The following is a 53514-nucleotide window of genomic DNA, read 5'->3' as shown; positions in this document are numbered from 1 at the left end:
GCTGGAGCGCATCGTGGCCGGCCGCCTGAACAAGCAGATCGCCGACGACCTGGGCATCAGCATCAAGACGGTGGAAGCCCACCGCGCCAACGTGATGGAAAAGCTCAACGCCAACACCGTGGCCGACCTGCTCAAGATCGCGCTGGGTGCCAACGCCCCGGCCGGCGGCGCGCCCACCAAGTAATCTGTCCGAGGGCTGCTTCTTCGGCCCTGCTGATACACGGACCTCCCAAGGCCGCCTCACCCCCTGTGGCGGCCTTGTTCATTTGAATTTCTGAAATCGACCGCTTTCCCATCCGGAGCAGCCTATGACCGCCCAACTCATCGACGGCAACGCCCTGTCCAAACAACTGCGTGGCGAAGTCGCCACCCGCGCCGCCAAACTGACGGCCCAAGGTATCAAGCCCGGCCTGGCCGTGATCCTCGTGGGTGACAACCCCGCCAGCCAGGTCTATGTGCGCAACAAGGTCAAGGCCTGTGAAGACAGCGGCCTGAACTCCGTGCTGGAGAAGTACGAAGCCAGCATGACCGAAGCCGAGCTGCTGGCCCGCGTGGAAGCGCTGAACAACGACCCGGCCATCCACGGCATCCTGGTGCAACTGCCCCTGCCCAAGCACATCGACGACCACAAGGTCATCGAAGCCATCTCGCCGGCCAAGGACGTGGACGGCTTCCACGTCGCCAGCGCCGGCGCCCTGATGGTGGGCGAGCCAGGCTTCAAGGCCTGCACGCCTTACGGTTGCATGAAGATGCTGGAATCCATCGGCATGAAGGACCTGCGCGGCAAGCACGCCGTGGTGATCGGGCGATCCAACATCGTGGGCAAACCCATGGCCATGATGCTGCTGGCCGCCAACGCCACCGTCACCGTCACCCACAGTGGCACGGCCGATCTGGCCTTCCACACCCGTCAGGCTGACGTGGTGGTGGCCGCCGTGGGCAAGCGCAACGTGCTCACCGCCGACATGGTCAAGCCCGGCGCGGTCGTGATCGACGTGGGCATGAACCGCGACGACGAAGGCAAGTTGTGCGGTGACGTCGATTTCGCCGGCGTCAAGGAAGTCGCCGGGTGGATTACCCCTGTACCAGGCGGTGTCGGCCCGATGACGATTACCATGTTGCTGGTCAACACCATCGAAGCCGCAGAACGCGAGGCCGCTGCCCGCGCCTGAGCTTGGAGCGGCATCATTGCGCATCAGTACGTCATCGCCACATCAGGACACCATGAGCACCAACCCATTGCTTGACATCACCGGCCTGCCCCTGTTTGATCAGATCAAGCCTGAGCACGTCACCCCGGCACTGGATACCTTGCTGGCTGAAGCCGAAGCCGCGCTCACCAAGGTGGTAGGCCCGGATGTACCGCCTGACTACGACGCGTTGTCCCTGCTGCTGGACGTGAGCACCGAGCGCCTGGGCCGCGCCTGGGGCGCCGTGGGCCACCTCAACGCCGTGGCTGACACGACCGAGTTGCGCGCCGCCTTCAACGACAACCTGCCTCGCATCACCGAGTTCTACACGCGCCTGGGTGCCGACGAGCGCCTGTACGCCAAGTACAAGGCCCTGAACGCCGCGCAACGAACCACTGACCCGGAGTTGCGTTTGAGCCCTGCCCGCCAGCGTGCGCTGGACAACGCGCTGCGTGCCTTCGTACTGGGCGGCGCCGAGCTGCAAGGCGAAGCCAAGGTGCGCTTTGCCGAAATCCAGGAATTGCAGGCTGCGCGCTCGCAAGCCTTCTCCGAGCACGTGATGGACGCGACCGACGCCTACGCCCACTATGTGCGCGAAGATGAGTTGGCCGGCGTCCCCGAAGACATCATTCAGGCGACCCGCGCCATGGCAGAAGGCGAAGCCAAGGAAGGCCACAAGCTGACCTTGCACATGCCGATCTACCTGCCCGTCATGCAGTACGCGACCCATCGCCACCTGCGTGAAACCATGTACCGCGCCTACAGCACACGTGCCTCCGAATTCGGCCCCACCGAGCGAGACAACACCGGCCTGATGAAAGAAATCGTGGCCCTGCGCCAGGAAGAGTCCGCGCTGCTGGGCTACAAGACTTTCGCCGACGTGTCGCTGGTGCCCAAGATGGCCAACAGCCCGCAGCAGGTGATGGACTTCCTGCGCGATCTGGCCAAGCGTGCCCGCCCCTTCGCTGAAAAGGACATGGCCGAGTTGCGCGAGTTCGCCAAAACCGAATGCGGCATCGACGACCTGCAGGCCTGGGACGTGGCTTTCGTGAGCGAAAAGCTCAAGGAAGCCCGCTACGCCTTCAGCGACCAGGAGGTCAAACAGTACTTCACCGAGCCCACCGTGCTCAAAGGCCTGTTCGGCCTGATCGAATCGCTGTTCGATGTGAAACTCCTGCCGGACACGGCGCCTGTGTGGCACGAATCGGTGCGCTTCTTCCGCATCGAACGCGCCGGCAAACTGATCGGCCAGTTCTACCTTGACCCGTATGCCCGCACCGGCAAGCGCCCAGGTGCCTGGATGGATGACGTGCGTGGCCGCTGGAAGCGCCCCGACAACGGCAACACGCAAACACCCGTGGCGCACCTGGTGTGCAACTTCGCCAAGGGCGTGGGCGACAAGCCCGCCCTGCTCACACACGACGACGTCACCACCTTGTTCCACGAATTCGGCCATGGTCTGCACCACATGCTGACCAAGGTCGATGACCTGGGCGTGTCCGGCATCAGTGGCGTGGAATGGGATGCCGTGGAGCTACCCAGCCAGTTCATGGAGAACTTCTGCTGGGAGTGGGATGTGGTCCAGAAACTCACCAGCCATGTGGATACCGGCGCCCATCTGCCCCGCGAACTGTTTGACAAGATGAACGCGGCCAAGAACTTCCAAAGTGGCATGCAGACCCTGCGCCAGGTGGAGTTCTCGCTGTTTGACATGCGCCTGCACGCCGAGCCCGGCCGTGAAAACGATGTGCAAAGCGTGATTGACGAAGTACGCAAAGAGGTGGCGGTCAACATTCCGCCCGCCTTCAACCGCTTCCAGCACAGCTTTTCACATATCTTTGCAGGTGGATACGCTGCTGGCTACTACAGCTACAAGTGGGCTGAGGTACTCTCTGCAGATGCCTACGCGGCCTTCGAAGAAGCGGCGACTCCTGCCACCGGCGTGCTCAATCCGGAAGTGGGCCGTCGCTACCTCGAAGCCATTCTGGAAGCGGGCGGCAGCCGCTCGGCGATGGAGAACTTCAAGGCTTTCCGCGGTCGCGAACCGCAGATCGACGCCCTGCTGCGACACCAAGGCATGAGCTGACACACAGGACATGAACACGATGCAACGCGCTGTACTTTCCTCGCTGCTGGCCCTGCTGGCCTGCCAACTGGCCACACCAGCCTGGGCGCTTTACAAGGTCGTGGGCCCGGACGGGCGCATCACCTACACCGATCGTGCCCCGACCGACAAGCCCGCCCAGGCACTCAAGGCCAATGGCGCCACGGCATCGACCGAAGGCCTGCCTTTTGAGTTGCAACGCGTCGTCGGCCGCTATCCGGTCACCTTGTTCACCAGCGCCAAATGTGCGCCTTGTGATGCGGCCCGCCAGATGCTCAAGGAGCGTGGTGTGCCCTTTACCGAAAAAACCGTCGTCTCGGCAGATGACATCCGGGCCTACAACAAGCAGGAAGGCACGGATCAATTGCCTTCGGTACGCGTAGGCCAGAAGCAGTTGCTCGGCTTCAACCAGGCCGAATGGGTCAGCTACATCGATGCAGCCGGCTATCCGGCCAAATCAGCCCTGCCACTGAACTACCGTTGGCCGCAAGCGACCCCGATGGTGACGGCTGTTTCTGCTGGAGGCAAGGAAGCCAGTGAGCCGGCTCCAGCCAAAGCTGTCCCCGGCGACAACTCCAACAACAACGCGCCGGCTGGCTCTGCGCCGCCTGGCTTCCGGTTCTGATTTTGAGCTTACACACCCCCGATACGACGACCACGAGCGCGTCCCTTTCCTCTTTGTCCGTGGCCGTTGTGGGCGGCGGGCCGGCCGGCCTGATGGCCGCCGAAATGCTCATCAACAAGGGCTTTCGCGTTGACCTGTTTGACGCCATGCCTTCGGTGGGCCGCAAGTTCCTGCTGGCGGGCCGTGGTGGCCTGAACCTCACGCACTCCGAAGAGCTGCCCACGTTCATGACGCGCTTTGCCGAGCGACAAAGTGAACTGGCGCCCCTGATTGCCGACTTCACCCCGACCGATCTGCGTGACTGGGCCACAGGCCTGGGCATCGAGACCTTTGTGGGCACGTCCGGCCGCGTCTTCCCAACAGACATGAAGGCCGCCCCCCTGTTGCGGGCCTGGTTGCATCGCCTGCGTCAGGCTGGTGTGCGCTTTCACATGCGTCACCGCTGGCTGGGCTGGGCTGAGGATGGCGCCTTGCGTTTCGCCACGAGCCAGGGCGAGGCCACACATCAGGCCACGGCCACCGTGCTGGCGCTGGGCGGCGCCAGTTGGGCCCGACTCGGCTCGGATGGCGCCTGGGCGCCCATACTGCAGACGATCGGTGCGAACGTGGCGCCACTGCGCCCTGCCAACTGCGGTTTCGATGTGGCCTCAACCGGCCCGCAACGCGAAGGTTGGAGCGAGCACCTGCGCACGCGTTTTGCCGGCCAGCCTATCAAGCCGGTGATCATCGAGTTTCGCGATGACCAAGGAGGCATCACCCGCCAGCAGGGCGAATTCGTCCTGACGGACACGGGCGTCGAGGGCAGCTTGATCTATGCGTTCTCGGCACGCATCCGCGACCAGATCGACGCAAGCAGCCAGGCCACCATCTACCTGGATCTGCTGCCATCGCATACCCCGCAGCAAGTGCTGACGGAGACATCGCGTGCCAGAGGCCCCCGCAGCCTGTCCACCCACCTCAAGAGCCGCCTGGGCATCCAGGGCATCAAGATGGCCTTGTTGCACGAACTGTTGAGCCCTGCAGAACTCAACAACCCAGCCATACTCGCAGAGCGCCTCAAGGCTTTGCCAGTGACCTTGTCCAAAGCTCGCCCCATTGACGAGGCCATCAGCACAGCTGGCGGCGTCACCTTCGAGTCGCTCGATGCCAATGGCATGCTCAAGGCTCGCCCAGGCGTGTTTTGCTGCGGTGAAATGCTGGACTGGGAAGCGCCAACCGGTGGCTATTTGCTCACCGCGAGCCTGGCCTCAGGCCGTGCGGTCGGCGCGGGCGTGTGGCGACACCTGAGCGCGCCACAAGACTGAGGCTGAGCCTGGAAGGCTAGGCCTATCACAACAAGGTCAAGACGCTCGCTCAGAAACTCAGCGTCTTGACGCCTTGCGAGGTACCCAGCAGGCACACCGAGGCCTTGTTGCGGGCAAACACGCCCACCGTCACCACGCCGGGCAACTGGTTGATCTCCGACTCGAACTGCGCTGGCGCGCTGATGCTCAGGCCGGTCACATCCACGATCACATTGCCGTTGTCGGTGGTCACGCCTTCACGCACCTTGCCCGTGCCACCCAGCTTGGCGAACGCGCGAATCACCTGCGCTGCAGCCATCGGGATCACCTCGACAGGCAGCGGGAACTTGCCCAGGGTCTGCACCAGCTTGGATTCATCGGCAATGCAGACGAACTTTTCGGCCAGATCGGCCACGATTTTTTCACGCGTCAAGGCCGCACCACCGCCCTTGATCATGTTGCCTTGATGGTCGATTTCATCGGCACCATCGATGTACACGCCCAGCGCCGTCACAGACTCCGAAGGCAGCACCTTGATGCCCAGTGCTTCCAGGCGTTGCGTGCTGCGAACCGAGCTGGACACGGCGCCGGCCACCCGAGCGGGATCGGCCTTCAAGGCTTCACCCAGGGCGTCGATGAACTTGTCCACCGTCGAGCCGGTCCCCACACCCACAATGCTGCCCGCTTGCACGTAATCCAGGGCAGCGCGGCCCACCAAGGTCTTGAGTTCGTCTTGGGTCATGGCGGAGGTCATTCGTAGGTCAGCAGTCGGGGTTGCAGCGAGGTTGAGGCATGGCGCGTCAGGGCACGGGTCGGCCTGTGAGCGTCATCCACGCCAGCAGGCCGCCGATCAGCACAGGCTGATGCACCATGTAAAAAGTCAGGCTCCAGCGCCCCAGCAAGGCCAGGCCATGCCTGAGCTTGCGCATGAGAGACGCCAGGCCGCCATTGTCGCCGGAATCAAGGGGTTTTCCCGCGTGCGCAACCTCCGCCCAAGACAGCAGCCGAGGGCGATGCGCCAGGATCCACTGCGTGGCAGCCAGCCCCCACCACATCACGCCCAGCCAGGGCAGGACGGGCACATAGTCTTCCGTGATGGGCTTGTGCGTCACCAGGCCCACCCAGTTGGTCAGACGGGCATCAAAGAAAGGTTCGGCCACGAACTGCGGCAAGGCGATGGCCAGCAGCCCCAAGGGCCACAACCAGGCACGCAGCGGCGCCGTCAACCTGGCCACCAGCAACATCACGGCCATGCCATGCAACACGCCAAAGTAGATGAAGCTGTTGGGAAACATGAACCAGCTGCCCAGGCTGACAAGTGCGGCACAGCCGACGATCTGCGCCCAACGGCGCCAGAAACGGTGCCAGCTCTGCCCTTGCGCCGTAGCGACCGCCTGCCCTGCCCCGGCGCACAGCAGAAACAGCGACAGGATGCAGGTACGCTGGTTGGTCCACAGCGGGTCGCTGTAAAAATTGGCGTCCAGCAGCCGGTAGTTGCTCAGATCGAAGCAGAAATGAAAGCACGCCATCCAGACCAGCGCGAAACCGCGCAGCGCGTCCAGCCGGTCATAGCGGCTTGCACCAGGTGCAAAACCACCGCCCGAGATCCCGCTTTCAAGGGATGCCGAACTACTTGAATCTGCAGGGGAATGGCCTTTTCCTGAGCGCATGGCGATAGTATCGGCGGTTTGCTCTTTCGCACCTTGCCACATGTCCCTCGCCCGCCACGAAATTGAACTGCTTGCCCCTGCCCGAACCGTCGAGATCGGTTTCGAAGCCATCAACCATGGCGCGGACGCGGTCTACATCGGTGGGCCGTCCTTTGGTGCGCGCAGCAATGCCAGCAACGAGGTCTCGGACATCGCCCGCCTGGTGGCCCATGCCCACCGCTACAACGCGAAGATCTTCACCACGCTCAACACCATCTTGCGCGATGACGAGCTGGGGCCAGCGCGCAAGCTGATCTGGGAGCTGTATGACGCGGGCGTGGACGCCCTCATCGTGCAGGACATGGGCATCCTGGAGCTGGATCTGCCCCCCATCCAGTTGCATGCCAGCACCCAGACCGACATCCGCACGGTCGAAAAGGCGAAGTTCCTGCAAGACAGCGGCTTCAGCCAGATCGTGCTGGCGCGCGAACTCACACTCAATCAGATCCAGGACATCTCGGCCAACACGCATTGCGCCATCGAGTTCTTCATCCACGGTGCCCTGTGCGTGGCCTATAGCGGCCAGTGCTTCATCAGCCATGCGCACACGGGCCGCAGTGCCAACCGGGGTGATTGCTCGCAAGCCTGCCGCCTGCCCTACAACGTGATGGACGGCGCCGGCCAGGTCGTGGCCTTCGAGCAGCACGTGCTGTCGATGAAGGACAACGACCAGAGCGCCAACCTCAATGCCCTGATCGACGCCGGCGTGAGTTCCTTCAAGATCGAAGGCCGCTACAAGGACATGGGCTACGTCAAGAACATCACGGCGCACTACCGCATGTTGCTCGACGAGATCCTGGAGGCGCGCCCCGAACTGCAACCGTCCTCGTCTGGCGAATGCACCTTCTACTTCCAGCCCGATCCGGATCGCAACTTCAACCGCGGCGCGACCGACTACTTCGTCAATGGCCGCAAGGACGACATCGGCGCGTTCGAATCACCGAAGTTCCTGGGCTTGCCACTGGGCGAGGTGGCCAAGGTCGGCGACAAGTGGTTCGACATCGCCTTGAACGAGGAACAGCAGGCGTCGGGCATGAGCAATGGTGACGGCATCAACTACCTGACGCTGACCAAAGACATCGTTGGCATGAAGCTCAATGTGGTCGAGCCCATCGGCAAGGCGGGCCGCATCTGGCGCGTGTATCCCAACGAGGCCATGGACACGCTCAAGGACTTGAAGGTCGGCGTGGCCGTCAACCGCAATGGCGACCGCTCCTGGGAGAACCAGTTGAGCAAGAAATCATCCGAACGCCGCATTGGCGTGTGGATGAGCTTGAGTGACACGGCAGATGGCCTGCACTTGACCGTGACCGACGAGAACGGCAACGTGGGTGAAGCCTCGGTAACGTGCGACAAGCAGGCCCCGCAGAACGTCGAGAAGTCGGAAACCAGCCTGCGTGAGAACCTGGGCAAGCTGGGCAACACGATCTTCTCGGCCAACGATGTGACGCTCGCCACCAGCCAGCCCTGGTTCGTGCCGGCGTCCGCCGTCAACACCCTGCGCCGCGATGCCATCCACGCACTCGAAGCAGCACGTGCGTCAGCCTACATCCGGCCCCAGCGCACGCCAGCGGTCGAGCCCCCTGTGCCCTATCCGGAAGACACCCTGAGTTACCTGGCCAATGTGTACAACGAGAAGGCGCGAGACTTCTATGCCAGGCACGGTGTCAAGGTGGTCGAAGCCGCCTATGAAAGCCACGAAGAGTTGGGCGAGGTCAGCCTGATGATCACCAAGCACTGCGTGCGCTTCTCGCTGAGCCTGTGCCCCAAGCAGGCCAAGGGCGTCACGGGTGTGCAAGGCACGGTCAAGGCCGAGCCCCTGCAGCTGATCAACGGCAAGGAAAAGCTCACTCTGCGCTTTGACTGCAAGCCCTGCGAAATGCACGTGGTGGGCAAGATCAAGAAGTCGGTGCTCAACCAGATCCCGGCGGCACCGATTCAGTTCTACAAGGCACGGCCAGGCGCCTGAGCGCTACACAAAACCGTCATCCGGGCGTCGCTGGCCTGTCACAGGCTGTGCGCACCATGGGCACATGCGGCCCTGGATCAACGCCCCCTTGCTGAGAGCCTTGACATCGCCTGCTGGCCTTCTGGCCGGCTCGGGACGGGCCTCAGTTCCTCCAAAAGACGATGACAGGGCACCCAGCCACAAAGTGCGCGCCGCGTGGATTTCCGACGTGCACCTGGGCACACCCGGCTGCCAGGCCGATGCCTTGCTGGACTTCCTCAAGCACGTCGAGTGCGACACGCTTTATCTGGTCGGCGACATCATTGACGGCTGGCAATTGCGCCGCAACTGGTACTGGCCTCAAGCGCACAACGACGTGGTGCAAAAGCTCCTGCGCAAGGCGCGCAAAGGCACGCGCGTGATCTTCATCCCGGGCAACCACGACGAATTCGCGCGCAAGTTCCTGGCGCATTCATTCGGGGGCGTAGAGGTGGCCGAAGAGTGGATCCACACCACCGCCGATGGCCGCCAGTTGTGGGTCACCCATGGCGATCTGTACGACGGCGTGATCCAGTGCGCGCGCTGGCTGGCCTTGCTGGGCGATTCGCTCTATGAATTCACCCTCAAGCTCAACCGGCATCTCAACTCCTGGCGGGCACGCATGGGCCTGCCGTACTGGTCACTGTCCAAATACGTCAAACTCAAGGTCAAACGGGCCGTGAGCTATGTAGGCGACTTCGAGCAGGCTTTGGCCCGAGAGGCGCGCAAACGCGGCGTCGATGGCCTAGTGTGCGGCCACATCCACCATGCGGAGATGCGCGACATCGGCGGCATCCTGTATTGCAACGATGGCGACTGGGTGGAAAGCCTTACGGCCCTGGTCGAGCACCCGGATGGCAGCCTGGAGATCCTGGATTGGGCCGCGATCATGGTCCATCGCCAACACCAGCACCAAGCGTTGACGCAAGCAGCCTGAGCGCGTCGCACGACCTGCGGCAAAATAGCGCCCTTGCCTCACACGCCGATCAGGAGCGCCTCAACATGGCTTTCGCCGACAACCTCAAACAACTCCCGCCCGTGGCCCATCTGGCCGCCCTGCAACTGATCGATGCCGCCGGCAACGTGGCCGCCACCATCGAAAACAAGCCTGGTCAGGCCGGCTCGCTGGCGGTGTATGCCGCCCTGGCTGACAAGCACGGCAGCATCAACGCCGCAGCCGCCCAGGAAGGCCTGGACATCTACGCCGAGCACACGGCCGATTCCCATGCCAACCCTGGCAAGCACCCCAATATCGATCGTCTGATCAAGATCATCGAGACAGCTCAAGGTTTCACGGTGAAGTTGATCCCGGCTTGACGTAAGCCCTACCTGGGGGGGTACGATGGAGCCAAACAACCGTTCCCTCCATGGTCACGAACACCGAATCCACAGAGAACACCGCCGCACCGCTGCTCAAGCTCAAGCGGGTGGCCATCGACACCTACCGCGAAAACGTCGCCTACCTGCACCGTGACTGCGCGATCTACCGAGCCGAGGGCTTTCAGGCCTTGTCCAAGGTCGAGATCCGGGCCAATGGCAAGCGCATCCTCGCCAGCCTTAATGTGGTGGATGACACCTGCATCGTGGGCGTGGACGAACTGGGCGTCTCCGAAGACGCCTTCGTGCAACTGGGCGTGCAAAGCGGGCACCCCTCGCGCATCAGCCAGGCTGAACCACCCTCCTCCATCCCGGCACTGCATCGCAAGATCGCTGGCGAACGACTGTCGCGAGACGACTTCCGCGCCATCGTGCGCGACATCGCCGAACACCGCTATTCCAAGATCGAACTGACGGCCTTCGTGGTCGCATCCAACCAGGGCGAACTCGATCGCGAAGAGGTCTACTACCTGACTGACGCCATGGCCTCGGTTGGCCGCAAGCTCGACTGGCGCGAACACCCGGTGGTGGACAAGCACTGCATCGGCGGCATTCCGGGCAACCGCACGTCCATGCTCGTGGTGCCCATCGTGGCGGCGCACGGCATGGTGTGCCCCAAAACCTCTTCTCGCGCCATCACCTCGCCGGCTGGTACCGCTGACACCATGGAGGTGCTGGCCAATGTCGAGCCACCTTTCGAGCGGCTGTGGGAGATCGTCCGCGAGCACCACGCCTGCCTGGCCTGGGGCGGCAGCAGCGACCTGTCACCAGCCGATGACGTGCTGATTGCCGTCGAGCGCCCCCTGTCGATCGACTCGCCTGGCCAGATGGTGGCCTCCATCCTGTCCAAGAAGATCGCCGCCGGCTCCACCCACCTGCTGCTGGACATTCCCGTGGGCCCGACCGCCAAGGTCAAGGCCATGCCCGAAGCCCAGCGCCTGCGCAAGCTCTTCGAGTTCGTGGCCAACCGCCTGGGCCTTACATTGGATGTGGTTGTCACCGACGGCCGGCAGCCTGTGGGCAATGGCATCGGGCCCGTGCTGGAAGCCCGCGACGTGATGCGTGTGCTGCGCAATGACCCGCGCGCGCCGGCCGACCTGCGCCAGAAGGCCCTGCGCCTGGCCGGCCGCATGCTGGAGTTCGACCCGGATGTGCGCGGCGGCGATGGTTATGCGATCGCGCGCGACATCCTGGACTCCGGCCGCGCACTGAGCAAGATGATGGCCATCATCGAAGCGCAAGGTGCCAAGCCCTTTGATCCGGAAATGCCCGAGCTCGCGCCATTGAGCTTCGATGTGTTTGCGCCGGGTGATGGCGTGGTCACCAGCATCGACAACCTGCAACTGGCCCGTATCGCCCGCCTTGCTGGCGCGCCCAAGGTGCAGGGCTCTGGCGTGGACCTGCTGCGCAAGCTGGCCGAACCTGTGAAGGCGGGCGAGCCCCTGTATCGCGTGTACGCAGCCTACCCTGCCGACCTCGAATTTGCCCGCCAGGCCTGCGAGCGCAGCAGCGGCTTCACCCTGGGCCTGCCATCCGAAGTGCCCAGCCTGTTCGTCGAGTTCTGACCCTGGATCACCCCCCTCATGAGTGCCCTCCTGCTTTACTTTGCCGACGAACAAGCGGCGGCCGAGCGATTGGCCCAAGCCTGTGGCGTCCCGGCGGCCTGTGTCGAATCCCACCGCTTCCCTGACGACGAGTTGCGCCTGCGCCTTCCGCTGGACAGCCAGGGCCTGCTGCCTTCGAACGTGATCGTCTACCGCAGTCTGAACCGCCCCAATGACAAGCTGGTCGAGCTGCTTCTGGTGGCGGCGCAGGCGCGTGATCTCGGCGCCAGGCACCTCACCTTGGTGGCACCCTATCTGGCCTATATGCGCCAGGACATCGCCTTCCACCCCGGCGAGATCGTCAGCCAGAAAGTCGTCGGGCGCTTCCTGGCAGAACGCTTCGATGCCGTGATCACGGTGGACCCCCATCTGCACCGCATCGCCACGCTGCAAGAGGCCATCCCGATCGAATCGGCCATCAGCCTGTCGGGCGCCCCCATCCTGGCCCAACTGATCGCGCAGCATCTGGAACGCCCGCTGCTGGTGGGGCCAGACGCGGAATCGGCTCAATGGATCGAAGCGGCCGCCCGCGCCCATCACTTCGATCACGGCGTATGCACAAAAGAGCGCCGCGGCGACAAGGATGTCGAGATCACCTTGCCTGAGATCGACGTTCGCGGGCGCACTGTCGTACTGCTGGATGACATCGCCAGCTCGGGCCGCACCATCGCGGCGGCAACCCAGCGGCTTCTGCAAGCGGGTGCGCGGTCGGTAGACGTGGCCGTCACCCACGCCTTGTTCGCGGGTGATGCGCTGCAGGTGATCAAGGCATCCGGTGTCGGACGCATCTGGAGCACCGACTGCATTGCCCATGACAGCAATGCCATCCACATGGCGCCACTGCTGGCGCAAGCCCTTCAACCGCTGCTCAAAGGTGGTTCGACATGAGCGCGGAAAACTGGTGGGAACGGCACGTTTTGCCCTATCTGATCGATCAGGCCTGCGGCATCCGGCCGGTGGCCAGGCAGCGCGAGAAGGTGGTGCCGCAAGCGCGGGGCCAGGTCCTGGAGATCGGCATCGGGACGGGGCTGAACATCCCCTTTTATGACAAGACGAAGGTCACCAGGATTGTGGGCGTGGACCCGGCGCTGCGCATGCACAGGCTTGCCGACAAACGCATCGCCAAGGCTGGCCTGAACGTCGAATTGATCGGTTTGTCCGCGGAAAAACTGCCCGTGGCCGACGCCAGTTTTGACACGGTGGTGTGCACCTATACCTTGTGCACCATTCCTGATCCCGCCGCAGCATTGGCGGAGATGCGCCGCGTGCTCAAGCCTGGCGGCAAGCTGCTGTTCTCGGAGCATGGGCGCGCACCAGACGAAGGTGTGGCCCGTTGGCAAACCCGCCTGCAGCCCTACTGGAGCAAGATCGCAGGCGGATGCATGCTGGACCGCGATGTGCCCTTGCTGCTCAAGGATGCCGGCTTTGATGCCGCCACGCAATCACGTTACCTGCCAGGCCCCAGGTTCGTGTCGTATCACTACTGGGGCGAAGCCAGCGCCGCTTGAGCGTCTTCTTCTGGTTTGACCAGGACTTCCGGCCGAATCCAGACCGACACAGAGCGCAAGCGCAAACGGGCTTCAGAGATCGCGGCCTGCGGGTAGTACCAACCCAGCGTGCAGGCAATCAGCATCCAGTTGCGCAAGGTGAGCTTGAGCAACTCGCGCTCGGGCACCGCGCTGTCAAAACGTATGGCCTTGTGCGCCGTGTCAGACCAAAGCCGGTTCTGAAGTTTCACGCTCATGTAGGGATAGGGCAAAGCCATCATCATCACGATGCCCAGGAAGATGCCGGGCACCAACACCAGGGCGAGCCGAATGCTTTCACTATGGTGTTCGTTCTGCTTGAGGCGCGCCACCGTTTCCCAGTCCAGCCCGACCAGCTCTGACAGCCCCCATATCAAGGGCAGGAGCACCAACAACAAAGCCAGCAAGGCCAGCACACCTGTGCGCAAGGTCACGCGCATGGCGTCCCCTTGCTGGAAGCTTTGCCCCTGCTCATTGCGCCAGTCACCCAACGCGGCATGGCGATGCTGATACCGCTTGAACTGCACATACATCCAAGGCAATGCAAGGGACAGCGCGGTGGCGGCGAACGCCCCCAGCACATAAGACTGCACCCGTTGACCACCCATGCCGGCGATCACGGCCCATACCGCCAGCACGCCGCCCACGATGTACAGCAGCGTCGGCAGACCCATGGCCTTGATCGCGTCGGCAGGCGTGGCCGCCAGACTCAGCCGTTGGCCGCGCCAGCTGGTGTGCATGAGCTGGAACTCCAGAAACCCATGAAGGAACACAGGCAACAAGGCTGCCGTGAGAATCTGCATCCCGGCGACGCCCATCATCTGATAGGGCCCGGTCAGCGAGATGCCGTAATAGATCGCATTGAGGATCAGCGTACCCACAACGTTGCCCGCGAACATCTTCCAGGGACTGGCGTGGTAATCCAGATTGGCCCCGGCCACATGCGTGTGCTGGTAGAAGTAACGCAGGCTCCCCACCAGCGCCCAGGGCAAGGCAAATCCTGCAGTCAGCAGGAGCAGCAACATGTTCTTGCGCCAGATCGGGCGGTAAGACTCGACGTTGCCGGTGAAGCTCACCTCGTAGCGGGTATGGGACATCTTGAATAGGAACTTGCGACAGAGATGCAATGCGCAAATGATCATTTTCCATTATTCGCATCCCGATCATGTTCGCGTATTCACCGTGATGGCCGCACCATCCCCTGCAAATGAAGGGGTGCAGGAGCCCGGGCCCAGGCACACCTTCTCACCACCACTTCGCGCTTGCCTTGGGCGCCTTGTAGGACTTGCCCGTTCCTTGCGTATGCCAATATGAATAATTGATGGCCAGCCGATCCAGATTTTTCTTGCAACTCGAGCAACAGGGTTTGGAAACACCAATTTCAGGCAGAGGCATGCGCATCGCGTGAAAATAGTCGACCAACTGCATTTCAGCGTGATAGTCGTCCGGTGAGAGGCCATAGCTGGCCGCCCAGTTCGCCAGATAAACGATCTCCTCATCCACGCCAGATGCATGCAGCGCAGCGGCTACATTGCCCTTCTGCGTGTCATTGGGGGCGCCCCAATAAAGGCCATTCGAAGCCACATACAAACGGCCGTCATGTGTGGCGACCGCCACCGTGCGCTGCGCAATGAACAACTGCTCTCTTGAATCGCCGGCATGTTCGCTTGAAAAGCCAATGGCCAGCACGTATCTCGCGATCTTGTCGAGCTCATTGAGCCCGGCCGCCGTCAACCTGGTGTAGATCACGTTACTGGACGATGGGCTTCGCTCTCCCGGCGGCAGCGCCAGATCCTTTTCCTGTATTGAGCCTGCGTCTTGTGGCATGGGGCACCCCGAGTCGTTGATTGGAATGACTCGGATTTCATCCGTTTGCGCCCGCGCTGCAAATCCCTAGCAAAGCCGGACAAACGCTCAAGAAGATGCTGACAGGGGCTTGCTCAGTGCCGTGATCCCCACTTTGAACTGATACCGTGGTTCGCCCTGCACGGCGCTGGACCTCACGCAAGCCGCCCGGTAGAAAGGCAAGAAAGGCCCCGAAGGGCCTTTCTACGTCCTGCCAGAACGAGTCTAGACGTATCAACCCACCCACTTACGCGCATTGCGGAACATGCGCAGCCAGGGGCTGGCATCGCTCGGGTTGCCGCTGGTCCAGCTCATCTGGATGTTGCGGAACACGCGCTCGGGGTGCGGCATCATGGCTGTGAAGCGGCCGTCGGCGGTGGTGACGCTGGTCAGGCCGCCGGGCGAACCGTTCGGGTTGAACGGGTACACCTCGGTGGCGGCACCGGTGTTGTCCACAAAGCGCATGGCCTTGTGCACCTGGGCGGCGTTGCCACGCTGCGAGAAATCGGCAAAGCCTTCACCGTGCGACACGGCGATCGGCATGCGGCTGCCGGCCATGCCGTCGAAGAAGATCGAGGGGCTTTCCAGCACTTCAACCAGGCTCAGGCGGGCTTCAAAGCGGGTGCTCTGGTTATGCGTGAACTTGGGCCAATCCTGCGCGCCCGGGATGATGGGGCTCAGCGCGGCCAGCATCTGGCAGCCGTTGCACACGCCCAGCGCGAAGGTGTCCTGGCGGCCAAAGAAGGCGGCGAATTGCTCTGCCAGTTGCGGGTTGAACATGATGGAACGCGCCCAGCCTTCGCCGGCACCCAGGGTGTCGCCGTAGCTGAAGCCACCGCAGGCCACAAAGCCCTGGAACTGATCCAGACGGGCACGGCCAGCTTGCAGATCGCTCATGTGCACGTCAAAAGTGTCAAAGCCACCTTGCGCCATGGCGTAGGACATTTCCACGTGCGAGTTCACGCCCTGCTCGCGCAGGATCGCCACCTTGGGGCGCGACTTGTTGATGAAGGGCGCGGCCACGTTGTCCAGCGGATCGAAGCTCAACGCCACGTGCATGCCCGGGTCGTTGGGCAGGCCGATGGCGGCATGCTCGCTGTCAGCGCAAACGGGGTTGTCGCGCAGTTGGGCAATGCGCCAGCTCACCTCGTCCCAGGTCTTGTGCAGCTGCGCCAGCGGCGCGCTGAACACAGGCTTGGCATCGCGCCAGACCTGCACGTCGTCCTTCGCGGCGCCACTCAAGATGGGCTTGCCGATCACATGGCTGTGCTTGCTCAGACCATGCTCGCGCAGGGTCTGGATCACGGCATCGCGGTCAGCCGTGCGCACCTGCAACACCACGCCCAGCTCTTCGTTGAACAAGGCCTTGAGCGTCAACTCGTTGCGGCGCTCGCCCACCTGGCCGGCCCAGTTCTTGGAGTCCCCGGTGTCAGCGCGGCTGTCGGTGATGCCGTCGCCTTCGGTGACCAGCATGTCCACATTGATACTCACGCCCGTGTGGCCGGCAAAGGCCATTTCACACACGGTGGCCCACAGGCCGCCATCACCACGGTCGTGGTAGGCCAGCAGCTTGCCTTGAGCGCGCAGGGCGTTCACGGCAGACACGGTGGCCTTGAGCATCTCGGGGTTGTCGCAGTCAGGCACATCGTTACCGAACTGGCCCAGCACCTGGGCCAGCATCGAGCCACCCATGCGCTTCTTGCCCTCACCCAGGTCGATCAGGATCAGGCTGGTGTCCAGAGGCTGGCCGTTTTCGGCGGTGATCAGCTGTGGCGTCAGGGTCGTGCGCACATCGCTGATCGAGGCAAAGGCCGTGACGATCAGGGACACCGGCGCCGTGACCGACTTGGTGTCGCCCTTGTCAGCCCACTTGGTGCGCATGGACAGCGAATCCTTGCCCACCGGAATGGACACGCCCAGCGCCGGGCACAGCTCCATGCCCACGGCCTTGACCGTGTCATACAGCGCGGCGTCTTCACCGGCTTCGCCACAAGCGGCCATCCAGTTGGCAGACAGCTTCACGCGAGGCAAGTCGATGGGTGCGGCCAGCAAATTGGTGATGGCCTCAGCCACGGCCATGCGGCCGGATGCGGGTGCATTGACCGATGCCAGCGGCGTGCGCTCGCCCATGGCCATGGCTTCACCGGCAAAGCCCTTGAAGTCAGCCAGGGTCACGGCCACGTCAGCGACGGGCACCTGCCAGGGGCCGACCATCTGGTCACGCGAATTGAGGCCACCCACGGTGCGGTCACCGATGGTGATCAGAAAGCGCTTGCTGGCCACGGTGGGGTGGCGGATCACGTCGAAGGCGACCTTGTCCAGCGCCACGCCAGTCAGGTCCACTGTGCCACCATCCCACTGCACGCGCTTGACGTCGCGGTGCATCTTGGGAGGCTTGCCCAGCAGCACGTCCATGGGCATGTCCACGGGCTTGTCCGACTCAGGCCTGGTCGTGTCTTCCAGGATCAGCTCGCAAGCCTCGGTGGCCACGCCGATCACGCCAAACGGGCAACGCTCGCGGTTGGCCATTTCGGTGAAGATGGGCAGAGACTCAGGCGCAATGGCCATCACATAGCGTTCCTGGCTTTCGTTGCACCAGATCTCTTTCGGGGCCATGCCGGTTTCTTCCAGCGGCACCTTGCTCAGATCGAAACGTGCGCCCTTGCCTGCGCCGTCCACCAGCTCGGGGAAGGCGTTGGAGATGCCACCGGCACCCACGTCGTGGATGGCCAGGATGGGGTTGTTGGCACCCAGACCCCAGCAATGGTTGATCACCTCTTGCGCGCGGCGCTCGATTTCGGGGTTGCCACGCTGCACGGAGTCGAAGTCCAGCGCAGCCGAGTTGGTACCTGCCGCCATGGACGACGCGGCCGCACCAGCCATGCCGATGCGCATGCCAGGACCACCCAGCTGAATCAGCAAGGTGCCGGCAGCAAACTGGATCTTCTTGGTCTGCTCGCTGCTGATGGTGCCGATGCCACCGGCGATCATGATGGGCTTGTGATAGCCACGGCGGATGGCAGCAGGGCCTTCACCCACGGTCTGTTCGAACACGCGGAAGTAGCCACCCAGGTTGGCACGACCGAATTCGTTGTTGAAAGCGGCGCCGCCCAGGGGGCCTTCCGTCATGATCTGCAGCGGGCTGGCGATGTGCTCGGGCTTGCCGAACTTCACGGTTTCCCAGGGCTCATTCGTGCCCGGCAAGTTCAGATTGGAGACGGAGAAACCGGTCAGGCCCGACTTGGGTCGCGAACCGCGGCCCGTGGCGCCTTCGTCACGAATCTCGCCGCCCGCACCGGTCGAGGCGCCTGGATAAGGCGAAATCGCGGTCGGGTGGTTGTGGGTCTCCACCTTCATCAGCACATGGGCCAGCTCTTCACGGGACTGGTACTGAGGTGCGTTGGTGTAACCAGCCGGCATCCAGCGCTCGATCTGATGGCCTTCCATCACCGAGGCGTTGTCGCTGTAGGCGATCACGGTGTGCTGCGAATTGAGCTTTTCCGTGTTGCGGATCATGCCGAACATGGACAGATCCTGCGCCTGGCCATCGATCGTGAACTGGGCGTTGAAGATCTTGTGGCGGCAGTGCTCGCTGTTGGCCTGGGCGAACATCGTCAACTCGACGTCAGTCGGGTTGCGCTTCAGGCCGGTGAAGGCCTTGACCAGGTACTCGATTTCATCATCCGACAAGGCCAGACCGAAGGTCACATTGGCTTCGTCCAGCGCCTTGCGGCCCTGACCCAGCACGTCCACGTGCGCCATCGGGGTGCCCTGCTGCTCGTCGAACAGGTGGCGGGCTTCGTCACGGCCCAGCAGCACGCTTTCAGTCATGCGGTCATGAAGCAGCGCGGCGCAGGCATTCAATTCCTCCGCCGCCAAGGACTTGGCGCTCCCCATCAAGGCGCCGATCACACCCGTCTTCACCGTCAGACGGAATTCGGTCACACGCTCCACGCGGCGAATCGCCAGGCCGCAGTTGTGGGCGATGTCCGTGGCCTTGGAGGCCCAAGGCGACACCGTGCCCAGACGTGGCGCCACCACGATGAGGTCGCCGTCCTTGACGCCTTCATAGGCATCGCCATAGGTCAGCAGGGCCGACAGTTTGTCCAGCTCGCCTTGAGGCAGGGCCTGATCCATGGCCACCCAGTGCACGAAGCGCGCATGCACGCCGCTGATGCGGGGGTTGATGGCTTGCAGCTTGGGCAGCAGGGCCTGAACTTGGTGAGGAGCCAAGGCGTTGCCGCCTTCAAAGTGCATCAGGATGGACATCACGTGGGTGGTGCGTAGGGCGACGACATCGGGAAAAACGCGCATTTTACCGGCTGCCAGCCACAAAAGCCGTAAATCGATGTCTTTCTGATGACCCTGTGCGCGGCATAGCCCACGCGAAATACGGATAATTCGCGTCCATGAGCATCACAATCAAAACAGGCGCCGACATCGACGCCATGCGTCTGGCCGGCCGACTGGCATCCGAGGTGCTGGACTACATCACCCCTTTCGTCAAACCTGGCGTCACCACGGACGAGCTGGACAAGCTCTGCCACGACTACATGGTCAACGAACAAGGCTGCGTGCCCGCACCCTTGAACTACGCCCCGGGTGGCCACAAGCCCTACCCCAAGTCGATCTGCACCTCGATCAACCAGCAGGTCTGCCACGGCATCCCGAGCGACAAGCAGTTGAAGGATGGCGACATCGTCAACCTCGACATCACGGTGATCAAGAACGGCTGGCACGGCGACACCAGCCGCATGTTCATCGTCGGCAATGGCTCGATCGCGGCCAAGCGCCTGTGCGCCGTCACCTATGAAGCCATGTGGCGCGGCATCGCCAAGGTCAAGCCAGGTATCCGCCTGGGCGACATCGGCCACGCCATCCAGACTTTCGCCGAAAACCAGGGCTTCTCGGTCGTGCGCGAGTTCTGTGGCCACGGCATCGGCGAGAAGTTCCACGAAGAGCCTCAGGTGCTGCACTACGGCCGCCCCGGCACGCTGGAAGAGCTGAAGGCGGGCATGATCTTCACGATCGAGCCCATGATCAACGCTGGCAAGAAGGACATCAAATCCCTGGGAGATGGGTGGACCATTGTCACCAAGGACCGCTCCCTGTCGGCACAATTCGAGCACACTGTCCTGGTGACAGAGACCGGCTACGAGGTGCTGACCCTGTCGGCCGGCAGCCCGCCCCCGCCCGACTTCATCACGTCAACCAAGACCTGATTCCTTGATCCAGACAGGCCTCGTCTCCCACCTGACGAGGCCTTTGTCATTGAAGTACCTACCAAGAACATGTCCCTGGACGTCGCCGCGCTGCGCACGCAGTTCAAGACCGCCAAAGCCGAACTGCTGACCCAGTTCCAGCAAAGTCGCGCCTCCACCGTCACCGCCAGCCGCCTGCTCACCCAACTGGCTCGCCTGGTTGACCGCACCCTGATCCAGATCTGGGAGGCGCACCCCATGCCGCGTGGCGCTGCCCTGGTGGCCGTGGGTGGCTATGGCCGTGGCGAACTGTTCCCGCACTCTGATGTGGACGTGCTGCTGCTCCTGCCGCTGTCGCCTTCGATCACGGGCGACGAAAGCCTGGCGCCCAGCGTCGAGAGCTTCATCAGCGCCTGCTGGGACATCGGCCTGGAGATCGGCTCCAGCGTGCGCAGCGTCGAGGAATGCAGCGAAGAGGCCATGCGCGACATCACCGTGCAGACGGCCTTGCTGGAAGCGCGCTTCATCCACGGCTCGCGCATGCGTTTTGACGAGCTGCAGCAGTCCACCTTCCAGCACATGGACGTGCAAGCCTTCGTGACCGCCAAGATGCTGGAGATGCGCCAGCGGCACACCAAATACGAAGACACACCCTACTCGCTGGAGCCCAACTGCAAGGAAAGCCCAGGTGGCCTGCGTGATCTCCAGGTGGTGCTGTGGCTGGCCCGTGCCGCGCGCCTGGGCAAGACCTGGCATGAGCTGGCCAAGAACGGCCTGCTGACACCGTTCGAGGCACGCCAGCTCTCTCGCAACGAAGGCACGCTCAAGCTCATCCGCACCCGCCTGCACCAGATCGCCGGCCGCCGTGAAGACCGCCTGGTGTTCGACCTGCAGACTGCCGTGGCCGAATCCTTCGGCTACGCCAACACCAAGGCCCTGCGCGCCAGCGAAGCCTTGATGCGTCGCTACTACTGGGCGGCCAAGGCGGTCACCCAGCTCAATCAGATCCTGATCCTCAACATCGAGGAGCGCGTATTCGGCTCGCAGAACGCGCCCATGCGCCCCATCAACGAGCGTTTCATGGACCGCGGCGGTTTCCTCGAAATCACCAGCGACGACCTGTACGAGCGGGATCCGCACGCCATCCTGGCCACCTTCCTGACACTGCAGCAGGAAGACACGCTCAAAGGCCTGTCCGCCCGCACCTTGCGCGGGCTCTACAACGCCCGCAACGTGATGGACGGCGCTTTCCGCAAGGACCCGGTCAACCACCAGGCCTTCATGGCCATCCTGCAAGAGCAGCAGGGGCAGACGCGCGTGATGCGCCTGCTCAACCAGACTTCGGTGCTGGGCCGTTATCTGTGGGTGTTCCGCCGCATCGTGGGCCAGATGCAGCACGACCTGTTCCACGTCTACACGGTGGACCAGCACATCCTGATGGTGGTGCGCAATGTGCGGCGCTACTTCATCCCCGAGCACGCCCACGAGTACCCCTTCTGCACACAACTGGCCGCTGAGTGGGACAAGCCCTGGCTGCTCTACGTGGCCGCACTGTTTCATGACGTGGCCAAGGGCCGCGGCGGCGACCACTCCGTGCTAGGTGGGGTGGAGGTACGCCGCTTCTGCCGCGACCACGGCATCAAGGGTGAAGACGCCAGGCTCATCGAGTTCCTGGTGGGCGAACACCTGACCATGTCACGCATCGCGCAAAAGGAAGACCTGTCCGACCCGGACGTGATCCAGGCTTTTGCCAAGCGCGTGGGCAATGAACGCACCCTCACCGGCCTTTACCTGCTGACCGTGGCAGACATCCGCGGCACCAGCCCCAAGGTATGGAACGCGTGGAAGGGCAAGCTGCTCGAAGACCTCTACAAGCTCACGCTGCGTGCGCTCGGCGGCGCTCGTCCGCACATGGATGCCGAGATCGAGGCGCGCAAGCAGCAGTCCAGGCACACCCTGGCGCTGTACTACATGCCCAGCGGCATCGAAGAAAAGCTGTGGAAGACGCTGGACATGAGCTATTTTGCTCGCCACGATTCCGCCGACATCGCCTGGCACACGCGCATGCTGTGGCGCCATGTAGAAACCGACAAACCCGTGGTGGCAGCGCGCCTGTCTTCGGTGGGTGAAGGCCTGCAGGTGCTGGTTTACGCCCCTGATCGCCCTGACCTGTTCGCCCGCATCTGCGGTTACTTCGACAAGGCCTGCTTCAACATTCAGGACGCACGCATCCACACCTCGAAGTCAGGCTACGCGCTCGACACCTTCCAGATCCTGGCCAGCGACAACATGGCCTTCGACGGCGTGCACTACCGGGATCTGATCGCCCTGGTGGAAAACCAGCTGGCCGAGGCGGTCGCGTCCGACAAGCCCTTGCACGAGCCCAGCCGGGGCAGGTTGTCCCGTCGGGTGAAGTCCTTCCCGGTTAAGCCCCGCGTGAGCCTGCGGCCGGACGAGCGGGCGCAGCGCTGGCTGCTGAGTGTGTCGGCCAGTGACCGCTCCGGCCTGCTGTATGTGATCGCCAGAACCCTGGCTCGCCACCACGTCAATGTGCAACTCGCCAAGGTCAGCACCCTGGGCGAGCGCGTGGAAGACACCTTCCTGGTCACCGGCGACTCATTGCGCCAGGACAAATTGCAGCTGACGCTGGAAACCGAACTGCTCGAGGCGTTGGCGCCTTGAGTCAAAAAGCAGGCGCAGCCTATCAGGCCGGCTCTTTGGGATCGAGCAATATTTCGAGGCGTGTGATCTGGTCGCGCAGCAGCAAACGGCGCTTTTTGAGGCGCCGTAGCGACAGTTCGTCTACCGGCGACTGTTCTGCCGCCCGATCAATGAGGTTGTCCAGATCAGCGTGCTCCATGCGCAACTCGATCAGCTGGCGATGGGGAGAATGCAGGTTTTCTTGCATCGGGGAAGCTCGAAGGCTCCGTGACTAGGCGCTTGAACAAGGGATGCCCCGGGGCATCGCCACCCCCCGGATCCTACTGATTAGCGATTATAGTTTTCCCCATGATCAATCCACCGTCCAGTTTTCGCCTGGTGGCTGCCACAGGCATCCATCGGGGGGATCGGCCTTACCAGCAAGACCAGGTAGAAGTCATTCCTCACCCTCGGGTGCAGGGGTGTCTGCTTGCCGTCGTGGCCGATGGCATGGGGGGTAAAAGCGGGGGCCGCAAAGCAGCCGACCAGGTCATCATGACCGCGAGGCAGGTTTTTGACCGTTACGTTCCCGCCAAGGACGACTCGGACACCATCCTGGCGCAATTGATCAATGAGGCGCACCTCATGATCAAGCTGACAGCCATTGCCTTCGAGGAAGAACCGCACTCCACGGTGGGCGCCTTCATCATCAATCCGGATCTGTCAGCCGATATCGCCCACGCTGGTGATACCCGTGTGTACCACTTCCGAGGCCCTGAACTGGCACACCGCACGCTGGATCACTCCTTTGTGCAAAGGCTGGTTGAAGAAGGCCAGATCACGGAAGAAGAAGCCAATGTGCACCCGCAGGCCAATTTGCTGACCGGCTGCCTGGGCACACAACAGGATCCGCCCATCAATACCCACCGCATTCACCAGCTGGACATCGGTGACAGCCTGCTGGTGTGTTCGGACGGGCTGTGGCATTACTTCACACCCAAGGAGTTGGGTGCCATCGTCCATACCCTGCCGCCGCGCGAAGCCGCAGAAATGTTGGTGGGCAAGGCACGTCACCGCGCCCGTGCCGGCGGCGACAACCTGTCCCTGGCGCTGGTGCGCATCGAAGCCGGCAACTGAAAGCTGGTGGCCTGAGCGGCCTGGCCTCAGGTGATGGACGTGTCCACCACGCGACGCTCTTCGCTCAGGTATTCCTTGGACTGCATCTCTGTCAGCCGCGACACGGTACGCGGGAACTCGTGCGACATCGGCCCCTCGGTATAGAGCTGATCAGGGGGCACGTCGGCCGAGATCACCAGCTTGCACTTGCGGTCATACAGCACGTCGATCAGCCAGGTAAAGCGGCGGGCCTCCGAAGCCATGCGCACCGGCATGTGCGGCACGTCGCTGAGCATCACCGTGTGAAAACGTGAGGCCAGCTCCAGATAATCGTTCTGCGAGCGCGGGCCGCCGCACAGGGTCTGGAAGTCAAACCACACCACGCCACCGGCACGGCGCTTTGCCTTGAGCACACGGTGTTCGATGTTCAGGTTCGGATCTTCATCCGCCGTTTCAGCCAGCTTGCCGAAGATCTCGTCCATTTCCCTGGACGTTCCTTCATTGAGTGGCGTGAGGTACAGATTGGCCAACTCCAGCGTGCGGCGGCGGTAGTCATTGCCGCTGTCCACATTGACCACCTCCAGCTGGCTTTTGAGCAGCTCAATGGCCGGCAGGATGCGGTCGCGATGCAGGCCATTGGGGTATAGGCCGTCAGGGTGGAAGTTCGAGGTGGTGATGATGCTCATGCGGTTGCGGAACATGGCGTCCAGCAAGCGATAGAGGATCATCGCGTCAGTCACGTCGGCCACGTGGAACTCGTCAAAGCAGATCAGGCGGTGCTTGCGCGACATGCGCTTGGCCAGCACCTCCAGCGGGTCCTGCACACCTTTGAGCTCATGCAACTGGCGGTGCACTTCACGCATGAACTCGTGGAAGTGCAAGCGCGTCTTGCGCTGCAGCGGGACCGCGTTGTAGAAGCAGTCCATGATGAAGCTCTTGCCGCGCCCCACCCCACCGTACATGTACACGCCCTTGGGCAGATCGGGGTAGCGCAACATCTTGGTCAGCGCATTGGAGCGCTGGCGCTTGTAGCCGGCCCACTCGTCCTGGCAACGCTGCAATGCCGCGATGCCCTGGAGCTGTGCGGCGTCGGCCTTGTAGCCTCGCTCAGCCAGGCTTTGCTCATACAGCTTGGTAACGGAGATCGCGGACGCTGGCATTTGACGATGTGAAAAGCGAAATAAAAAGGGGCAGCCCAGCCGCCCCTGATGTGAGTAGCTTGCGCAGAACTCAGAAGTTTAAGGTGCGCTTGTCCACCGCGAGCGCTGCTTCCTTGGTCGACTCACTCAAACTAGGGTGAGCGTGACAGATGCGCGCAATGTCTTCGGCACTGGCCTTGAAGGCCATGGCCACGCAGGCCTCGGCGATCAACTCGCTTGCAAACGGCCCGATGATGTGCACACCCAGAATTTCGTCGGTCGAGGCATCGGCCAGGAACTTGACGAAACCAGTCGTGTCACCCAAAGCACGGGCGCGACCATTGGCAATAAAGGGGAAGGAACCGGCCTTGTAGGCACGGCCCTCCGCTTTCAACGCCTGTTCGGTTTTGCCGACCCAGGCGATCTCCGGGTTGGTGTAAATCACCCAGGGAATCAGGTTGAAATCGACGTGACCATGTTGACCGGCAATGCGCTCGGCCACTGCCACACCTTCTTCTTCAGCTTTGTGAGCCAGCATGGGGCCACGCACCACATCGCCCACCGCCCAGACATTGGGCAGATTGGTCTTGCAGTCGTCGTCCACCACGATCGCGCCGCGCTCGTCGAGCTTGAGGCCCACGGCTTCGGCGTTCAGGCCATGGGTGTTGGGCACGCGGCCGATGGACACGATCAGCTTATCGACTTCCAGCTTCTGCTCTTCGCCCTTGGCGTTGGCATAGCTGACCGTCACACCTTTCTTGCCGGCCTTGACCTCACCGATCTTCACGCCGAGTTCCAGCTTGAGGCCTTGCTTGACGAACAGCTTCTGGGCCTCTTTTGCGACCTGCTCGTCGACAGCAGCCAGGAAGGTTGGCAAGGCTTCCAGCACAGTCACTTCTGCGCCCAGACGGCGCCAGACCGAGCCCATTTCCAGGCCGATCACGCCCGAGCCAATCACACCCAGCTTCTTGGGTGCTTCGGTCACGGCCAGCGCGCCTTCATTGGACAGGATCAGCTTTTCATCAAACGCTGCCCCCGGCAACTGGCGAGCGCTGGAGCCCGTGGCCACCACGATGTGTTTGGCAGACAGCGTCTCGGGCTTGTCACCGCTCACGGCCACTTCATAGGCGCCGTCAGCGGCCTTCACGAACGAACCTCGCCCGTGGAAGAAGCTCACCTTGTTCTTCTTGAACAGGTACAGGATGCCGTCGTTGTTCTGTTTGACGACCGTGTCCTTGCGGGCCACCATTTTGGACACATCCATCTTCAGGCCTTCCACGGTGATGCCGTGGTCAGCAAAGTGGTGGGCCGCCTGGTCATAGTGCTCGGACGACTGCAGCAAGGCCTTCGACGGGATACAGCCGACATTGGTACAGGTACCGCCGGGTGCGGGGCCGCCCTTGCTGTTCTTCCACTCGTCGATACAGGCCACCTTGAAGCCCAGTTGCGCAGCACGGATGGCCGCGATGTAGCCGCCAGGGCCTGCACCGATGACGATAACGTCGAATTGATTGGACATGATGGTGTCGATCCGCTTGTTGCGCCGTGTTGATCTGCCTGGACCTCAGTCGTCAGGCACAAAGATCCACAGCAGGATATAGAGCAATAAACCCGTGCCCCACAGCATGAACATGGCTGCAAAGATCAGCCGCCAGATCCACGATTCCATGTCCGTCAGGCGCGCAATGCCACCACATACGCCGCCCAGCCAGCGGTCGTCTCGTGAACGACGCAGCTGACTGACCTCCAGGCTGCCGGATGCGCCGGCCGGTAAGCCGTCGCCCGACTGGGGCAATTGATGGATAAGACGGGCCTTGGCCTGCTGGAACTCCTCAGCGCTGAGCACACCGCGTTCATGCAAGGTGGCGAGGCGTTCGAGTTCGTCAGCCAGGGACATGGTGGATGGGGTCCGGTCGTGTTGCTGTATGGGGCTTTGACAGTCCGGAGCGGGCCCTTGTGAGGCCCGCCCGGCCGCAAAAAATCAGGTCATGAACGATCAGGTGTTGATCAGATGTCGAACAGCAGGCGAGCTGGGTCTTCCAGCGCTTCCTTCATCGCCACCAGACCCAGCACGGCTTCGCGGCCGTCGATGATGCGGTGGTCGTACGACATCGCCAGATAGTTGATCGGACGGATCACGATCTGGCCGTTTTCCACCACAGGGCGATCCTTGGTGGCGTGCACGCCCAGGATGGCCGATTGAGGCGGGTTGATGATCGGGGTCGACAGCATGGAACCGAAGGTGCCGCCATTGGAGATCGAGAAGGTGCCGCCGGTCAGGTCATCCAGACCCAGCTTGCCGTCACGTGCCTTGACACCGAACTCGGCGATCTTCTTTTCGATTTCCGAGAAGGTCATTTGGTCGGCATTGCGCAGCACTGGCACCACCAGGCCACGAGGCGAGCCGACGGCCACGCCAATGTCGAAGTAGCCGTGGTAGACGATGTCGTTGCCGTCCACCGAGGCGTTCAGCACAGGGTACTTCTTGAGCGCATGCACAGCCGCTTTCACAAAGAAGCTCATGAAGCCCAGCTTGGTGCCGTGTTCCTTTTCAAACTTCTCCTGGAACTTTTTGCGCATTTCCATCAAGGGCGCCATGTTCACTTCGTTGAACGTAGTCAGGATGGCATTGGTCGCTTGCGATTGCAGCAGACGCTCGGCCACACGGGCGCGCAGACGGCTCATCGGCACGCGCTGCTCGGGGCGCTCGCCCAACGGATTGGGCACGCTCGGGGCCTGAACGGCTGGCAGCGCGCTGGAAGGCACACCCGTCGGGATGGCGGGTGCTGCAGGCGCAGAAGCGGCAGGCTTGCTGGCGCCAGCAGCGACGGCTTGCAGCACATCACCCTTGGTAACGCGACCGTCCTTACCCGAACCAGCCACTTGAGCCGTGCTCAGGCCGTTGTCAGCCAGCAGCTTGGCGGCAGCGGGCATGGCCACATCGGCCTTGCTGCCACCGGTCGCGGCGGCCGCTGCCACCGGAGCAGCAGGTGCAGCCGCAGCGGCTGGTGCCGTTGCCGCAGGGGCAGCGACAGCACCCGCAGCGGCTTCAGTATCAATGCGTGCGATCACCTGGTCGGAGACCACCGTACCGCCGTCTGCCACCACCAACTCGGCCAGCACGCCGGCGCCTGGGGCGGGCACTTCCAGCACGACCTTGTCGGTCTCGATTTCGATGAGGATCTCATCGGCCGCGACGGCGTCGCCGGGCTTTTTCTTCCACTGCAAGAGGGTGGCTTCGGCCACCGACTCGGACAACTGAGGAACCTTGACTTCAATGATTGCCATGATGTGTATCTCCATTCGGCCCTGCTCTCGCCCTCACCTGCTGCCTGTCTGTTTGGTGCGCACCGGGTGCGCCTGCAGGCTGCTCGGTTCGGGCGCCCCGCAGGGCACCTGAACCTTTACTTGGTGAGAACGAAGCCCTTGAGCTTGGCGAATGCCTGATCCAGCAAAGCTTTTTGCTGTTCCTGGTGCAGATGGGCATAACCCACTGCAGGCGAAGCCGAGGCGGGACGACCCGCATAGCCCAGCTTCTGCCCTTCGGCCATGTTCTCGTGGATGTAGTGCTGAACGAAGAACCAGGCACCCTGGTTCTGAGGCTCGTCCTGGCACCACACCAGATCCGTCAGGCCTGGGTACTTTTTGATCTCGGCCGCAAAGGCCTTGTGCGGGAAGGGATACAGCTGCTCGACACGGATGATGGCCGTGTCGGTGGCTTTCTTTTCTGCACGCTTCTTGACCAGGTCGTAATAGACCTTGCCCGAGCAGCAGATCAGGCGCTTGACCTTGCTGTTGTCGATGGTGTCGTCCACCTCGCCGATCACGGTGCGGAATTCACCGCGTGTGAACTCGGTCAGGGGCGACGTGGCATCCTTGTTACGCAGCAGCGACTTGGGGGTCATGATGACCAGCGGCTTGCGGAACATGCGCACCATCTGGCGACGCAGCACATGGAAGATCTGCGAAGCCGAAGTTGGCTGCACGATCTGCATGTTGTTGTCGGCAGCCAGCTGCATGAAGCGCTCCAGGCGGGCCGAGCTGTGCTCGGGGCCCTGGCCCTCGTAGCCGTGCGGCAGCATCAGCGTCAGGCCATTGGCGCGGCCCCACTTCACCTCACCGGAAGCGATGAACTGGTCGATCACCACCTGGGCGCCGTTGGCGAAGTCGCCGAACTGCGCTTCCCAGATCACCAGGCTGTTGGGATCGGAGCCGGCGTAGCCGTACTCGAAGCCCAGCACGGCCTCTTCAGACAGGATGGAGTCGATGACGACATACGGCGCCTGGTTGTCGGCCACGTGCTGCAGCGGGATGTAGGTGCCGATGTCCCACTTTTCGCGGTTCTGGTCGTGCAGCACCGAGTGACGGTGCGTGAACGTGCCGCGACCGCAGTCTTCACCAGACAGGCGCACGGGATAGCCCGATGCCACCAGCGAGGCGAAAGCCATGTGCTCGCCCATGCCCCAGTCGACGTTGATATCGCCACGACCCATGGCAGCGCGGTCATCAATGACCTTCTGCACCAGGGGGTGAGGCTTGAAGTCCTTGGGGATGGTGGTGATGCGCTCGGCCAGGCGGCGGAACTCGGCCAGAGGCAACGCGGTATCGGCGCTGTCTGTCCACTTCTTGCCCAGATAAGGCGTCCAGTCGACGGCGTACTTGCTCTTGTAGTTGGTCAGCACCGGATCCACCGTGTGCTTGCCCGCCTCCATGGCTGCGCGGTATTCCTTGACCATGTCGTCCGGACCGGTGGGGGGCAAGGTGCCGCCACCCACCAGACGATCACCGTACACCTTGCGGGTACCGGGATGCTGCCCGATCTTCTTGTACATCAGCGGTTGGGTCATGGCAGGCGTGTCCTGCTCGTTGTGGCCCAGTTTGCGGAAGCAGACGATGTCCACCACCACGTCCTTGCTGAATTCCTGGCGATAGTCCAGTGCCAGTTGCGTGGCCAGCACGACGGCTTCCGGGTCGTCACCGTTCACGTGCAGCACGGGCGCTTCGATCATCTTGACCACGTCCGAGCAGTACAGCGTCGAGCGGCTGTCACGCGGATCGGAGGTGGTGAACCCGATCTGGTTATTGATCACGATGTGCACCGTGCCACCCGTGTAGTAACCACGGGTCTGGGCCAGCGCCAGCGTTTCCATCACGACACCCTGGCCGGCAAAGGCGGCGTCGCCGTGCACCTGCACGGGCAGCACTTGATAGCCCTTGACGTCACCGCGGCGGTCCATACGGGCCTTGACCGACCCTTCGATCACCGGGTTGACGATTTCAAGGTGGGACGGGTTGAACGACAGGGACAGGTGGACGGGGCCGCCTGCCGTGGTCACGTCACTGGAGAAACCCTGGTGGTACTTCACGTCGCCGGAAGGCAGGTTCTCGGGGGCGGTGTGTTCAAACTCGGAGAACAGCTCGGCAGGTTGTTTACCCAGCGTGTTGACCAGCACGTTCAGACGACCACGGTGGGCCATGCCGATGACGATTTCCTGCACACCCTTTTCACCGGCGCGCTGGATCAGTTCGTCCATGGAGGCGATGAAGCTTTCACCGCCTTCGAGCGAGAAGCGCTTCTGACCGACGTACTTGGTGTGAAGGAAGCGCTCCAGGCCTTCGGCCGCCGTCAGACGCTCCAGGATGTGCTTTTTCTTCTCGGCGCTGAAGGTGGGCTTGGAGCGCATGGACTCCAGCTTTTCCTGCCACCAGCGCTTTTCACCGGGGTCGGTGATGTGCATGTACTCGGCGCCGATGCTGCCGCAGTAGGTTTCACGCAAGGCCTGCACGATTTCGCGCAAGGTCATGTGCTCGGCCTTGGTGAAATACGTGTTGGTGGCGCTGAACGTGATGTCCATGTCCGACTCGGTGAAGTCGTAGAAGGACGGTTCGAGTTCGGGGATCTTGAGGCGTTCCTGACGCTTGAGGGGATCGAGATCCGCCCAGCGGGAACCGAGGAAACGATAGGCAGCAATCAACGATTGAACGTGAACCTGCTTGCGTGCCACAGCCAGATCAGCGGAGCTGGTCTTGACCATGAAGGCATTGGCCTTGGCACGCTGGGCAAACGATTCCACCACGGGCGCATGGGCCACATCGCGGTGATCGGTGCCATCAGAGGCCGGGACGTTCTGGAGGGCGTCGAAGTAGGCTCGCCAGTTATCTGGGACGGAACCGGGGTTGTCGAGGTAGGCCTCGTACAACTCTTCAACGTATGGGGCGTTGCCCCCGAACAGGTACGAGTTCGACCTGAACTGCTGCATCATTTCGCTCACCTCGCTCCAGGGTCTGCCTGGACATTGGCTGGTTGGAAAACCTTCCGCGACACGGCTTGACCGGTTGGCGGATTGCGACCCGCCTTGCTGACTGCTTGGAAAACAAAATCCAGCAAGGGCGACGGGAAGGGCCGTAAAGAACCGATGTCAAATGTACCACCGAAGTGGTTTTTCGCTATGAATAAACACGGAAAGCACAAAAAGACCTCAGGTATTTGGCGCGGCGCAACAAAACTTGATCCAAGAAAAAACCGGGCACATGGCCCGGTTTTGTTTTTTGCACTGCAGCAAGTGCTGCATGCCATAAGCGATCAGCCGAAGTTCTTGGCTGCGAAGTCCCAGTTGACCAGGCTGTTGAGGAACACTTCCACGAACTTGGGGCGAGCGTTGCGGTAATCGATGTAGTAGGCGTGTTCCCACACGTCGATGGTCAGCAAAGGCGTGTCGCCGGTGGTCAGGGGCGTACCAGCGGGGCCGAAGTTGGCGATGTCCACCGAGCCGTCGGCCTTCTTGACCAGGAAGGTCCAGCCGGAACCGAAGTTGCCCACGGCCGACTTGGTGAAGGCTTCCTTGAAAGCGTCGTAGCTGCCGAACTTGGCGTTGATGGCGTCAGCCAGCTTGCCAGTGGGCGCACCGCCACCCTGGGGCTTCATGCAGCTCCAGAAGAAGGTGTGGTTCCAGATCTGGGCGGCATTGTTGTAGATGCCACCACTGGACTTCTTGATGATGTCTTCCAGCGACAGGGCTTCGAACTCGGTGCCGGGGATCAGGTTGTTCAGGTTGGTGACGTAAGCCTGATGGTGCTTGCCGTAGTGGTACTCGAAGGTTTCCTTCGTCAGATGAGGGGCCAGAGCGTCTTGCGCATAAGGCAAAGGAGGAAGCGTGTGTGCCATGGTGCTTGTTCCTGATGGGTGTGAAGAAAATTCGACGGGGGATTGTAGGCACGGCCGGCTTGAGCCAGCAGACCTGAGGGCTTTACCTGCGCATGCTGATGGGCTTAATCGCCATGATCTGACCCGGGTGCGGCATCCAACTCGACCTGGGTGACGTGCATGTGCAACACCCCGTCGGCCATCACGCCACGAACCTGGGCCTGTGGGCGCGCCTGGGATGCACGCGTCATCGGCGCCCCGGCCTCATCGGTCAGCCACGCGAAGCCACGCTCCAGCACCTTGTGCGGATTGAGCGCCCCCAGGCGGGCATCCCATGCCTGCAGGCTGTGCTGATGGCGCACCTGCTGCACGGACACGGCCCGCGTGAGGCGCTGCTGCAACTGCGGCAAGTGCTGCCCGGATCGGCGCACGCGGGCCTGACACGCTGCCAGCATGCGGTGTTCGAGCAGGCTCAAGGCCTGCCTGTGCTGCCCCACCACCTGCGCCGGGCGCGCCATGCGAACCGCAACCTGGTCCAGCCGCTGCGCCAGGTTGTCAAGGCGCTGATGCACGCGATGCTGAAGATGCCGCTCGGCCGCATCGAGCTGATCCAGCGAGGTTTCGCGATCTTGTGCGATCAGTTCGGCCGCAGCCGTGGGCGTCGGCGCACGCAAGTCGGCCGCAAAGTCAGCCAACGTGAAATCGGTTTCATGACCCACGCCACAGACGATGGGAATGGGGCAAGCGGCGATCGCGCGCACCACCCGCTCGTCATTGAAGGACCACAGATCCTCAAGCGAGCCGCCACCTCGGCAAACAATGACGGCATCCATCTGCTGCCCTGCACGGTGCGCCAGGATCACCTCGGTCAATGCCTGCACGATCTGCGCCGGTGCCTCCGCCCCCTGCACCGAACAGGGCGACAACACCACCTCGACGTGCAGCGAACGCCGGCGCAGGGCCGTCAGCACATCGCGAAGCGCAGCCGCGCCCAGGGAGGTGACGACCGCCACGCGACGAGGAAACCGCGGCAGCGTGCGCTTGCGATCGGCATCAAACAGCCCTTCGGCCTCCAGGCGCGCCTTCAAGCGGAGAAACTGCTCATACAAGGCACCCGCACCGGCACGCTGCAAGCCCTCGACGACAAACTGCAACTCGCCACGTGCCTCGTACACGGCCAGGTTGCCACGCGCCTCGACCAGCATCCCTTCCGCAGGCGAAAAATCGACCTGCGACAGCGCGCGCCTGAACATGGCACAGCGCAACGAGGCATTGCCATGCTCATCCTTGAGCGTGAAGTAGCCGTGGCCACTCGCCGCACGGGTAAAGCCACTGATTTCCCCCTTGACCACGCAAGACGAGAAACGCGCAGCCAGGGTGTCGCCCACTGCCTGAACCAGCGCTGCCACGCCCCACACTCGGGCCGCGCCAGACGCGCGATCTGTTGCCCAATTGCTCATGTCGTTTTCCCCGAAATGCCAGGCGTTGCGCGCCCGGCAAACACAGGCTGCCCCCCACGGTCAAATCCAAGCTGGCAAGAGGCGCCAGAGGGGGGGCCATCGAGGACAAGTCCACACCCGGGCACGCACAGGGCCACAGGCATCAAACCCCTGTCACAGCGCCTTAATATTGTTCTAAGCATATGATTTAAAAGGCTTTTCATCTGCTTAAAAATTAAGCAATCTGTCAAGTAGCGTTGATTTTCGCGGGTTTGAGCGATGTGTGACCGATTTACCCACAAAGTTATCCACAGGATCGGTGGATGATTTTGCCGCATTGCAACACGCGTGCCCGAGATCACGTTTTACCGCCTCCATGGGGAAAATCCCAGGCAGGCACGGCTGTGCACCGCCATGCGGGAAATGCGTATTTCAGCCCCATAATCATCGGCTTGTCTCGCACCTGTCAGCGCGCGCCACCCGATACGGCCGCCAGAGCAGGCAACGCCCCTCGGGAGTCTTCTGTTGCTGTCGATCCTTCAAGCCGCTGGTTGGCCCATCATTCCGCTCTTGCTGTGCTCTGTTGTTGCGCTGGCACTCGTCATTGAGCGATTCCTCAGTCTGCGAGAAGCGCGCGTAGCGCCCGGCCGACTGGTTGACGAAGTCCTCTCTGTCACACGCACCGGTGTGCCGTCTGCCGACACGATCAACAAGCTCGCCGAGAACTCCGTGCTGGGCCAGTTGCTCGCGCAAGGGCTCCGCGCTGCGGCCAACGAGCCTCGCATCACCGAATCCAATCTGCGCGGCGCTTTCGAGTCCGCTGGCCGCGATGCCGTGCACCAGATGGAGCGAAACCTCAGTGCCCTGGGCACCATCGCGAGTGCCGCCCCCTTGATGGGGCTGCTGGGCACCGTGATCGGCATGATCGAAATCTTTGGCGCCTCCGGGGCGTCGACCGGTTCGTCTGGCGCCAACCCCATGGAGCTGGCACATGGCATTTCGGTAGCGCTGTACAACACGGCGTTTGGCCTCATCGTGGCCATTCCTTCGCTGATGTTCTACCGCCACTTCCGTGCGCGCATCGATGCGTACACGGTGGCCATGGAACAGGCGGCGGAGCGCATGGTGCCGCATTTGCTGCGCCTGACTTCCGGCCGTCGTTGAGCTGCAGGGATCACGCCGATGTCGATGAACTTTCGCAAGCATCACCTGCGCGAGGAAGAGCCTGAGATCAACCTCATCCCCTTCATCGACGTGCTGCTGGTGATCCTCATCTTCCTGATGCTGACCACCACGTACTCGAAGCTCACAGAGCTGAAAGTCAACCTGCCCACGGCGAATGCGCAAGCTTCCAAGCCCCGGCCGCATGAGCTCGTGGTCGTGGTGACTGCTGATGGCCGCTACGTGGTAAACCAACGGCAACTGGAAGGCCGCAGCGTGGACGTGCTGGCCGCCGGCCTGGCTTCGGCCAATGGCAGCGCCAAGGACACCGTGGTGGTCGTGACGGCCGATGCCTCCGCCACGCACCAGAGCGTCATCAACGTGATGGATGCTGCCCGACGCGTGGGCTTGAGCCAGCTGACTTTTGCCACTCAAGGGCAGACCGACAATGCGGCTGGTGCCGCTGCGCCTTGAGGCCTTGCACCTGTCTGGCGGGTGTGGCTGTCCACCCTGCTGCCGGCTATCCAGCACGCCCCACCACGCATGAGCCAACTCGCTGCGCAACTCAATCAGGCCTGGCTCAAGAAGGGCCCGCTCGCGCTGTGCCTGTTGCCCTTGGCGCTGCTGATGTGGGTGCTGGTGTCGGTGCGGCGCGCCGCCTACCGAATAGGCTGGCTGCATGCCGAGAAGTTGCCTGTACCGGTGCTGGTGGTCGGCAACCGGGTCGTCGGCGGGGCGGGCAAGACGCCCACAACCATCGCCTTGCTCCAGCACCTGAAGACACAAGGCTGGCGACCAGGCGTACTCAGCCGAGGCTACAAGGCGCAACTGCCTGAGGGGCAGCCCCATACGCTGCTGGACGCCAGCACAGCGAACAAGCTGAGCGCTGCGCAAACGGGTGACGAGCCCATGCTCATCTGGCGTAGAACGGCCGTGCCGGTCATGGTTGGCCGCAACCGTGCTGCCGGTGGCCGCGCCCTGCTCCAGGCTCACCCTGAGGTCAACCTGCTGGTGTGCGACGATGGCCTGCAGCATTTGCAACTGCAACGGGATCTGGAAGTCATCGTGTTTGATGCCCGTGGCGCCGGCAACGGCTGGCTGCTGCCTGCCGGGCCTTTGCGCGAACCGATTCACACCCCACCGACGCCCGACCTGGCAGCCCCGCCGCTTGTGCTCTATAACGCCCCCAAGGCGAGCACAGCCCTGCCCGGCCACGCGGCAAGCCAAAGCACGGCCCCCCTGTGCGAATTGACTGACTGGTGGCTCGGCCGGCCATCGACTACAGAGCTGACACCAGGGGGCACGACACCGAATGGCACCTGGGCGGTTGCCGGCATCGCCCATCCGCAGCGATTTTTTGATGCCCTGCGCAAGCAAGGCTTCACCTGCGAAACCATCGCCCTGGACGACCACGCCGACCTCAGCCACATTCCCTGGCCTGAGCAGGCCCGAGACGTCATCGTCACCGAAAAAGATGCCGTCAAACTTGACCCTGATCGACTCTCACGCGAGCGCCCTGGCTGCCGCGTGTGGGTTGCGGCACTAGACTTCCGTCCTGAAGCGTCTTTCTGGCTGGCTCTGGATGCCGCCTTGAAGAAGCTCCCCGCTTGCCACCAACCTGGCTGAAGAAGAACACCATGGATACTCGATTGATTGAACTGCTGGTCTGCCCCGTGTGCAAAGGCCCCCTGCAACGCCTGCCACAAGGCCAGCATCTGATCTGCCACGCCGACCGCCTGGGTTTCCCCATCCGTGACGGTATCCCCGTGATGCTGGAAAACGAAGCCGTGCCATTGGACGACAACGACCTGCCGGTCGCCCCTGCCCCGAAGACAGCCACGGGAGCCTGAGCATGGGCTTCACGGTTCTGATCCCCGCTCGTCTGGCCTCTACCCGCCTGCCTGACAAACCTCTGGCCGACATCGCTGGTGTGCCCATGGTGGTGCGCGTGGCCCAACGTGCTGCACAAAGCGCCGCAGCCCAAGTGGTCGTGGCCACCGACAACGACCGCATCCAGCAAGCCTGCGAACAGCACGGCGTGCGCTGCGTGATGACACGCGCCGATCACCCCACGGGCAGCGACCGACTGGCCGAAGCCTGCACCATCCTGGGTCTTGATGGCCAGGATGCCGTGGTCAATGTGCAAGGCGACGAACCGCTGATCGATCCTGCCTTGATCAACGCCTGCGCCGCACAACTGGACCAGCGCCCGGATTGCGTGGTCAGCACCGCCGCGCACCCGATTGAAGAAGACGCGCACTTCAGCAACCCGAACGTGGTCAAAGTGGTGCTGGACGCCCAAGGGCGCGCCCTGTATTTCTCGCGCGCACCCATCCCCTGGTGGCGCGATGCACCCGCTGCCGGTCAACCCGCGGCAGGCGCCGGCCACCCGCTGCGCCACATCGGCATCTACGGCTACCGCGCGGGCTTCCTGCGCCGCTTCCCGCAACTGGCGGTCAGCCCGCTGGAGACGGTGGAGTCCCTGGAGCAACTGCGTGTGTTGTGGCATGGTGAACGCATTGCTGTGCACGTCACGCAACATGCGCCGGGGGCTGGCGTCGATACGCCCGAAGACCTGGCGCGCGTTCGCGCCCTGTTCGCCTGACGTGATCTGAGCAACGCGCGAACCACTTTGGTGTGCCTGATCAGGTATGCCAATTGCTGGCGGAACGGGCCGGCATGCGGTGATTCCCCCGCCCATCGGGGGGGTACGCATGCTATCCTCCCGCCCTTGAAGGACTGATCGCCCCAAGGCCATCAGTGAGACCGGATACCGAGGAGATACATGAGACTCATCCTGTTGGGCGCACCCGGCGCCGGTAAAGGTACGCAAGCTGCGTTCCTGTGCCAAAAGTTTGGCATCCCCCAGATCTCGACTGGCGACATGCTGCGCGCAGCCGTCAAGGCCGGCACCGAACTGGGTCTGGCCGCCAAGAAGATCATGGACGCAGGCGGCCTGGTCAGCGACGACATCATCATTGGCCTGGTCAAGGACCGCATCACGCAGTCTGACTGCGCCAACGGCTTCCTGTTTGACGGGTTCCCACGCACCATCCCCCAGGCGGAAGCCATGAAGGCGGCTGGCGTGAAGATCGACTTCGTGCTGGAAATCGACGTGCCTGACTCGTCGATCATCGAGCGCATGAGCGGTCGCCGTGTGCACGTGGCTTCGGGCCGCACCTACCACGTCGTGTTCAACCCGCCCAAGGTGGCCGGCAAGGACGACGCCACGGGTGAAGAGTTGATCCAGCGTGAAGACGACAAGGAAGAAACCGTGCGCAAGCGCCTGGACGTCTACCATTCGCAGACGCGCCCGCTCGTGGACTACTATGGCCAGTGGGCCGCAACTGGCGACGCAGTTGCACCGCAATGCCGCAAGATCAGCGGTGTGGGCTCGGTGGACGACATCACCGGCCGCGCGCTGGAAGCCCTGTCCAAGTAAGACATCCGTCGGCCTTCCGAGGCTGACAGCAACGGCCCCGTCGCCCCGTCGCGCCGGGGCCGTTGCGTTTGAAGCCCCCACTGAAGTGCATTTTTCGCTGTGATCCCACCGTCATTCATTCAGGACCTGCTGGCCCGCACCGACATCGCCGATGTCGTGGGCAAGTTCGTCACGCTGAAGAAGGCCGGGATCAACTACAAGGGCCTGTGCCCCTTCCACGGCGAAAAATCCCCCAGCTTTGTGGTCAGCCCCAGCCGGCAGACCTACCACTGCTTCGGCTGCGGCGTGCACGGCAATGCCATCGGCTTCCTGATGGAATTCGGCGGCACGGGCTTTGTGGATGCCGTCAAGGACCTGGCACAGATGCAGGGCATGCCGGTGCCCGACGACAACATCCGCCCGGAAGAGCGCGAGCGCCAGAAGCAGATCAAGGAAAAGCAGGTCTCGCTGACCGATGTGATGGCCAAGGCCGCTCACCACTGGAAACAGCAGCTCAAGAGCACGCCACGCGCCGTCAACTACCTCAAAGGCCGTGGCCTGACAGGCGAGATCGCCGCCCGCTTTGCCCTGGGTTATGCCCCGGACAACTGGCGCGGCCTGGCCAGCGTGTTCCCCAAGTACGACGACCCGCTGCTGGTGGAATCCGGCCTGGTCATCGCGCATGAACCGGACCCGGCAGACCCGGCCAACAGTGAAGGCAAGCGCTACGACCGCTTCCGTGATCGGATCATGTTCCCGATCCGCAACCCGCAAGGCGACGTCATCGGCTTTGGCGGGCGCGTGCTGGACAAAGGCGAGCCCAAATACCTGAACTCGCCAGAAACACCCGTGTTCATCAAGGGGCGCGAGCTCTATGGTCTGTACGAGGGCCGCGCGGCCCTGCGCAACAAGGGCTACGCCATCGTCACCGAAGGGTATATGGACGTGGTGGCCCTGGCCCAGTGGGGCTTCGGCAATGCCGTGGCCACGCTGGGCACCGCCTGCACGGCAGACCACGCCCAGAAGCTGTTTCGCTTCACCGACCAGGTGGTGTTCAGCTTTGATGGCGACGCCGCAGGCCGCCGCGCTGCCGGCCGCGCCCTGGAAGCCACCCTGCCCTACGCCACCGATACGCGCCGCATCAGCTTCCTGTTCCTGCCCACCGAGCACGATCCGGACAGCTACATCCGCGAGTTCGGTGCCGAGGCGTTCGAACAGTGCATCAAGCAGGCCGTGCCGCTGTCACGCCAGGTGCTCGAACACGCGGGCGCCGACTGCGACATGGACAGCGCCGAGGGGCGCGCCCGCCTGCTGGTACAGGCCATCCCGCTGCTCGCGCAGTTCCCCGAAGGCGCCCTGCAAGGCTTGATCGCCGATGAACTGGCGCAGATGGCCCGCACCGCCCCGGAAGAGGTGCGTCGCAGACTGGCCGAGCATCTGCAAAAGGCGCAGCAGAAAGCCGCAGGCCGAGACCGATACAGCGGTGGCGCGGGTAGTGGCGGCCAGCGATCCGCCGGTGACGGCGGTGGCGCATCGGGTGCATCGGGCGCGTCAGGCAACTGGGACGGCGATTTCGGCGACATCCCGGCCTTCGACCCCGATGGCGACACCGGCGGTAGCGACTGGACCTACAGCGGCGAAGGCGGCGATCCGTCCGGCGGCTTCGAGTCTGGCGGACAGTCCAGCCGCCCTTATCAGGGGCGAGGCCAGCAACAAGGCGGCTATCAGCAAGGCGGTTTCCAAGGTGGCACACGCCGCGACGGCAAGCCCTGGAAGCCCTGGAAAGGAGGCAGTGGCTCGCGTTGGCAAAGCCGAGGCAGCCCGGTGGAGCAACGCCCCCTGCCCCAGGCCGCCACGCCGCTGGACCGCATCGCCTGGGTGCTCGTCAGCCACAGCGAATTCTGGGAACAGTTGCCCAGCGCCACCCATGATCTGCTGTGCGATCAACCGGCGCCTTACGGCGAGTTCTTCCGCTGGCTCGACCGCATCCTTCTGGACCAGGGCCTGCTCAACGCCGAAGACCTGCTCAAGCTCATGCGAGGTGATGCCGCCGATCCCGAGCATCCTGAAGAAACCGGGCATTTCCAGACACTGGCGCGCCGCGTCACCCAGTTTGTGGAGGTACCGGACAACAAAGACACCGTGGAGGAACTGATGAACCTGATCCGGCCGATCGAACTCGTTGCCTTGCGCGATGAACTCGATCTGCTGACCCAGTCAGGAGAGCTTTCCGAGGCAGCCGAGGCTCGAAAAATGGAGCTCGTTCGGCTGACCCTGGCCATGAAACTTGAAATCAGCCGGCGGCGCCCCATCTCAGGATGAGCGTTTCTCTGCCACCGGACTGAGTATTTCAACAGCTATTTGGCCAAGATTTTTGACGCCCCCCTTTCATTGCGCGATAATGGAAGGTTCGACAAGCACCCAGAATTCTCTTTCGAGGAAGCGCATGACCGCGAAAAAAACCGCGAAGACAGCAGACACCGCGACTAAAGCGAAAAAAACAGCCGCCGAAGCCGAGGTGATCGAGCAGACCACGGAAGCCACGGAAAAGAAGGCCAAGTCCACGACCCGTGCCGCCAAGGCCAAGGGTGCCGACACGGCCGAGGTCGCAGCGCCCGCCGAACCCAAGAAGCGTGGTCGCAAGCCCAAGGCTGCGACCGCTGAAGCCGCACCGGCCGCCAAGGGTGCCGTGGCCAAGAAGAAGGCCGCCTTCGAAGAAGACGATGTGGGTGACATCGAAGCCGAAGTCGAAGCCGATCTGGACGTTGGCGAAGTTGAAGCGGAAGGCACAGAAGAAGCCGGCAGCGACAAGCCCAAGGCCAAGCCCCTGCGCATGAAGGTGTCGCGCGCCAAGGAGCGCGCCCTGATGCGTGAATTCGGCATCGACGACACCACGCTGACCGAAGACGAAGTCAACAAGCGCCGTCAGGATCTGAAGACCCTGATCAAGCTGGGCAAGACCCGTGGCTTCCTGACGCACCAGGAAATCAACGACCACTTGCCCGAAAAGCTGGTCGAAAACGAAATCCTCGAAGCCATCATTTCCATGTTGAACGACATGGGCGTGGCGGTTTACGAACAGGCCCCTGACGCTGCCACGCTGCTGATCTCCAACAGCGCGCAGTCCACCGCCACCGAAGAAGAAGCCGAAGAAGCCGCTGAAGCCGCCCTGTCCACCGTGGACTCGGAATTCGGCCGCACGACCGACCCCGTTCGCATGTACATGCGCGAAATGGGCACCGTCGAGCTGCTGACCCGCGAAGGCGAAATCGAAATCGCCAAGCGCATCGAAGGCGGCTTGCAGGCCATGATGCTGGCCATCTCGGCCTCGCCCACCACCATCGCCGAAATCCTGTCGCTGTCCGACAAGATCCGCGCCGGTGAGCAGCCCATCACCGACGTGGTGGACGGCTTCGTCGCTGCCGATGAGGCCGATGACTACGTGGCCGAAGAAGACTTCGACGAGTTCGACGAAGACGACGACGACGACGGTAATGGTGGCTCCAAGGCTTTGACCAAGAAGCTTGAAGAGATGAAGAACCAGGCCATGGTCAAGTTCGACGCCCTGCGCGCCAACTTCGACAAGATGGCCAAGTCCTTCGAGAAGGACGGCTACAAGTCTGCGCCTTACAACAAGGCCCAGGAAGCCATCAGCCAGGAGTTGATGACCATCCGCTTCACCGTCAAAACCATTGAGCGCCTGTGCGATGTGCTGCGCTCGCAGGTCGACGATGTTCGCCGCTACGAACGGGAACTTCGCAAGATCGTGGTCGACAAGTGCGGCATGGCGCAAGAGCAGTTCATCAAGTCCTTCCCACCCAACATCCTGAACCTGGACTGGGCCGTCAAGGAATCGCAAGCCGGCAAGAACTACAGCGCCGTCATGGGCCGCAGCCTGCCTGCCATTCAAGAGTTGCAGCAAAAGCTGATTGACCTGCAGGCCAAGGCCGTCGTGCCCATTGAAGATCTGAAAACGATCAACAAGCGCATGAACGAAGGCGAAAAGGCCTCACGCGATGCCAAGAAGGAAATGATCGAGGCCAACTTGCGTCTGGTGATCTCGATCGCGAAGAAGTACACCAACCGCGGCCTGCAGTTCCTGGATCTGATCCAGGAAGGCAACATCGGCCTGATGAAGGCGGTGGACAAGTTCGAATACCGTCGTGGCTACAAGTTCTCGACGTATGCGACATGGTGGATTCGTCAGGCCATCACGCGTTCGATCGCCGACCAGGCCCGCACCATCCGCATCCCGGTTCACATGATCGAAACGATCAACAAGATGAACCGCATCTCGCGTCAGCACCTGCAGGAATTCGGTTTCGAACCGGATGCCCCGACGCTGGCTGCCAAGATGGAAATGCCGGAGGACAAGGTCCGCAAGATCATGAAGATCGCCAAAGAGCCGATCTCCATGGAAACGCCGATCGGTGATGATGACGACAGCCACCTGGGCGACTTCATCGAGGACACCAACAACACCGCCCCGATCGAGGCTGCCATGCAGGCCGGTCTGCGCGATGTCGTGAAGGACATCCTCGACTCGCTGACGCCTCGCGAAGCCAAGGTGCTGCGCATGCGCTTCGGTATCGAAATGTCGACCGACCACACGCTGGAAGAAGTCGGCAAGCAGTTCGACGTGACCCGTGAGCGCATCCGCCAGATTGAAGCCAAGGCCATCCGCAAGCTCAAGCACCCGAGCCGTTCGGACAAGCTCAGGACCTATCTGGACAATCTGTGATTGGACAGATAGGCGTCGCGAAGCACGTACTCGACAACCTCTGATCCGTGCTCATTCGGCTCACCAGGCCGAATGTGATCGCGCTCTCAAACCCGGCCACGTGCCGGGTTTTTTCTTTTAGCCAAGTCGCATCCTGCCCCTCAGTCCCAAATTCACGCCCAAAAGCCGTGCATTTCGTCACGCTGGCATTTCGCAAAGCGCGCGAACATACTGCGTTATGGGCATGACCAAAGAACGCGCCATCCTGTTTGCGGACCTCCGCGGCAGCACCGCGCTTTATCTCAAACTGGGCAACAGCGAGGCGGCCACCGTCGTCACGCACAGCCTGGCCATGCTCGGTCAGCTCGTGGCCCGCTCGGGTGGCCGCGTCATCAAAACGCTCGGCGATGGCCTCATGGCGGTGTTCGAAGAAGCCGAGCGCGCCGTCGAATCTGCCGTGGCCATGCAGGACTCCCTGGAGCGCATTGCACCTGTTGCCGAAGGCCTGCCCATCAAGGCCGCCGCGATCAAGCTCAAGGTCGCCATTGCCTGGGGCGAAATGGTCGAAGTCGACGGCGACTGCTTCGGAGATGCCGTCAACGTGGCCGCACGCCTGCTGGACCTGGCCGGTGACAACGAAACCCTCACCACGGCCCAACTCCTGCGCGAACTGCCCAGCGATCAACACGAGCGCTTTCGCAGCATCGACAAACTGCACCTGCGTGGCCGCAAGGAACCCGTGCCTGTACTGCGCATGGACACCCGCCGCTTTGGCGACACCATGTCCACCATGATCATGGAGGCCGAGCCCAGTGACATGCCGGACGGCGTGCGCCTGACCTGGCTGGGCACCGAGCGCGTCTTCTCCACGGCCAGCATGCCGCTGGTACTGGGCCGCAGCCCACAGGCCTCCTTTTGCGTGAGTGATTCGCGGGTCTCACGCTCGCATGCGCGCATCGAATCGCACAGCGGCCACTTTTACCTGACGGACCTCAGCTACAACGGCACGCACGTCAAGTTCGACCATGATGATCAGGTCCTGACCCTCCGACGCGGCACCTGCACCTTGCACGGCAGCGGCGTGATCAGCCTGGGCGCCCCGCCCACGGACATCACCAGCACGCAGATCCACTTCGAAGTTCTGAGCTTCTCCGACACATTGCCTCAGTATTGACGCGGGGTTGTGACGGCAGGTTGATAGGCTAGAGTCGCTGGTCGTCCATCATTGCGATGCAGCCCGCATGACCCAGAACCATGTTCCACATGATGAAAATGAGCGTATCGCACTGCTGCATGCGTCCAAGCTGCTGAACGCCGACGTTTCCCCCGCCTTCGAAGCCATTCAACGGCTGGTTGCCTGTGCGCTGAACTGCCCCATCTCGGCCATCAACCTGGTCGACACCCACACGGTCTGGAGCCTGGCCCGACAAGGTCTGGATGTGCGGCAAACCTCTCTGGACGACGCCTTCTGCCACACCGTTGTAAAGCGCAAGACTGGGCTGCAAGTCAGCGATGCCAGCCAGGACGAGCGCTTCAAGGGCATCTCGATGGTGGCCGGGCCCTCGCAGGTCAAGGCCTACATCGGCATGCCCTTGCTCGTGGAAGGTCACGCACTGGGCACCCTGTGCGCCATGGATCGACACCCGCGCGAGTGGACCGAGGAGCAAGCTCTCGCGCTACAGGATCTGGCCATCACGGCGGCCGCCTTGATCCAGCAGCAAGTGGACACCCAGCGGCTACGCAAGATGGAGGCGCGTGTGCGCACCGCGAGCCTGGCCGGCAGCGACTGGCTGTGGGAGACCGACAAGGACGGCATCCTGCAGTGGGTCTCTGCGGGCTTGAAGCAACACACGGGGCTGGATCCTGCCACTGAGATAGGTCTCAAGGGAGTCGGTCTGTACATCCCCCGCGATGACGAGACCCGGGAGAGCTGGGATCGCTTTGTGCTGGCGCGCGCGCGCCGCGAGCCCTTCAGCAATGCCATTGGCGTGCGCATGACGCCGCGTGGACCCATCACCGTCAGCATCAGCGGCACGCCCGTATTCAGCAGCCGCGGCGAGTTCATGGGCTATCGAGGGGCCAGCCGCAACGTGACACGGCAGATCGAGGCCGAACACGAAGCCAGGCGTGCAGACCAGTTGCTGCGCCAGGCCATCGAGTCCTTCCACATCAGCGTGATGATCACCGACCGTCAAGGGCGTGTGGTGCTCGCCAACCAGCATTGGCGCGATCATGCCGGGCAGGCACATGATGACGCCAATCCCTACTGGTCAGAGACCCTGCGCAAGCTGGTCAGGGCCGGCATCTATCCCGATGCCGCGGGACACGAAGACGAGTACATCAATTGGCGCTTGAACCTGCACACCGAAACCGAACCCCGTGAGGTGCAGTTCCAAAACCAATGGATCCTGGTCAAGGACCACCAGTTGCCCGATGGCAGCGTGGTGCACTTCGCCATGGACATCACGCAAAACAAGAAGGACGCAGAGAAACTGCGCGAAAAGCAGAAAGCCCTCACCGAGACCAAAGCCCGCTTGCGCGCGGTCTTGCGCGCCTTGCCGGACCTCTGGTTCGTCATCGACCACAAGGGCCGCTACATCGATGGCCACGCAGACCACCCTTTGCTGCTCAAACCGCTGGCAGAGTTGAAGAAGACGCCGCTGGGCAGCCATCTGCCCGCGGAAACAGCAGAGCTGCAACGACAGGCCTTGCAAAGGCTGCAAAGCTCCGGCCAGCCTCAGCGCTTCGAATACGATCTGGCCAAACTCGATGGCATCAGCCGCCACTTCGAAGCACGCATGACGCCCATGCCCGATGGGCAGACGCTTTTCCTGACACGTGACATCACCGAACGCCAACTTGCCGCGGAAAAACTGCGTGTCAGCGAAGAGCTCTATCGGTCGGTAGCAGCCACCATCAGCGATGGGCTGGTGATCGTGGAGCTCGGCGGCCGCGTGGTGGCGCTCAATCAGGCCGCCAGCCGCATCCTGGCCGTGTCGCCCGAGGAGTTGACCCATGTAGCAGTACCCGGCCTGCCCGGCCTCACCCTGCTGGAAGACGATCTGGTGACACCGGTGCCGTTCGAGCGCTGGCCCATCAATATGGTACTGGCAACAGGGCAGCGAGTGGACAACCATGTGCATGCACTGCGACGTGCAGATGGCGAGATCCTCTGGGTTCAGATCTCCTGCCACCTGCTGCGTGTGGATACCCAGGCACCACCGTTCGCGGCCATGGCCACCTTGCGTGACATCACCCGGGAGCGGCACGCCCAACAAGAGTTGCAACTCAGCGAAGAGCGCTGGAAGTTTGCGCTGGAGGGCGCTGGCGACGGCGTCTGGGACTGGAACCTCCAGGCTGGCCGCGTCTACTACTCCCAGCGATGGAAGACCATGCTGGGCTACGACGACGACGAGATCACCAGCACGGCCGACGAGTTCATCAGTCGCATTCACCCCTCAGATCGCGAACTGGTGGCGGACAGCCTGCACCGCTACTTCAAGGTGGGTGACGGCATCCACCAGACCGAATTCAGGCTGCAGCACAAGAGCGGCCACTACCTTTCAATCCTGTCGCGAGGCAAGGTGGTCAGCCGGCATCGCGATGGCCATGCGCTACGCGTGGTGGGCACGCATTCCGACATCACACCGGTCAAGCAAGCAGAACGCGCTCTGCGCGAGAAACAGACCGCAGAAGCCGCCAGCGCGGCCAAATCCGAGTTCCTGTCGCGCATGAGCCACGAGATCCGCACCCCCCTGAACGCGGTCAACGGCTTCGCCCAGTTGCTGCAACTGCAATTGACACAGCAAAAGGCAGACGCCGGCCAGCAGAACTATGTCGAACAGATCCTCCAAGCAAGCCGCCACCTCATGGGTCTCGTCAACGACGTGCTGGATCTGCAGCAGGTTGAAACCGGCATCTTGAGCTTCAAGCCTGAAAACCTGCCTCTGGCGGAGGAAGTCGGCCAATGCCTGTCGATGCTCAGCCCGATGGCGGACAGGCGCAACATCACGATGCTCAACATGCTCCAGGAGCCCTGGGTGATCATGGCTGATCGCCAGAGGCTGCGCCAGGTGATCATGAACATCGGCTCCAACGCCATCAAGTACAACCAGACGGGCGGATCCGTGCGCATCTACGCCGAATGCTTGCCTGAAAACGAACTTGTGCTCACAATTGAAGATTCCGGTCCTGGCATGAGTCCGCAACAGCTGTCCAGGCTGTTCCAACCTTTCGAGCGTCTTGGGCGTGAAACAACCAATATCGAGGGGACCGGTCTAGGCCTTATCATCACGCGCTCGCTGCTCGAAGCCATGGGAGGTCGCATGGATATTCGTAGTCAACCTGGTTCTGGCACCAGGGTCAATATCATCCTCCCGCTGGCAGGCCGCGCGCCCCATCACCTTGACCCTGCCCCGGACTCTGCCTATCCGCCTCTGTCGGAGCCGGGCAGCTCTCTCGAATCGAACATGTCCCCGACTGAATTGAATTCAGACGGCGCTGCGGCTTTGCCCGCCTTGCACGTGCTGTACGTAGAAGACAACCGCATCAATGCGATGCTCTTCGAAGAGGCCCTGAGGCCTTTTCCTCAGATTGAACTGGTCGTGGCCGAGGATGGGCAGATGGCCCTGTCCATGGCCAAAGAGCGCGCGCCTGATGTGCTGGTGCTGGATGCCCACCTGCCCGGCATGTCGGGCTTCGAAGTGCTCAAAGCCTTGCGCACCTTGCCTGCCCTGGCCGATGCGCCGGCCTTCATGTGCTCGGCAGATGCCATGCCTGAAGACGTTGCCAGAGCGCAGGCTGCGGGCTTCACAGGCTACTGGACCAAACCCATCGACATCGTCGCGGTAACCACAGAGCTGTGTAGGTTGGCCGCAAGAGGCGACAATGCTGCGCCATGAGCGTAGCCAAAGAACCCGAATACCAACACGGTCAACCTCCACGTACCGGCGTCCTGCTGGTCAATCTGGGGACACCTGAAGCACCCACGCCCGCTGCGTTGCGCCGCTATCTGGCGCAATTCCTCAGTGACACGCGTGTGGTCGAAATCCCCCGCCTGGTGTGGCTGCCTATCCTGCACGGCATCATCCTGCGCGTGCGGCCAGCCAAGTCCGCTGCCAAGTACGCCAGCGTCTGGACCAAGGAGGGTTCGCCCCTGCGCGTCTGGACGCAAAAGCAGACCACCTTGCTGCAAGGCTTTCTGGGTGAGTCCGGGCATCAACTGATCGTCAGGCACGCCATGCGTTATGGCCAGCCCAGCATCGGCAGCCAGCTCAGCGCACTGCGTGCCGAAGGTGCGCAGCGCATCCTGATCGTGCCGCTGTACCCGCAGTACTCGGCCGCCACCACCGCCAGCGTGATGGACGATGTGTTTGCATGGGGCCGCCAGACGCGCGCCTTGCCCGAACTGCGCCACATCAACCACTTCCATGATGACGCGGGCTACCTCGATGCACTGGCTGACAGCGTCAAGGCCCATTGGGCCGCCAATGGCCGCGCAGGCAAGCTGCTGATGAGCTTCCATGGCATGCCCGAGCGCACCTTGTTGCTGGGCGACCCGTATCAATGCGAGTGCCTCAAGACGGGACGACTTCTGGCCGAACGCCTGGGCCTGGGCAAGGACGACTACATCGTCACGTTCCAGAGCCGATTCGGCAAGGCCAAGTGGCTGCAGCCCTATACAGAGCCGACACTGCGCGCGCTGGCCAAGCAAGGCCAGCAACGTGTGGACGTCATCTGCCCTGGCTTTGTCTCGGACTGCATCGAAACCCTTGAAGAAATTGCCATGGAGGGCAAACAGGCCTTCATGGACGAGGGTGGCAAGGAGTTCAACTATATCCCCTGCCTCAATGGTCAGATGAGCTGGATACGCGCCCTGAGCAAGCTGGTCGAGCGTCACCTGCAAGGCTGGCCAACTCTGGCCGGCGAAGAGGTCGGCTCGGCAGAACTGGCGCAGCAGCGCGAACGCGCCAAGGCCTCAGGCAGTCGCCACTGATTCAATCGGACGGGTCAGCCAGGTACGTGCAGCATCGGCGTCCAGCGGCCGGCTGAAGAAGTAGCCCTGGACCACATCGCAGCCGTGGTCGGCCAGCCAGTCCACGCTCGCGCCGTGCTCCACGCCTTCGATGGTCACGGTCAGGCCCAGTCGATGACCCACCTCGATCATGGCCTGCAGCACGGCCTGCTTGCGACCGAACTCGGCAATGTCGGTCACGAAGCTGCGGTCAACCTTCATCTCGTCCAGAGGCATTTCCTGCAGGATGCCCAGCGACGAGTAGCCGGTGCCGAAGTCGTCCAGCGCGATCTTGACGCCCTCTTCGCGCAGCCTGGACAAGATCTGCGTGGCACGCTCGCGGTCGCTCAGGGCCGCCGATTCGGTCACTTCCAGTATCAGGCGGCATGGCGGGCAACCCACATGGCGAAGGGTCTCCAGCACCTTGTCGACGAAACGCGGTGTAGCCAGGTCGAACGCAGTGATGTTCACAGACACGCGCACATGGGGGTCGGGCAGCGTCAACAGGAAGTGAGCCGCTTCGGCAATGGCCCACATGGTCAAGCGGTTGATTGCACCGGTGGCCTCGGCTTCAGCAATGAACGCACCCGGCGGAATCATTCCCCGCTCCGGATGGCGCCAGCGCACCAACGCTTCGAGCGAATCGGTACGGCGTGTCTCCAGCGTGACCTTGGGCTGGTAGTGCAGCAGCAATTCGCCTCGGTCAATCGCGCCTTCCAGATCCAATGTCAGTCCATACGCGAGTTGCTCGCGCTTCATGCGCTCGGCATCGAAAGGCACCACCCGACGGTGCGCACTGCACCACTGCAAGGCGATACGGGCCTCGTCACTCATGCCAGCGGTCTGCTCCAGATGCGCACGCGTCACCTGAGCCACGCCCACATGGGGATCCCACGCCACGAAGAGGCCTTGCCACTCGAAGCGACGTACCAGAAAGCTCTCCAGGTCGCTCATCAGCGCATCTGAAGGCTTGCCGACCGTCACGAACGCCAGGGTGCTGTCATCGAGCGCAGCGAGCCGGTGCTCACCTTCGATGGTCAACAAGGCATCCGCATCCATGGAGGCAAACCAGCTTTTGAGTTCGTCGCCATAGATCCTGACCACGGCCGTCAAGGTGTCTGGCGGCAGGATGGACTCCAGAAAGCCGAAGCGGTTGAGCTTGACGATCCAGATCGACAGTCCCCGCTCGACCTGCGCCAGCTGCGCGCGGATCGACTCCTCCAGCATGGCCTGATTGGGCATGCCGTAGCGAGGATGATGCGAGACCACATCACGCAGTTGCGCCTCATACGCCAGGCGCCGCTCCAGCTCCATCGTGTGCTCGGCCTGCGCACGTGCGCGATCCTGGCGGTCCATCTTCATGCGGTAGAACAAGGCGGCCGCCAGAGTCAGCGCCTTGATCACGCAGGCGTACATGCTGGCCACACCGAACTGCCCGTGATAAATGCCCAGCACCCCAACCGCGTTGATCACCAGCGCAGCCATCTGCACGACCATCCCGAAGCACAACAGTCGAGCGACGGCCCCCTCATGCCAGTGGCGAGCACAGATCCAGATCAACGCGATCGGATAGATAACGGAAATCCCCTGGACCAGCGCGCTGATCTGGGGTGCCAGCGCCGGCATGGCGATGGCAAACGACAGGATCAGGGTCGACGACAAGGCGAGCGCCTTGATGATCCGGTCCTCCCACTGGCTGGGCTGGATGATCCAGCGGAACACCAGCGTCGCTGTGGAGATCCCGATCAGGATCCACATATACGGCGGAATGTTGAACTCCGGGTGGGTTGGCCAGAGCATCTGATAGGCATCGCCTTCCCTGCTCGCTGTCGCGGCCAGCACGGGCAGGATCTCGGCCACCATCAGGAAAGACAATGGGTTGCCATTGATGAAAGCCAACACAATGGACACCAGCAAGGTGAAACCCAGAGCGCCATAGCACAACGCCCGAGAGAAGGCCGTCTCCCTTTCGAGCACTGCATAGTTCTCTGGCGTCCAGTACTGGAAGGTGGCCGCAGTTGAACCGTTGTTGCGCATCAGGCAGGTCAGGGTCAGGCTGCTGCGGGGATAGATGTTGACCGGCAAGATCACGCCGGGGTACTTGATGGGCCGCGAGTCAAAGGGGCGATGGTCACCCTGCCTGTAAACAATGGATTCGCTGCCCTCCGAGTCGATGAAACAATCGACGTAGTCGGTATAGGGCTCGGTCACCACAACCCACCCCAGGATGGGGCTCTCGGAGCTGTTCTTGAGCACCGTGCGCGCCCATACGCCCTTGTGCTCGAAGCCGATGGTGCGCACGCCATGGCGCTGTGCCCGCCAGGCGAGATGATCAGCAGGAGGGTGATCTGGCCCGGCTTCGGTTGGCGGATCGGTGGCTACCAGAGTGGCCATGTCCAGCCATTCCCCCCTGCCTGGCGCCTGTGCGATGTCGAATGCGATCCGGCCGGCCTGCACAGGCACGGCAAGCAGCAAGATGGACAGCAGCAGAAGGGACTTCAGCAGTGACTTCACGCAGTAAGGGGGCAAACAGGCCACCAGATTTCGGTAAACAGGACACTTGACCTCTGTCTATCGGTTGCTGCGGTGCGATCTTGAATCAGCTGTCGTCTTCAGATGCCAAACCCTGCTCGACCGGCAACAGGGCTTGCGCCTGCGTTTCCGGCATGGCCTCGACCTGCTTGAGCGCGCGGCCCATGACGCGCGTCCGCGTTTCAACAGACGAAATCGTGTTGCTGGCCTCTTCCAGCTTCTTGCGCGTCTTGGCCAGCACGTCGCCGAACTTGCCGAACTCGGTCTTGACCGCGCCCAGCACCTGCCAGACCTCGCTGGAGCGCTTCTCCAGGGCCAAGGTGCGGAAGCCCATCTGCAGGCTGTTGAGCGTGGCCAGCAAGGTGGTGGGGCCGGCCAGCATCACCCGGAACTCGCGCTGCATGGCTTCCACGAGCCCCGGGCGCCGCAAGGCTTCGGCATAGAGCCCTTCCGTGGGCACGAACAGGATCGCGAAATCCGAGGTGTGCGGTGGCGCGAGATATTTGTCACGGATGGTGCGCGCCTCCAGCCTCAGGCGCTGCTCCACGGCCTTGGCGGCCGCCTCCACCGCTGGTGCATCGGCGCGGTCCTGTGCCTCCAGCAGGCGCTCGTAATCCTCGCGAGGGAACTTGGCGTCGATGGGCAGCCACAACGGCAGGCCGTCTGCACCGCCCTGCCCTGGCAGCTTGATCGCGAACTCGACGCGGGCGCCACTGCCGGGCACCGTTTCGACGTTCACCGCGTACTGCTCTGGCGTGAACACCTGCTCCAGCAGGCCAGCCAGTTGCACTTCGCCAAAGATGCCTCGGGTCTTGACGTTGTTGAGCACGCGGTTGAGCGAGCCCACATCGCTGGCCAGGCGCTGCATTTCGCCCAGGCCACGGTGCACCAGCTCCAGCCGCTCGGCGACCTGCTTGAAGCTTTCGCCCAGGCGGGCCTCCAGCGTGGCGTGCAGCTTCTCGTCAACCGTCTGGCGCATCTGCTCCAGCTTCTTTTCGTTGTCGGCCTGCAAGGCTTGCAAACGGGTCTCCACCGTGTTGCGCACGTCAGTCAGGCGGCGCTCATTGGCCTCGGACAGCACGCGCAACTGCTCTGCCACGCCTTCGCCCAGACGACGCAAGGCCGCTTCCTGCGCCTCATTGAAGCGTGCCAGAGCTTGGGCCTGGGCCTCACGCAAACCGGTGGCCTGCAAGCTTTGCTGATGGGTGGTGTCGCGCAGGCTGTCGGCCAGCCCTTGCTGCATGGCCGCCAGCTGGGTACGGAAGCTGTCGAGCTGTTCGTTTTGCGTCCGCGTCGCGTCGCCTTGCTGGGCCAGCAGTGTTTGCTGGAAGGTACCCAGCGCAGCCCCCAGTTCCTGGCGCGTGCCGGTGGCACTGCGGGCCACCTCGTCGCGCAGATTGCGCTCGACCTGCTCACTGCGTTGCTGCAGCGCCTGGTTCAGATCCGTGCCCAGCTTGAGCACGGCTTCGTCATTCTGTCGCACAGGCCGCAAGGCCAGCCAGAGCAACAGGAGCAGATTGACAACGAGCAACAGCAAGACGATCCAGTTCATGGTCTGGATTGTCTCAGAGCGCGCACATGAAAAAGGCCACCCGAAGGTCAATGCCAGTCAGTTAAGCCTGACTGGCGTTTTTTTTGATGGGTACTTACCGCGGGCGGAGCGTTTGACCTCGCGGGGGAAGCTGCGATCGGTGCGACGAGGAGGGAGCACGAAGTAACGAGCCTGCTCAAGTAAGCG

40 protein-coding genes are annotated in these 53514 nt (G+C 62.6%); 25 read left to right on the top strand and 15 right to left on the bottom strand.

Going from position 1 to position 53514, the window contains the following annotated elements; genetic code table 11:
* The 5 genes from HY836_RS18945 to HY836_RS18925 all read left to right on the top strand — a co-directional run.
* On the top strand, positions 1 to 184 hold a 184-nt coding region (locus HY836_RS18945; RefSeq protein WP_290679592.1), incomplete at its 5' end, for a LuxR C-terminal-related transcriptional regulator.
* 124 nt (positions 185 to 308) lie between these two features.
* A complete protein-coding gene (gene folD / locus HY836_RS18940) occupies positions 309 to 1172 on the top strand; it encodes a bifunctional methylenetetrahydrofolate dehydrogenase/methenyltetrahydrofolate cyclohydrolase FolD (RefSeq protein WP_290679589.1) in 864 nt (287 codons plus the stop codon).
* 52 nt (positions 1173 to 1224) lie between these two features.
* Positions 1225 to 3276, top strand: a complete 2052-nt coding sequence (locus HY836_RS18935) for a M3 family metallopeptidase (protein WP_290679585.1) — start codon at positions 1225 to 1227, stop codon at positions 3274 to 3276.
* A 19-nt stretch (positions 3277 to 3295) separates the two neighbouring features.
* Entirely contained in the window at positions 3296 to 3919 is a 624-nt protein-coding gene (locus HY836_RS18930; protein ID WP_290679583.1) for a glutaredoxin family protein, read from the top strand.
* A 59-nt stretch (positions 3920 to 3978) separates the two neighbouring features.
* On the top strand, positions 3979 to 5223 hold the full coding sequence (locus HY836_RS18925) for a TIGR03862 family flavoprotein (protein ID WP_290679581.1): 1245 nt from the start codon (positions 3979 to 3981) through the stop codon (positions 5221 to 5223).
* Positions 5224 to 5272: 49 nt separating this feature from the next.
* On the opposite strand, the gene rpiA is transcribed toward HY836_RS18925, so the two are convergent.
* Together rpiA and HY836_RS18915 are read right to left on the bottom strand one after the other, a co-directional pair.
* Positions 5273 to 5944 carry a ribose-5-phosphate isomerase RpiA gene (gene rpiA, locus HY836_RS18920; protein ID WP_290679579.1) on the bottom strand — a complete coding sequence of 224 codons (672 nt, stop codon included), beginning with the start codon at positions 5942 to 5944 and terminating at the stop codon, positions 5273 to 5275.
* Positions 5945 to 6002: 58 nt separating this feature from the next.
* Entirely contained in the window at positions 6003 to 6872 is an 870-nt protein-coding gene (locus tag HY836_RS18915) for a DUF1624 domain-containing protein (RefSeq protein WP_290679576.1), read from the bottom strand.
* Positions 6873 to 6912: 40 nt separating this feature from the next.
* Between HY836_RS18915 and HY836_RS18910 the strand changes: the two genes are divergently transcribed.
* The 6 genes from HY836_RS18910 (at position 6913) to HY836_RS18885 (ending at position 13387) form a co-directional block, all read left to right on the top strand.
* Positions 6913 to 8880 (top strand): U32 family peptidase, encoded by a 1968-nt coding sequence (locus HY836_RS18910; RefSeq protein WP_290679573.1) that lies wholly within the window; start codon positions 6913 to 6915, stop codon positions 8878 to 8880.
* 121 nt (positions 8881 to 9001) lie between these two features.
* Positions 9002 to 9835: a UDP-2,3-diacylglucosamine diphosphatase gene (locus HY836_RS18905; protein WP_367114731.1), complete on the top strand. Its 834-nt coding sequence runs from the start codon at positions 9002 to 9004 to the stop codon at positions 9833 to 9835.
* Positions 9836 to 9900: 65 nt separating this feature from the next.
* Entirely contained in the window at positions 9901 to 10215 is a 315-nt protein-coding gene (locus HY836_RS18900; protein WP_290679566.1) for a DUF2322 family protein, read from the top strand.
* Positions 10216 to 10265: 50 nt separating this feature from the next.
* Positions 10266 to 11840 carry a thymidine phosphorylase family protein gene (locus HY836_RS18895; protein WP_290679564.1) on the top strand — a complete coding sequence of 525 codons (1575 nt, stop codon included), beginning with the start codon at positions 10266 to 10268 and terminating at the stop codon, positions 11838 to 11840.
* Between the two features lie 18 nt (positions 11841 to 11858).
* Positions 11859 to 12767 carry a ribose-phosphate pyrophosphokinase gene (locus HY836_RS18890; protein ID WP_290679561.1) on the top strand — a complete coding sequence of 303 codons (909 nt, stop codon included), beginning with the start codon at positions 11859 to 11861 and terminating at the stop codon, positions 12765 to 12767.
* On the top strand, positions 12764 to 13387 hold the full coding sequence (locus tag HY836_RS18885; RefSeq protein WP_290679558.1) for a class I SAM-dependent methyltransferase: 624 nt from the start codon (positions 12764 to 12766) through the stop codon (positions 13385 to 13387). Before HY836_RS18890 ends, HY836_RS18885 begins: the two co-directional genes overlap by 4 nt.
* Here the strand turns inward: HY836_RS18885 and HY836_RS18880 are convergent.
* The 3 genes from HY836_RS18880 to purL form a co-directional block, all read right to left on the bottom strand.
* Entirely contained in the window at positions 13360 to 14502 is a 1143-nt protein-coding gene (locus HY836_RS18880; RefSeq protein ID WP_290679555.1) for a DUF898 family protein, read from the bottom strand. The genes HY836_RS18885 and HY836_RS18880 overlap by 28 nt on opposite strands.
* 148 nt (positions 14503 to 14650) lie before the next feature.
* Positions 14651 to 15232 carry a hypothetical protein gene (locus HY836_RS18875; RefSeq protein WP_290679553.1) on the bottom strand — a complete coding sequence of 194 codons (582 nt, stop codon included), beginning with the start codon at positions 15230 to 15232 and terminating at the stop codon, positions 14651 to 14653.
* 252 nt (positions 15233 to 15484) lie between these two features.
* Positions 15485 to 19519: a phosphoribosylformylglycinamidine synthase gene (purL, locus tag HY836_RS18870; RefSeq protein ID WP_290679600.1), complete on the bottom strand. Its 4035-nt coding sequence runs from the start codon at positions 19517 to 19519 to the stop codon at positions 15485 to 15487.
* A 140-nt stretch (positions 19520 to 19659) separates the two neighbouring features.
* Between purL and map the strand changes: the two genes are divergently transcribed.
* Both map and HY836_RS18860 read left to right on the top strand, forming a co-directional pair.
* Positions 19660 to 20472, top strand: coding sequence for a type I methionyl aminopeptidase (map, locus tag HY836_RS18865; RefSeq protein WP_290679550.1), 813 nt, complete (start codon positions 19660 to 19662; stop codon positions 20470 to 20472).
* A 69-nt stretch (positions 20473 to 20541) separates the two neighbouring features.
* A complete protein-coding gene (locus tag HY836_RS18860; protein WP_290679547.1) occupies positions 20542 to 23133 on the top strand; it encodes a [protein-PII] uridylyltransferase in 2592 nt (863 codons plus the stop codon).
* Positions 23134 to 23155: 22 nt separating this feature from the next.
* Here HY836_RS18860 and HY836_RS18855 read toward each other — a convergent pair whose 3' ends face one another.
* Positions 23156 to 23359 carry a DUF465 domain-containing protein gene (locus HY836_RS18855; protein ID WP_290679539.1) on the bottom strand — a complete coding sequence of 68 codons (204 nt, stop codon included), beginning with the start codon at positions 23357 to 23359 and terminating at the stop codon, positions 23156 to 23158.
* Between the two features lie 101 nt (positions 23360 to 23460).
* On the opposite strand from HY836_RS18855, the gene HY836_RS18850 reads away from it, so the two are divergent.
* Entirely contained in the window at positions 23461 to 24228 is a 768-nt protein-coding gene (locus HY836_RS18850; protein WP_290679536.1) for a protein phosphatase 2C domain-containing protein, read from the top strand.
* A 26-nt stretch (positions 24229 to 24254) separates the two neighbouring features.
* Here HY836_RS18850 and zapE read toward each other — a convergent pair whose 3' ends face one another.
* From zapE to xseA, 7 genes are all read right to left on the bottom strand, one after another.
* Positions 24255 to 25367: a cell division protein ZapE gene (gene zapE, locus HY836_RS18845; RefSeq protein WP_290679533.1), complete on the bottom strand. Its 1113-nt coding sequence runs from the start codon at positions 25365 to 25367 to the stop codon at positions 24255 to 24257.
* 70 nt (positions 25368 to 25437) lie between these two features.
* The gene (lpdA, locus tag HY836_RS18840; RefSeq protein WP_290679528.1) at positions 25438 to 26865 is read right to left on the bottom strand and encodes a dihydrolipoyl dehydrogenase; all 1428 of its coding nucleotides are present in this window, start codon (positions 26863 to 26865) and stop codon (positions 25438 to 25440) included.
* Between the two features lie 45 nt (positions 26866 to 26910).
* Complete coding sequence (locus HY836_RS18835; RefSeq protein WP_290679525.1) at positions 26911 to 27243, bottom strand: PspC domain-containing protein; 333 nt, start codon at positions 27241 to 27243, stop codon at positions 26911 to 26913.
* Positions 27244 to 27353: 110 nt separating this feature from the next.
* Positions 27354 to 28634: a 2-oxoglutarate dehydrogenase complex dihydrolipoyllysine-residue succinyltransferase gene (gene odhB / locus HY836_RS18830; protein WP_290679523.1), complete on the bottom strand. Its 1281-nt coding sequence runs from the start codon at positions 28632 to 28634 to the stop codon at positions 27354 to 27356.
* A gap of 116 nt (positions 28635 to 28750) precedes the next feature.
* Entirely contained in the window at positions 28751 to 31609 is a 2859-nt protein-coding gene (locus HY836_RS18825; protein ID WP_290679598.1) for a 2-oxoglutarate dehydrogenase E1 component, read from the bottom strand.
* Positions 31610 to 31929: 320 nt separating this feature from the next.
* Positions 31930 to 32511: a Fe-Mn family superoxide dismutase gene (locus tag HY836_RS18820; protein WP_290679520.1), complete on the bottom strand. Its 582-nt coding sequence runs from the start codon at positions 32509 to 32511 to the stop codon at positions 31930 to 31932.
* 104 nt (positions 32512 to 32615) lie between these two features.
* Positions 32616 to 33950, bottom strand: a complete 1335-nt coding sequence (gene xseA / locus HY836_RS18815; RefSeq protein ID WP_290679517.1) for an exodeoxyribonuclease VII large subunit — start codon at positions 33948 to 33950, stop codon at positions 32616 to 32618.
* A gap of 504 nt (positions 33951 to 34454) precedes the next feature.
* Here xseA and HY836_RS18810 point away from each other — a divergent pair.
* From HY836_RS18810 to hemH, 11 genes are all read left to right on the top strand, one after another.
* A complete protein-coding gene (locus HY836_RS18810; RefSeq protein ID WP_290679514.1) occupies positions 34455 to 35093 on the top strand; it encodes a MotA/TolQ/ExbB proton channel family protein in 639 nt (212 codons plus the stop codon).
* Between the two features lie 24 nt (positions 35094 to 35117).
* Positions 35118 to 35564 (top strand): biopolymer transporter ExbD, encoded by a 447-nt coding sequence (locus HY836_RS18805; protein ID WP_290679595.1) that lies wholly within the window; start codon positions 35118 to 35120, stop codon positions 35562 to 35564.
* Between the two features lie 69 nt (positions 35565 to 35633).
* The gene (lpxK, locus tag HY836_RS18800; protein ID WP_290679511.1) at positions 35634 to 36716 is read left to right on the top strand and encodes a tetraacyldisaccharide 4'-kinase; all 1083 of its coding nucleotides are present in this window, start codon (positions 35634 to 35636) and stop codon (positions 36714 to 36716) included.
* Positions 36717 to 36727: 11 nt separating this feature from the next.
* The gene (locus HY836_RS18795) at positions 36728 to 36940 is read left to right on the top strand and encodes a Trm112 family protein (RefSeq protein ID WP_290679508.1); all 213 of its coding nucleotides are present in this window, start codon (positions 36728 to 36730) and stop codon (positions 36938 to 36940) included.
* A 2-nt stretch (positions 36941 to 36942) separates the two neighbouring features.
* On the top strand, positions 36943 to 37695 hold the full coding sequence (gene kdsB / locus HY836_RS18790) for a 3-deoxy-manno-octulosonate cytidylyltransferase (RefSeq protein WP_290679506.1): 753 nt from the start codon (positions 36943 to 36945) through the stop codon (positions 37693 to 37695).
* Positions 37696 to 37875: 180 nt separating this feature from the next.
* Positions 37876 to 38532 carry an adenylate kinase gene (gene adk, locus HY836_RS18785; RefSeq protein WP_290679503.1) on the top strand — a complete coding sequence of 219 codons (657 nt, stop codon included), beginning with the start codon at positions 37876 to 37878 and terminating at the stop codon, positions 38530 to 38532.
* Positions 38533 to 38631: 99 nt separating this feature from the next.
* Entirely contained in the window at positions 38632 to 40833 is a 2202-nt protein-coding gene (gene dnaG / locus HY836_RS18780) for a DNA primase (RefSeq protein ID WP_290679500.1), read from the top strand.
* Between the two features lie 124 nt (positions 40834 to 40957).
* Positions 40958 to 43252: an RNA polymerase sigma factor RpoD gene (gene rpoD, locus HY836_RS18775; RefSeq protein WP_290679496.1), complete on the top strand. Its 2295-nt coding sequence runs from the start codon at positions 40958 to 40960 to the stop codon at positions 43250 to 43252.
* Positions 43253 to 43475: 223 nt separating this feature from the next.
* The gene (locus tag HY836_RS18770) at positions 43476 to 44405 is read left to right on the top strand and encodes an adenylate/guanylate cyclase domain-containing protein (protein WP_290679493.1); all 930 of its coding nucleotides are present in this window, start codon (positions 43476 to 43478) and stop codon (positions 44403 to 44405) included.
* A 67-nt stretch (positions 44406 to 44472) separates the two neighbouring features.
* The gene (locus HY836_RS18765) at positions 44473 to 48132 is read left to right on the top strand and encodes a PAS domain S-box protein (RefSeq protein ID WP_290679490.1); all 3660 of its coding nucleotides are present in this window, start codon (positions 44473 to 44475) and stop codon (positions 48130 to 48132) included.
* A complete protein-coding gene (hemH, locus tag HY836_RS18760) occupies positions 48129 to 49226 on the top strand; it encodes a ferrochelatase (protein ID WP_290679487.1) in 1098 nt (365 codons plus the stop codon). Before HY836_RS18765 ends, hemH begins: the two co-directional genes overlap by 4 nt.
* Here hemH and HY836_RS18755 read toward each other — a convergent pair.
* Complete coding sequence (locus HY836_RS18755; RefSeq protein ID WP_290679484.1) at positions 49209 to 51758, bottom strand: EAL domain-containing protein; 2550 nt, start codon at positions 51756 to 51758, stop codon at positions 49209 to 49211. The genes hemH and HY836_RS18755 overlap by 18 nt on opposite strands.
* Before the next feature lie 85 nt (positions 51759 to 51843).
* Positions 51844 to 53328 (bottom strand): DNA recombination protein RmuC, encoded by a 1485-nt coding sequence (gene rmuC / locus HY836_RS18750; RefSeq protein WP_290679482.1) that lies wholly within the window; start codon positions 53326 to 53328, stop codon positions 51844 to 51846.
* Between the last annotated feature and the right edge of the window lie 186 nt (positions 53329 to 53514).

This window comes from Aquabacterium sp., assembly GCF_016234775.1.
In the GTDB taxonomy this organism is placed as follows: Bacteria; Pseudomonadota; Gammaproteobacteria; order Burkholderiales; family Burkholderiaceae_C; genus Aquabacterium.
The sequence above is the reverse complement of the archived record's forward strand: the minus strand, read 5'-3'. Positions and strand labels throughout refer to the sequence as shown.

Coding starts and splice junctions, on each gene's coding strand:
- folD (WP_290679589.1), top strand. CDS start 309: ATGACCGCCCAACTCATCGACGGCAACGCCCTGTCCAAACAACTGCGT.
- HY836_RS18935 (WP_290679585.1), top strand. CDS start 1,225: ATGAGCACCAACCCATTGCTTGACATCACCGGCCTGCCCCTGTTTGAT.
- HY836_RS18930 (WP_290679583.1), top strand. CDS start 3,296: ATGCAACGCGCTGTACTTTCCTCGCTGCTGGCCCTGCTGGCCTGCCAA.
- rpiA (WP_290679579.1), bottom strand. CDS start 5,944: ATGACCCAAGACGAACTCAAGACCTTGGTGGGCCGCGCTGCCCTGGAT.
- HY836_RS18915 (WP_290679576.1), bottom strand. CDS start 6,872: ATGCGCTCAGGAAAAGGCCATTCCCCTGCAGATTCAAGTAGTTCGGCA.
- HY836_RS18910 (WP_290679573.1), top strand. CDS start 6,913: ATGTCCCTCGCCCGCCACGAAATTGAACTGCTTGCCCCTGCCCGAACC.
- HY836_RS18900 (WP_290679566.1), top strand. CDS start 9,901: ATGGCTTTCGCCGACAACCTCAAACAACTCCCGCCCGTGGCCCATCTG.
- HY836_RS18895 (WP_290679564.1), top strand. CDS start 10,266: ATGGTCACGAACACCGAATCCACAGAGAACACCGCCGCACCGCTGCTC.
- HY836_RS18890 (WP_290679561.1), top strand. CDS start 11,859: ATGAGTGCCCTCCTGCTTTACTTTGCCGACGAACAAGCGGCGGCCGAG.
- HY836_RS18885 (WP_290679558.1), top strand. CDS start 12,764: ATGAGCGCGGAAAACTGGTGGGAACGGCACGTTTTGCCCTATCTGATC.
- HY836_RS18880 (WP_290679555.1), bottom strand. CDS start 14,502: ATGTCCCATACCCGCTACGAGGTGAGCTTCACCGGCAACGTCGAGTCT.
- HY836_RS18875 (WP_290679553.1), bottom strand. CDS start 15,232: ATGCCACAAGACGCAGGCTCAATACAGGAAAAGGATCTGGCGCTGCCG.
- purL (WP_290679600.1), bottom strand. CDS start 19,519: ATGTCCATCCTGATGCACTTTGAAGGCGGCAACGCCTTGGCTCCTCAC.
- map (WP_290679550.1), top strand. CDS start 19,660: ATGAGCATCACAATCAAAACAGGCGCCGACATCGACGCCATGCGTCTG.
- HY836_RS18860 (WP_290679547.1), top strand. CDS start 20,542: ATGTCCCTGGACGTCGCCGCGCTGCGCACGCAGTTCAAGACCGCCAAA.
- HY836_RS18855 (WP_290679539.1), bottom strand. CDS start 23,359: ATGCAAGAAAACCTGCATTCTCCCCATCGCCAGCTGATCGAGTTGCGC.
- HY836_RS18850 (WP_290679536.1), top strand. CDS start 23,461: ATGATCAATCCACCGTCCAGTTTTCGCCTGGTGGCTGCCACAGGCATC.
- zapE (WP_290679533.1), bottom strand. CDS start 25,367: ATGCCAGCGTCCGCGATCTCCGTTACCAAGCTGTATGAGCAAAGCCTG.
- lpdA (WP_290679528.1), bottom strand. CDS start 26,865: ATGTCCAATCAATTCGACGTTATCGTCATCGGTGCAGGCCCTGGCGGC.
- HY836_RS18835 (WP_290679525.1), bottom strand. CDS start 27,243: ATGTCCCTGGCTGACGAACTCGAACGCCTCGCCACCTTGCATGAACGC.
- odhB (WP_290679523.1), bottom strand. CDS start 28,634: ATGGCAATCATTGAAGTCAAGGTTCCTCAGTTGTCCGAGTCGGTGGCC.
- HY836_RS18825 (WP_290679598.1), bottom strand. CDS start 31,609: ATGATGCAGCAGTTCAGGTCGAACTCGTACCTGTTCGGGGGCAACGCC.
- HY836_RS18820 (WP_290679520.1), bottom strand. CDS start 32,511: ATGGCACACACGCTTCCTCCTTTGCCTTATGCGCAAGACGCTCTGGCC.
- xseA (WP_290679517.1), bottom strand. CDS start 33,950: ATGAGCAATTGGGCAACAGATCGCGCGTCTGGCGCGGCCCGAGTGTGG.
- HY836_RS18805 (WP_290679595.1), top strand. CDS start 35,118: ATGAACTTTCGCAAGCATCACCTGCGCGAGGAAGAGCCTGAGATCAAC.
- lpxK (WP_290679511.1), top strand. CDS start 35,634: ATGAGCCAACTCGCTGCGCAACTCAATCAGGCCTGGCTCAAGAAGGGC.
- HY836_RS18795 (WP_290679508.1), top strand. CDS start 36,728: ATGGATACTCGATTGATTGAACTGCTGGTCTGCCCCGTGTGCAAAGGC.
- kdsB (WP_290679506.1), top strand. CDS start 36,943: ATGGGCTTCACGGTTCTGATCCCCGCTCGTCTGGCCTCTACCCGCCTG.
- adk (WP_290679503.1), top strand. CDS start 37,876: ATGAGACTCATCCTGTTGGGCGCACCCGGCGCCGGTAAAGGTACGCAA.
- rpoD (WP_290679496.1), top strand. CDS start 40,958: ATGACCGCGAAAAAAACCGCGAAGACAGCAGACACCGCGACTAAAGCG.
- HY836_RS18770 (WP_290679493.1), top strand. CDS start 43,476: ATGACCAAAGAACGCGCCATCCTGTTTGCGGACCTCCGCGGCAGCACC.
- HY836_RS18765 (WP_290679490.1), top strand. CDS start 44,473: ATGACCCAGAACCATGTTCCACATGATGAAAATGAGCGTATCGCACTG.
- hemH (WP_290679487.1), top strand. CDS start 48,129: ATGAGCGTAGCCAAAGAACCCGAATACCAACACGGTCAACCTCCACGT.
- rmuC (WP_290679482.1), bottom strand. CDS start 53,328: ATGAACTGGATCGTCTTGCTGTTGCTCGTTGTCAATCTGCTCCTGTTG.